The organism is Mycobacterium stomatepiae, from assembly GCF_010731715.1.
Taxonomy (GTDB): Bacteria; Actinomycetota; Actinomycetes; order Mycobacteriales; family Mycobacteriaceae; genus Mycobacterium; species Mycobacterium stomatepiae.
Genome location: NZ_AP022587.1, coordinates 4477759 through 4535429 on the forward strand (window position 1 = coordinate 4477759; position 57671 = coordinate 4535429).

The 57671-nt window shown below is 67.0% G+C and carries 55 protein-coding genes and 2 pseudogenes (2 of these 57 only partly in view); 32 read left to right on the plus strand and 25 right to left on the minus strand.

The annotated features are described in order from the left end of the window. The 12 genes from G6N54_RS21190 to G6N54_RS21245 form a co-directional block, all read left to right on the plus strand. Window positions 1-1177, plus strand: the 3' portion of a protein-coding gene (locus G6N54_RS21190) for a DUF6779 domain-containing protein (RefSeq protein WP_163791771.1). It extends 188 nt beyond the left edge of the window; only the last 1177 of its 1365 coding nucleotides appear in the window; the start codon falls outside the window, past its left edge; its stop codon occupies window positions 1175-1177. A gap of 116 nt (window positions 1178-1293) precedes the next feature. Continuing rightward, window positions 1294-2205 (plus strand): Rossmann-like and DUF2520 domain-containing protein, encoded by a 912-nt coding sequence (locus tag G6N54_RS21195; protein ID WP_163791772.1) that lies wholly within the window; start codon window positions 1294-1296, stop codon window positions 2203-2205. Continuing rightward, entirely contained in the window at window positions 2202-3128 is a 927-nt protein-coding gene (gene panC / locus G6N54_RS21200; protein WP_163791773.1) for a pantoate--beta-alanine ligase, read from the plus strand. Before G6N54_RS21195 ends, panC begins: the two co-directional genes overlap by 4 nt. Continuing rightward, a complete protein-coding gene (gene panD / locus G6N54_RS21205) occupies window positions 3128-3559 on the plus strand; it encodes an aspartate 1-decarboxylase (RefSeq protein ID WP_163791774.1) in 432 nt (143 codons plus the stop codon). The genes panC and panD overlap by 1 nt, the downstream gene beginning before the upstream one ends. A gap of 2 nt (window positions 3560-3561) precedes the next feature. After that, the gene (locus G6N54_RS21210; protein WP_163791775.1) at window positions 3562-4377 is read left to right on the plus strand and encodes a type III pantothenate kinase; all 816 of its coding nucleotides are present in this window, start codon (window positions 3562-3564) and stop codon (window positions 4375-4377) included. Between the two features lie 51 nt (window positions 4378-4428). After that, complete coding sequence (gene lysS / locus G6N54_RS21215) at window positions 4429-5931, plus strand: lysine--tRNA ligase (protein ID WP_163791776.1); 1503 nt, start codon at window positions 4429-4431, stop codon at window positions 5929-5931. 118 nt (window positions 5932-6049) lie between these two features. Beyond that, the gene (lsr2, locus tag G6N54_RS21220) at window positions 6050-6388 is read left to right on the plus strand and encodes a histone-like nucleoid-structuring protein Lsr2 (RefSeq protein ID WP_085223269.1); all 339 of its coding nucleotides are present in this window, start codon (window positions 6050-6052) and stop codon (window positions 6386-6388) included. Between the two features lie 297 nt (window positions 6389-6685). Continuing rightward, window positions 6686-9220: an ATP-dependent protease ATP-binding subunit ClpC gene (clpC1, locus tag G6N54_RS21225; RefSeq protein WP_163791777.1), complete on the plus strand. Its 2535-nt coding sequence runs from the start codon at window positions 6686-6688 to the stop codon at window positions 9218-9220. A 78-nt stretch (window positions 9221-9298) separates the two neighbouring features. Continuing rightward, the gene (locus tag G6N54_RS21230; RefSeq protein ID WP_163791778.1) at window positions 9299-9679 is read left to right on the plus strand and encodes a YbjQ family protein; all 381 of its coding nucleotides are present in this window, start codon (window positions 9299-9301) and stop codon (window positions 9677-9679) included. A gap of 165 nt (window positions 9680-9844) precedes the next feature. Continuing rightward, window positions 9845-10054: a CbtB domain-containing protein gene (locus G6N54_RS21235; RefSeq protein ID WP_163791779.1), complete on the plus strand. Its 210-nt coding sequence runs from the start codon at window positions 9845-9847 to the stop codon at window positions 10052-10054. Window positions 10055-10060: 6 nt separating this feature from the next. Further along, complete coding sequence (locus G6N54_RS21240; protein ID WP_163791780.1) at window positions 10061-10864, plus strand: CbtA family protein; 804 nt, start codon at window positions 10061-10063, stop codon at window positions 10862-10864. Then, on the plus strand, window positions 10861-11412 hold the full coding sequence (locus tag G6N54_RS21245; protein ID WP_163791781.1) for a histidine phosphatase family protein: 552 nt from the start codon (window positions 10861-10863) through the stop codon (window positions 11410-11412). Before G6N54_RS21240 ends, G6N54_RS21245 begins: the two co-directional genes overlap by 4 nt. 36 nt (window positions 11413-11448) lie before the next feature. Here G6N54_RS21245 and G6N54_RS21250 read toward each other — a convergent pair whose 3' ends face one another. Together G6N54_RS21250 and mhuD are read right to left on the minus strand one after the other, a co-directional pair. Continuing rightward, window positions 11449-12813, minus strand: coding sequence for a class A beta-lactamase-related serine hydrolase (locus tag G6N54_RS21250; protein ID WP_232072914.1), 1365 nt, complete (start codon window positions 12811-12813; stop codon window positions 11449-11451). Then, window positions 12788-13108: a mycobilin-forming heme oxygenase MhuD gene (gene mhuD, locus G6N54_RS21255; protein WP_163791783.1), complete on the minus strand. Its 321-nt coding sequence runs from the start codon at window positions 13106-13108 to the stop codon at window positions 12788-12790. Before mhuD ends, G6N54_RS21250 begins: the two co-directional genes overlap by 26 nt. A 64-nt stretch (window positions 13109-13172) precedes the next feature. On the opposite strand from mhuD, the gene G6N54_RS21260 reads away from it, so the two are divergent. Beyond that, window positions 13173-13928, plus strand: a complete 756-nt coding sequence (locus tag G6N54_RS21260) for an alpha/beta fold hydrolase (protein ID WP_163791784.1) — start codon at window positions 13173-13175, stop codon at window positions 13926-13928. Here G6N54_RS21260 and G6N54_RS21265 read toward each other — a convergent pair. Continuing rightward, entirely contained in the window at window positions 13911-14795 is an 885-nt protein-coding gene (locus G6N54_RS21265; RefSeq protein ID WP_163791785.1) for an HhH-GPD family protein, read from the minus strand. The genes G6N54_RS21260 and G6N54_RS21265 overlap by 18 nt on opposite strands. 30 nt (window positions 14796-14825) lie before the next feature. Between G6N54_RS21265 and G6N54_RS21270 the strand changes: the two genes are divergently transcribed. Both G6N54_RS21270 and G6N54_RS21275 read left to right on the plus strand, forming a co-directional pair. Next, window positions 14826-15443 (plus strand): carbonic anhydrase, encoded by a 618-nt coding sequence (locus G6N54_RS21270; protein ID WP_163791786.1) that lies wholly within the window; start codon window positions 14826-14828, stop codon window positions 15441-15443. Between the two features lie 105 nt (window positions 15444-15548). Further along, window positions 15549-16352, plus strand: coding sequence for a hypothetical protein (locus G6N54_RS21275; RefSeq protein ID WP_163794876.1), 804 nt, complete (start codon window positions 15549-15551; stop codon window positions 16350-16352). A gap of 8 nt (window positions 16353-16360) precedes the next feature. Here G6N54_RS21275 and disA read toward each other — a convergent pair whose 3' ends face one another. The 3 genes from disA to G6N54_RS21290 are packed head-to-tail and all read right to left on the minus strand — an operon-like array spanning window position 16361 to window position 19477. Further along, window positions 16361-17434 (minus strand): DNA integrity scanning diadenylate cyclase DisA, encoded by a 1074-nt coding sequence (gene disA, locus G6N54_RS21280; protein WP_163791787.1) that lies wholly within the window; start codon window positions 17432-17434, stop codon window positions 16361-16363. Between the two features lie 6 nt (window positions 17435-17440). Next, window positions 17441-18871 (minus strand): DNA repair protein RadA, encoded by a 1431-nt coding sequence (radA, locus tag G6N54_RS21285; RefSeq protein WP_163791788.1) that lies wholly within the window; start codon window positions 18869-18871, stop codon window positions 17441-17443. Between the two features lie 51 nt (window positions 18872-18922). Further along, a complete protein-coding gene (locus tag G6N54_RS21290) occupies window positions 18923-19477 on the minus strand; it encodes a hypothetical protein (protein WP_372513229.1) in 555 nt (184 codons plus the stop codon). Window positions 19478-19779: 302 nt separating this feature from the next. Here G6N54_RS21290 and carD point away from each other — a divergent pair, with 302 nt between their 5' ends. From carD to G6N54_RS21320, 6 genes are read left to right on the plus strand one after another with little or no spacing between them, the layout of a single operon-like run. Further along, window positions 19780-20268, plus strand: a complete 489-nt coding sequence (carD, locus tag G6N54_RS21295; RefSeq protein ID WP_003419482.1) for an RNA polymerase-binding transcription factor CarD — start codon at window positions 19780-19782, stop codon at window positions 20266-20268. Window positions 20269-20282: 14 nt separating this feature from the next. Next, entirely contained in the window at window positions 20283-20954 is a 672-nt protein-coding gene (gene ispD / locus G6N54_RS21300) for a 2-C-methyl-D-erythritol 4-phosphate cytidylyltransferase (protein WP_163791789.1), read from the plus strand. Further along, on the plus strand, window positions 20951-21439 hold the full coding sequence (gene ispF, locus G6N54_RS21305) for a 2-C-methyl-D-erythritol 2,4-cyclodiphosphate synthase (RefSeq protein ID WP_163791790.1): 489 nt from the start codon (window positions 20951-20953) through the stop codon (window positions 21437-21439). The genes ispD and ispF overlap by 4 nt, the downstream gene beginning before the upstream one ends. A gap of 51 nt (window positions 21440-21490) precedes the next feature. Next, window positions 21491-22900, plus strand: a complete 1410-nt coding sequence (gene cysS, locus G6N54_RS21310) for a cysteine--tRNA ligase (protein WP_163791791.1) — start codon at window positions 21491-21493, stop codon at window positions 22898-22900. Between the two features lie 11 nt (window positions 22901-22911). Next, the gene (gene rlmB / locus G6N54_RS21315) at window positions 22912-23844 is read left to right on the plus strand and encodes a 23S rRNA (guanosine(2251)-2'-O)-methyltransferase RlmB (protein WP_163791792.1); all 933 of its coding nucleotides are present in this window, start codon (window positions 22912-22914) and stop codon (window positions 23842-23844) included. A 5-nt stretch (window positions 23845-23849) separates the two neighbouring features. After that, the gene (locus tag G6N54_RS21320; protein WP_163791793.1) at window positions 23850-24827 is read left to right on the plus strand and encodes a glycerophosphodiester phosphodiesterase; all 978 of its coding nucleotides are present in this window, start codon (window positions 23850-23852) and stop codon (window positions 24825-24827) included. A 39-nt stretch (window positions 24828-24866) separates the two neighbouring features. Here G6N54_RS21320 and G6N54_RS21325 read toward each other — a convergent pair whose 3' ends face one another. Genes G6N54_RS21325 through G6N54_RS21360 form a run of 8 tightly spaced genes read right to left on the minus strand, consistent with a single transcriptional unit; the run spans window position 24867 to window position 31888 of the window. Next, a complete protein-coding gene (locus G6N54_RS21325; protein WP_163791794.1) occupies window positions 24867-26108 on the minus strand; it encodes an SLC13 family permease in 1242 nt (413 codons plus the stop codon). 3 nt (window positions 26109-26111) lie between these two features. Beyond that, on the minus strand, window positions 26112-27032 hold the full coding sequence (locus G6N54_RS21330; protein ID WP_163791795.1) for an MBL fold metallo-hydrolase: 921 nt from the start codon (window positions 27030-27032) through the stop codon (window positions 26112-26114). After that, window positions 27032-27790, minus strand: coding sequence for a LamB/YcsF family protein (locus G6N54_RS21335; RefSeq protein WP_163791796.1), 759 nt, complete (start codon window positions 27788-27790; stop codon window positions 27032-27034). The genes G6N54_RS21330 and G6N54_RS21335 overlap by 1 nt, the downstream gene beginning before the upstream one ends. A 9-nt stretch (window positions 27791-27799) precedes the next feature. Beyond that, window positions 27800-28528 carry a sensor domain-containing protein gene (locus tag G6N54_RS21340; RefSeq protein WP_163791797.1) on the minus strand — a complete coding sequence of 243 codons (729 nt, stop codon included), beginning with the start codon at window positions 28526-28528 and terminating at the stop codon, window positions 27800-27802. Between the two features lie 3 nt (window positions 28529-28531). Next, on the minus strand, window positions 28532-29242 hold the full coding sequence (locus G6N54_RS21345; protein WP_163791798.1) for a sensor domain-containing protein: 711 nt from the start codon (window positions 29240-29242) through the stop codon (window positions 28532-28534). Between the two features lie 39 nt (window positions 29243-29281). Further along, window positions 29282-30142 (minus strand): metal ABC transporter permease, encoded by an 861-nt coding sequence (locus tag G6N54_RS21350; RefSeq protein ID WP_163791799.1) that lies wholly within the window; start codon window positions 30140-30142, stop codon window positions 29282-29284. Further along, window positions 30139-30960, minus strand: coding sequence for a metal ABC transporter ATP-binding protein (locus G6N54_RS21355; protein ID WP_163791800.1), 822 nt, complete (start codon window positions 30958-30960; stop codon window positions 30139-30141). Before G6N54_RS21355 ends, G6N54_RS21350 begins: the two co-directional genes overlap by 4 nt. Next, entirely contained in the window at window positions 30947-31888 is a 942-nt protein-coding gene (locus G6N54_RS21360; protein WP_163791801.1) for a metal ABC transporter solute-binding protein, Zn/Mn family, read from the minus strand. The genes G6N54_RS21355 and G6N54_RS21360 overlap by 14 nt, the downstream gene beginning before the upstream one ends. Window positions 31889-32039: 151 nt before the next feature. On the opposite strand from G6N54_RS21360, the gene G6N54_RS21365 reads away from it, so the two are divergent. Then, entirely contained in the window at window positions 32040-33119 is a 1080-nt protein-coding gene (locus G6N54_RS21365) for a LacI family DNA-binding transcriptional regulator (RefSeq protein ID WP_163791802.1), read from the plus strand. Here G6N54_RS21365 and kstR read toward each other — a convergent pair. Beyond that, entirely contained in the window at window positions 33116-33718 is a 603-nt protein-coding gene (gene kstR / locus G6N54_RS21370; RefSeq protein ID WP_163794878.1) for a cholesterol catabolism transcriptional regulator KstR, read from the minus strand. The genes G6N54_RS21365 and kstR overlap by 4 nt on opposite strands. A 272-nt stretch (window positions 33719-33990) precedes the next feature. Here kstR and G6N54_RS21375 point away from each other — a divergent pair, with 272 nt between their 5' ends. Further along, complete coding sequence (locus G6N54_RS21375; RefSeq protein WP_163791803.1) at window positions 33991-36123, plus strand: acyl-CoA dehydrogenase; 2133 nt, start codon at window positions 33991-33993, stop codon at window positions 36121-36123. Between the two features lie 104 nt (window positions 36124-36227). After that, window positions 36228-37102, plus strand: a pseudogene (locus G6N54_RS21380) (hypothetical protein). A gap of 76 nt (window positions 37103-37178) precedes the next feature. Here the strand turns inward: G6N54_RS21380 and G6N54_RS21385 are convergent. Next, window positions 37179-37715: a hypothetical protein gene (locus G6N54_RS21385; protein WP_163791804.1), complete on the minus strand. Its 537-nt coding sequence runs from the start codon at window positions 37713-37715 to the stop codon at window positions 37179-37181. 50 nt (window positions 37716-37765) lie between these two features. Continuing rightward, window positions 37766-38848, minus strand: a complete 1083-nt coding sequence (locus tag G6N54_RS21390) for a ferredoxin--NADP reductase (protein ID WP_163791805.1) — start codon at window positions 38846-38848, stop codon at window positions 37766-37768. 155 nt (window positions 38849-39003) lie between these two features. Between G6N54_RS21390 and hsaA the strand changes: the two genes are divergently transcribed. The 4 genes from hsaA to hsaB are packed head-to-tail and all read left to right on the plus strand — an operon-like array spanning window position 39004 to window position 42552. After that, a complete protein-coding gene (hsaA, locus tag G6N54_RS21395) occupies window positions 39004-40188 on the plus strand; it encodes a 3-hydroxy-9,10-secoandrosta-1,3,5(10)-triene-9,17-dione monooxygenase oxygenase subunit (RefSeq protein ID WP_163791806.1) in 1185 nt (394 codons plus the stop codon). A 2-nt stretch (window positions 40189-40190) separates the two neighbouring features. Next, window positions 40191-41075, plus strand: a complete 885-nt coding sequence (hsaD, locus tag G6N54_RS21400) for a 4,5:9,10-diseco-3-hydroxy-5,9,17-trioxoandrosta-1(10),2-diene-4-oate hydrolase (protein WP_163791807.1) — start codon at window positions 40191-40193, stop codon at window positions 41073-41075. Then, window positions 41072-41974 carry an iron-dependent extradiol dioxygenase HsaC gene (gene hsaC / locus G6N54_RS21405; RefSeq protein ID WP_163791808.1) on the plus strand — a complete coding sequence of 301 codons (903 nt, stop codon included), beginning with the start codon at window positions 41072-41074 and terminating at the stop codon, window positions 41972-41974. The genes hsaD and hsaC overlap by 4 nt, the downstream gene beginning before the upstream one ends. A gap of 11 nt (window positions 41975-41985) precedes the next feature. After that, window positions 41986-42552 (plus strand): 3-hydroxy-9,10-secoandrosta-1,3,5(10)-triene-9,17-dione monooxygenase reductase subunit, encoded by a 567-nt coding sequence (gene hsaB / locus G6N54_RS21410; RefSeq protein ID WP_163791809.1) that lies wholly within the window; start codon window positions 41986-41988, stop codon window positions 42550-42552. 5 nt (window positions 42553-42557) lie between these two features. Here the strand turns inward: hsaB and G6N54_RS21415 are convergent, their stop codons facing one another. From G6N54_RS21415 to G6N54_RS21420, 3 genes and pseudogenes are all read right to left on the minus strand, one after another. Beyond that, window positions 42558-43028, minus strand: coding sequence for a hypothetical protein (locus G6N54_RS21415; protein ID WP_163791810.1), 471 nt, complete (start codon window positions 43026-43028; stop codon window positions 42558-42560). Between the two features lie 395 nt (window positions 43029-43423). Next, a complete protein-coding gene (locus G6N54_RS31165; RefSeq protein WP_264078242.1) occupies window positions 43424-43555 on the minus strand; it encodes a hypothetical protein in 132 nt (43 codons plus the stop codon). Between the two features lie 63 nt (window positions 43556-43618). Then, window positions 43619-46765: pseudogene (locus G6N54_RS21420) on the minus strand (Kelch repeat-containing protein). A 509-nt stretch (window positions 46766-47274) separates the two neighbouring features. Between G6N54_RS21420 and G6N54_RS21425 the strand changes: the two are divergent. Beyond that, window positions 47275-48111, plus strand: coding sequence for an arylamine N-acetyltransferase family protein (locus G6N54_RS21425; protein ID WP_163791811.1), 837 nt, complete (start codon window positions 47275-47277; stop codon window positions 48109-48111). A gap of 198 nt (window positions 48112-48309) precedes the next feature. Continuing rightward, entirely contained in the window at window positions 48310-50187 is a 1878-nt protein-coding gene (locus tag G6N54_RS21430) for a fatty acyl-AMP ligase (protein ID WP_163791812.1), read from the plus strand. Here the strand turns inward: G6N54_RS21430 and G6N54_RS21435 are convergent. The 5 genes from G6N54_RS21435 to fadD3 are packed head-to-tail and all read right to left on the minus strand — an operon-like array spanning window position 50177 to window position 55986. Next, on the minus strand, window positions 50177-51328 hold the full coding sequence (locus G6N54_RS21435; RefSeq protein ID WP_276056534.1) for a pyridoxal phosphate-dependent aminotransferase: 1152 nt from the start codon (window positions 51326-51328) through the stop codon (window positions 50177-50179). The genes G6N54_RS21430 and G6N54_RS21435 overlap by 11 nt on opposite strands. Before the next feature lie 14 nt (window positions 51329-51342). Continuing rightward, window positions 51343-52293 carry an acyl-CoA dehydrogenase IpdE2 gene (gene ipdE2, locus G6N54_RS21440; protein ID WP_163791814.1) on the minus strand — a complete coding sequence of 317 codons (951 nt, stop codon included), beginning with the start codon at window positions 52291-52293 and terminating at the stop codon, window positions 51343-51345. Window positions 52294-52341: 48 nt separating this feature from the next. Continuing rightward, the gene (locus G6N54_RS21445; RefSeq protein WP_163791815.1) at window positions 52342-53292 is read right to left on the minus strand and encodes an acyl-CoA dehydrogenase family protein; all 951 of its coding nucleotides are present in this window, start codon (window positions 53290-53292) and stop codon (window positions 52342-52344) included. Beyond that, window positions 53289-54434, minus strand: coding sequence for an acyl-CoA dehydrogenase family protein (locus G6N54_RS21450; protein ID WP_163791816.1), 1146 nt, complete (start codon window positions 54432-54434; stop codon window positions 53289-53291). The genes G6N54_RS21445 and G6N54_RS21450 overlap by 4 nt, the downstream gene beginning before the upstream one ends. 13 nt (window positions 54435-54447) lie before the next feature. After that, entirely contained in the window at window positions 54448-55986 is a 1539-nt protein-coding gene (fadD3, locus tag G6N54_RS21455) for a 3-((3aS,4S,7aS)-7a-methyl-1,5-dioxo-octahydro-1H-inden-4-yl)propanoate--CoA ligase FadD3 (RefSeq protein ID WP_163791817.1), read from the minus strand. A gap of 49 nt (window positions 55987-56035) precedes the next feature. On the opposite strand from fadD3, the gene ipdE1 reads away from it, so the two are divergent. Together ipdE1 and ipdF are read left to right on the plus strand one after the other, a co-directional pair. After that, on the plus strand, window positions 56036-57184 hold the full coding sequence (gene ipdE1 / locus G6N54_RS21460) for an acyl-CoA dehydrogenase IpdE1 (protein ID WP_163791818.1): 1149 nt from the start codon (window positions 56036-56038) through the stop codon (window positions 57182-57184). 28 nt (window positions 57185-57212) lie between these two features. Next, window positions 57213-57671: the 5' portion of a (5R,7aS)-5-hydroxy-7a-methyl-1-oxo-2,3,5,6,7,7a-hexahydro-1H-indene-carboxyl-CoA reductase gene (ipdF, locus tag G6N54_RS21465; RefSeq protein ID WP_163791819.1), read on the plus strand. 330 nt of this gene lie beyond the right edge of the window; only the first 459 of its 789 coding nucleotides appear in the window; it begins with the start codon at window positions 57213-57215; the stop codon falls past the right edge of the window.

Below are 57671 nucleotides of genomic sequence, written 5' to 3' on the forward strand. Positions count from 1 at the left end.
GGTGCTGTATCGCCGGCAAAGCGACGCCGACCAGTCGCGGGTGCGCGACCTGAAACTGGTCTACGATTTGCAGCTTGATCGCGAGATCTCAGCGCGTCGCGAGTACGAGCTGACCGTCGAGTCCCAGTTACGCCGCGAGCTGGCTTCAGAGATCCGCGCCCAAGCCGCCGACGATCTGGCCGCGCTGCGTGCCGAGGTGGCTGCGCTGCGGAACAGCCTGGAAATCCTGTTCGACACCGATCTCGAGCAGCGGCCCGCCCTGGAGACCCTGGAGACCGATACGCCGCCCGCCCGCACCTACCGAGATTGGGACCGCAATAGCGAGGGCGCGGGCGTCGATTGGGTGACCAGCGACCGCGTCACCTCGGTCCGGGAGGGCGCATCGGTGAGCTCGGCCGAATCCCGCACCGACGAGTCCGCGATCATCGACGTGCCCGAAGAACCGCTGCTTCCGCCCCGCTCGCGACGGTCCCAGTACGAGGGTCAGCAAGAGGCTGCTTACCCGCAGCAGCAGGTCCACTACCCCGAGGCCCCGCCGTATGTGCCCCCGCCGATGCCGGCTCCGGCGGAGGCAGACCCGCGATTCGAGCCCCCACAGTGGCGGCCGGTACCGCCGCCGGAGCCGCCGCCGCCGCCGACTCGGCCGGATTGGCAGCCGGTCAACGCCGACGGGCTCTGGCTGCCCCCGGGCGCGCCGGGCAGCAATTGGGCGGGTGCCGACGCGCCCGAGGCACCCGTCGCCCCGCCGTCGGGCCGGCGCCGACGCCGGCATGCAGACGCCGAGGAGCAGTTCGATGGCCCGCCCGCGGGCAACGAACCGTCGCCGGCCGGCGAATCCGGCCGGCGGTCGCGGTCGCGGCACTCCGCGGAGTACCGCGACTACAGTGTCCGCAACTTCATCGCTCCGAACGAGCCCGGCTCGCCGCCTCCCGCCGCCGCGACCGCGCCACCCCCGCCGCCGCACCTCAGGCAGGCGCCGCCGGACGCGCCGCCGCCGCCGCCGCCTCGACTGGCCCCGGCACCACACCTGGAGCCGGCGCCCCGCCACCTCGGCGCCGATGAGGGGCTGGACGGCGGTGAAGCACCGCAAACGGGCGGTCAGTCGGTTGCCGACCTGCTGGCACGGCTGCAGGTGCAGCCATCCGACGGAGGCCGGCGCCGCCGCCGAGAGGGCTGAGCTGGGAGCTTCCTCACATTGGGACTGGGTCGACGATCGACTACAGTCGTAATGACCGTCCGGTACCTCCGAGTTGGGACTGGAACGAACGAATCAACGATGCGAGGTCGTCTGCGGTGGAGCAGTTCGACGGTTTGCGCCCGGCCAGGCTCAAGGTAGGGATCATTTCGGCTGGCCGGGTGGGTACCGCCCTGGGTGTCGCGCTGGAGCGCGCTGAGCACGTCGTGGTGGCGTGCAGCGCCATCTCCCATACGTCGCGCCAGCGGGCGGCCCATCGGTTGCCCGATACCACGGTGGCTTCGCCGCCCGACGTCGCCGCGGCCTCCGAGCTGCTGCTGTTGGCGGTTCCCGACAGCGAACTCGCCGGCCTGATCTCCGGGCTGGCCGCGACCTCGGCGGTCCGGCCCGGCACGATCGTCGTGCACACGTCGGGCGCGAACGGCGTCGGCATTCTGGAGCCGCTGGCCCAGCTCGGCTGCATCTCGCTGGCGATTCACCCGGCGATGACGTTCACCGGCTCCGACGAGGACATCAGCCGGCTGCCCGACACCTGCTTCGGCATCACCGCGGCCGACGACGTCGGCCACGCGATCGGGCAGTCACTGGTGCTGGAGATGGGTGGCGAGCCGTTTTGCGTGCGCGAGGACGACCGCGTGCTCTACCACGCCGCGCTGGCCCATGCGGGCAACCACATCGTGGCGGTGCTCGCCGACGCGCTCGACGCGTTGCGGGCCGCCCTGCGGGGCAGCGAACTGCTCGGGCAACAGACCGTCGACGAGCAGCCCGGTGGCCTTGCCGAACGCATCATCGGCCCGCTGGCCCGCGCGGCGCTGGAGAACACGCTGCAGCGCGGGCAGGCCGCGCTCACCGGTCCGGTGGCCCGCGGCGACGCCGCCGCGGTCGCCGACCACCTGCGCGCGCTGACGCACGTCGATCCCGAGCTGGCCCAGGCCTATCGGGTCAATGCCCTACGGACCGCGCAGCGTGCCCACGCCCCGCAGGCCGTCGTCGAGGTGCTGGCGCAATGAACGCGAAGACGGCCCGCAAGTTCAATCCGGGCGAGCTGAACGTCTACGCGGCGCCACGCGACGCGTCGGATGTCAGTCGCGCACTGCGCCACACCGGCCGCCGGGTAATGCTGGTGCCGACGATGGGCGCGCTGCATCAGGGGCACCTGTCCTTGGTGCGCGCGGCCAAGCGGGTACCCGGCTCGGTAGTCGCGGTTTCGATCTTTGTGAATCCATTGCAATTCGGCGCCGGCGAAGACCTCGACGCCTACCCGCGCACCCTCGACGACGACCTGGCGCTGCTGCGCGGCGAAGGCGTCGAGATCGTGTTCGCCCCGACTGCCGCGGCGATGTATCCCGACGGCATGCGCACCACAGTGCAGCCCGGTCCGCTGGCCGCTGAGCTCGAAGGAGCGGCGCGCCCAACGCATTTCGGCGGGATGTTGACCGTTGTGTGCAAGCTGTTGCAGATCGTGCGGCCCGACCGGGTCTTCTTCGGCGAAAAGGACTACCAGCAGTTGGTGCTGGTCCGTCAGATGGTCGCCGACTTGAATCTCGAGGTGCAGGTCGTCGGAGTGCCCACCGTGCGGGAAGGCGACGGGCTGGCGATGTCGTCGCGCAACCGCTACCTGGACCCGGTCCAGCGCGAATTGGCGGCCACGCTGTCGGCGGCGCTGCTGGCCGGCGCGCATGCGGCGGGCGCGGGCGAACGCGCCGCGCTGGATGCGGCCCGCGAGGTGCTCGCGGCGGCACCGGCCATCGACGTCGACTACCTGGAGCTGCGCGACGCGAACCTCGGCCCGGCGCAGGTCGGCCGGCCCGGCCGGCTACTGATCGCCGCCCGGCTGGGCAGCACCAGACTGTTGGACAACATCGCGATCGACGTCGAAGCCACGCCGGCACCCTTCGGGCCGGACAACCATGAATCACCTTGGAGGAACTGATGTTTCGGACGATGCTCAAATCAAAGATCCACCGCGCCACCGTCACGCAGGCTGATTTGCACTACGTCGGCTCGGTGACGATCGACGCCGATCTGATGGACGCGGCCGACCTGCTGGAGGGTGAGCAGGTGACCATCGTGGACATCGACAACGGCGCCCGCCTGGTCACCTACGCCATCACGGGCGAGCGTGGCACCGGCATCATCGGAATCAACGGTGCCGCGGCACATCTCGTGCACCCTGGCGACCTGGTGATCCTGATCGCGTACGGGACGATGGAGGACGCCGAGGCCCGTGCCTACCAGCCGCGCATCGTCTTCGTCGACGCCGACAACAAGCAGATCGACCTGGGCAACGACCCGGCATTCGTGCCCGACTTCGAAATAGTCGGAGCGGCTGAGTTGCTCAATCCCCGGATGGGTGCGCGATAGCCGTGCTGCTGGCGATTGACGTCCGCAACACGCACACCGTCGTCGGGCTGCTATCCGGCGCCAAAGATCAAGCAAAAGTGGTGCAGCAGTGGCGGATCCGCACCGAGTCCGAGGTCACCGCGGACGAGCTGGCGCTGACCATTGACGGCCTGATCGGTGACGACTCCGAGCAACTCACCGGAGCCGCGGCGCTGTCCACCGTCCCGTCGGTGCTGCACGAGGTGCGGGTCATGCTCGACCAGTACTGGCCGTCGGTACCGCACGTGCTGATCGAGCCCGGCGTGCGGACCGGAATCCCGCTGCTGGTCGACAATCCGAAGGAAGTCGGCGCCGACCGCATCGTCAACTGCCTGGCGGCTTTCAACAAATTCGGCAAGGCCTGCATCGTCGTCGACTTCGGATCGTCGATCTGCGTGGACGTGGTGTCGGCCAAGGGTGAGTTCCTCGGTGGCGCCATCGCACCCGGGGTTCAGGTCTCCTCGGATGCTGCCGCGGCCCGCTCGGCCGCGCTGCGCCGAGTCGAGCTGTCCCGGCCCCGGTCGGTGGTCGGCAAGAACACCGTCGAGTGCATGCAGGCCGGCGCGGTGTTCGGCTTCGCCGGATTGGTCGACGGCCTGGTGGGGCGCGTCCGCGAGGACGTGGACGGCTTCTCCGGCGACGACGTGGTGGTCGTCGCGACCGGCCACACCGCGCCGCTACTGCTGTCCGAGCTGCACACTGCTGCGCACTACGACCAGCACCTGACGCTGCAGGGGCTGCGGCTGGTCTTCGAGCGCAACCGTGACGCGCAGCGCGGCCGGCTTAAGACCGCGCGCTGAGCGTGGACGCCTGCGGCGGAGCCCACGCGAAGTCCTTTAAGCTGGCACGTCGTGAGTGCCCCCGATCAAGACCTTCCCGAGCAGTTCCGGATCCGCCGGGATAAGCGTGCTCGGTTGTTGGCCGAGGGGCTGGACCCCTACCCGGTGGCCATCGAACGCACCCACACGCTGGCGCAGGTCCGTGACGCCCACCCCGACCTAGCCGTCGACACCGCGACCGACGACATCGTCGGTGTGGCGGGCAGGGTCATATTCGCGCGCAATTCCGGCAAATTGTGTTTTGCGACGCTGCAAGACGGTGACGGGACCACGCTGCAGGTAATGATCAGCCTGGACAAGGTCGGCCAGCATTCGCTGGACGCGTGGAAAGCCGATGTCGACCTCGGCGACATCGTCTATGTGTATGGGAACGTGATCAGCTCACGCCGCGGCGAATTGTCCGTCCTAGCCGACTCCTGGCGCATCGCATCCAAGTCACTGCGGCCGCTGCCCGTCGCAAATAAGGACATGAGCGAAGAATCACGGGTGCGGCAGCGTTATGTCGACCTGATCGTCCGGCCCCAAGCGCGCGAGGTGGCCCGGCAGCGAATCGCCGTTGTTCGCGCCATACGCAACGCGTTGGAACGGCGTGGGTTTCTCGAAGTCGAAACGCCAATCTTGCAGACGTTGGCCGGCGGCGCGGCGGCCCGACCGTTCATCACACATTCCAATGCGCTTGACATCGATCTCTACCTGAGGATCGCACCGGAACTGTTCCTGAAGCGATGCATCGTCGGTGGATTCGACAAGGTCTTCGAGCTAAATCGAGTGTTCAGAAACGAAGGTTCTGATTCGACACATTCTCCGGAATTTTCGATGTTGGAGACCTACCAGACCTACGGAACGTATGACGATTCGGCAGTCGTCACACGAGAGCTTATTCAAGAGGTGGCCGACGAGGCGATCGGAACCAGACAACTGTCGTTGCCAGATGGCAGTGTCTACGACATAGACGGAGAATGGGCGTCTATACAAATGTATCCGTCCTTGTCCGAGGCAGTCGGTGAAGAGATCACACCGCAGACCACGGTCGATCGGCTACGCGCCATCGCCGACACCCGCGGCGTCGAGATACCCGACAACCGCGGCTATGGGCATGGCAAGCTCGTCGAGGAACTGTGGGAGCACATGGTGGGCAATTCACTGACCGCGCCCACGTTTGTCAAGGATTTCCCTGTCGAGACAACACCTTTGACTCGCCAGCATCGCAGCATCCCGGGTGTGACAGAGAAGTGGGATCTCTATGTGCGCGGAGTCGAGTTGGCCACCGGGTACTCCGAATTAAACGATCCGGTCGTCCAGCGCGAACGATTTGCCGAACAAGCGCGTGCCGCGGCGGCCGGCGACGACGACGAGGCTATGTTGCTCGACGAAGATTTTCTCGCCGCACTCGAGTATGGGATGCCGCCAACCACCGGAACGGGAATGGGTATCGACCGGTTGTTGATGACTTTGACCGGCCTGTCAATTAGAGAGACAGTTTTGTTCCCGATTGTTCGACCGCACTCCAGCTGAAAACCGAACACTCCGCGTTCCTCAGATTGAGCATGCTGCGCACATATGGCAGATTAGTGACCGGGGAGTGGGTCCAAACTGCTCAGCAACTGCTCAGGAAGAACGCGAGGGTAAGCTAATGGCGAAAAAAGTCACCGTCACCTTGGTTGATGATTTCGACGGTGCGGGCGCCGCCGACGAAACCGTCGAATTCGGGCTTGACGGGGTGACCTATGAGATTGATCTTTCAACGAAGAATGCCGCGAAACTCCGCGGTGATCTGAAGCAGTGGGTGGCGGCCGGCCGCCGTGTCGGGGGTCGTCGTCGCGGGCGTTCCGGAACGGGGCGCGGCCGAGGGGCAATCGACCGCGAGCAGAGCGCCGCGATCCGCGAATGGGCCCGCCGAAACGGTCACAATGTGTCAACGCGCGGTCGCATCCCGGCAGACGTGATCGACGCATTCCACGCAGCCACTTAACAAAGCGTTAACCGGCGCCCGGTCGCAAGGCCTGGGCGCCGGTTTGCGTTTTCGCTGGCGGCGAAACGATCATCGGCGCTCGGCGGAAACGATTTGATGGTTTATCTCGTTTCTTCAGCTATGGCTCTGTCGTCACAGGGGATTTTCCAGACGGAGCCGACCAGGCCCGAACGGCAAGGCACCGCAAGGTTAGAACCCGGAGGGGCCGACCATTACAGTGGACACCAGGTACGCAGTGTCGGCCCGTGTGCCGACAACGATGAAGTACCGATGGTGAGGGAGAGCAGGTAACCACCCATGTTCGAAAGATTTACCGACCGTGCCCGCAGGGTGGTCGTCCTGGCCCAAGAAGAGGCCCGGATGCTCAACCACAACTACATCGGCACCGAGCACATCCTGCTGGGTCTGATTCACGAAGGTGAAGGCGTCGCGGCGAAGTCGCTGGAGTCGCTCGGGATCTCGCTCGAGGGCGTCCGCAGCCAGGTCGAGGAGATCATCGGCCAGGGCCAGCAGGCTCCGTCCGGGCACATCCCGTTCACCCCGCGTGCCAAGAAGGTTCTCGAGCTGAGCCTGCGCGAGGCGCTGCAGCTCGGCCACAACTACATCGGCACCGAGCACATTCTGCTGGGTCTGATTCGTGAGGGCGAGGGCGTGGCCGCGCAGGTGCTGGTCAAGCTCGGCGCCGAGCTGACCCGTGTGCGCCAGCAGGTGATTCAGCTGCTGAGCGGCTACCAGGGCAAGGAAGCCGCGGAGGCCGGGACCGGCGGCCGCGGCGGCGAGTCCGGCAGCCCGTCGACGTCGTTGGTGCTCGACCAGTTCGGGCGCAACCTGACGGCCGCCGCGATGGAAGGCAAGCTGGACCCCGTCATCGGCCGCGAGAAGGAAATCGAGCGGGTGATGCAGGTGCTGAGCCGGCGCACCAAGAACAACCCGGTGCTGATCGGCGAGCCCGGCGTCGGCAAGACCGCCGTGGTCGAGGGCCTGGCGCAGGCGATCGTGCACGGCGAGGTGCCCGAGACGCTAAAGGACAAGCAGCTCTACACGCTCGACCTCGGATCGCTGGTCGCGGGCAGCCGCTATCGCGGTGACTTCGAAGAGCGCCTGAAGAAGGTGCTCAAGGAGATCAACACCCGCGGCGACATCATCCTGTTCATCGATGAGCTGCACACCCTGGTCGGGGCGGGTGCCGCCGAGGGCGCGATCGACGCCGCCAGCATCCTGAAGCCGAAGCTGGCCCGCGGTGAGCTGCAGACCATCGGCGCCACGACGCTCGACGAGTACCGCAAGTACATCGAGAAGGACGCCGCGCTGGAGCGCCGCTTCCAGCCGGTGCAGGTGGGAGAGCCGACGGTGGAGCACACCATCGAGATCCTCAAGGGCCTGCGCGACCGGTACGAGGCGCACCACCGGGTTTCGATCACCGATTCTGCGATGGTCGCCGCCGCTACCCTGGCCGACCGCTACATCAACGACCGGTTCCTGCCGGACAAGGCGATCGACCTGATCGACGAGGCGGGCGCCCGTATGCGCATCCGCCGGATGACCGCGCCGCCAGACCTGCGGGAGTTCGACGAGAAGATCGCCGACGCGCGCCGGGAGAAGGAATCGGCGATCGACGCGCAGGACTTCGAGAAGGCCGCAAGCCTGCGGGACCGGGAAAAGCAGCTGGTAGCCCAGCGGACCGAGCGTGAAAAGCAGTGGCGCTCAGGCGATCTCGACGTGGTCGCCGAGGTCGACGACGAGCAGATCGCCGAGGTGCTGGGTAACTGGACCGGCATCCCGGTGTTCAAGCTCACCGAAGCGGAGACCACTCGGTTGCTGCGCATGGAGGACGAGCTGCACAAGCGGATCATCGGCCAGGTGGACGCGGTCAAGGCCGTCTCCAAGGCGATCCGTCGCACCCGCGCGGGGTTGAAGGACCCCAAGCGCCCGTCCGGCTCGTTCATCTTCGCCGGCCCGTCCGGTGTCGGTAAGACCGAGCTGTCCAAGGCGCTGGCCAACTTCCTGTTCGGCGACGACGACGCGCTTATCCAGATCGACATGGGCGAGTTCCACGACCGGTTCACCGCGTCTCGGTTGTTCGGCGCCCCACCGGGATACGTGGGCTACGAAGAGGGCGGTCAGCTCACCGAGAAGGTGCGCCGCAAGCCGTTCTCCGTGGTGCTGTTCGACGAGATCGAGAAGGCACACCAGGAGATCTACAACAGCCTGTTGCAGGTTCTCGAGGATGGTCGGCTCACCGACGGGCAGGGTCGCACGGTCGACTTCAAGAACACCGTGCTGATCTTCACCTCGAACCTCGGAACGTCGGACATCAGCAAGCCGATCGGCCTGGGCTTCACCCAGGGCGGCGGTGAGAACGACTACGAGCGGATGAAGCAGAAGGTCAACGACGAGCTGAAGAAGCACTTCCGCCCGGAGTTCCTGAACCGCATCGACGACATCATCGTCTTCCACCAGCTGACTCGCGACGAGATCATCCAGATGGTCGACCTGATGATCGGCCGGGTCGCCACCCAGCTCAAGAGCAAGGACATGGCTCTGGAGCTGACCGACAAGGCCAAGTCGCTGCTCGCCAAGCGCGGCTTCGACCCGGTGCTGGGTGCTCGCCCGCTGCGGCGCACCATCCAGCGCGAGATCGAGGACCAGCTCTCGGAGAAGATCCTCTTCGACGAGGTCGGGCCTGGACAGGTTGTCACCGTCGACGTGGACAACTGGGACGGCGAAGGCACCGGCGAGGACGCGGTCTTCACGTTCACCGGAACGCGCAAGCCGCCGGCCGAGCCGGAGCTGCAGAAAGCCGGAGCGCACGCCGCACCCGACAACCAGTAGCACTACAGCAAACGGGTGGTTAGTCTCTGACCGGACTAACCACCCGTTTTGCTGTGCTGAGGGCTAAGGGGCTTGCCTGTGCTGATCGTCACCACCAATGACCTTCCGGGCTGGGAAATTCGGCGCGTCTGCGGCGAAGTGTTCGGACTGACCGTTCGATCGCGAAATGCGTTCGCCCAGATGGGCGCCGGCTTCAAGGCGATGTTCGGCGGGGAGCTGGCCGGCATGACCAAGAATCTGGCCGAGAGCCGCAACGAGGCGATGGGCCGGCTGATCTCCGAGGCGCGCAACCGCGGCGGCAACGCGATCGTCGCGATGCGATTCGACACCACCGAAATCGGCGACGTCTGGACGGAGATCTGCGCCTACGGCACGGCGGTGGAGGCGGTGCCGGTCACGGATGGGGCGAAGTACACGGCCAGCCAGCTCGGCTACGGTGGCGGCCCCGCGCAGCAGTAATTGTTTGTGCCGTCGCCGCGTCCGTTTAGACTGACGATCGTTAACAGTTTTTTCGATGGGCAATGGAATCTGGTGAAATTCCAGAACGGTCGCGCCACTGTAGAAAGTCAGACCCGGAACCCGTCACCCGAGGTGGGACGCGTCATTCCCAGAAGGAGACAAACAATGTCCAGTACCGAGACGACCGGCGCTCGCGCGATTGATTTGTCGGCCGCAAGCGCCGCGCTCTGGTTGGCAGCAACCGCTTTCCTGTCTTTGTTGGCGATCTACTTCGTCGGCATCGATCAGGGCGCCGTGTCGGTGTTCGGCACCGACACGCATGTACACGAATTCGTGCACGACGCGCGTCACCTCCTCGGCTTCCCCTGCCACTGATCCGGCGTGGAGAAGCGTCTAATCGGACGCGGGTTGCTGGCGGGCGCAATCGGCGCCGTGCTGGCATTCGTCTTCGCCCGCCTGTGTGCCGAACCCGTCATTGCCCGCGCGATCGAATTTGAGGACGGTCGAACCGACGCCGAGAATGCGCACGGTGTGCACGAGCACGGCGTTGAGCTGTTCACCCGCGGAGTGCAGGCCAACCCCGGACTGGGTTTTGGTGTGCTGATCTTCGGCCTCGCGATGGGCGCCCTGTTCGCGGTGCTGTTCTGCGTCGTGTATGCGCGCGCGGCCGGGCGTGCAGAAAACCCTGCGCCACGACAGCTTTCGCTGTTACTGGCGTCCGGAGCCTTCGTGGCAGTGTACCTGGTTCCGTTCGTGAAATACCCGCCGAACCCACCGGCCGTCGGCCAGTCCGACACGATCGGTATGCGCACCGGTTGGTATTTGGCGATGGTGCTGGCGTCGGTGGCGCTGGCGATCGCGGCGGTATGGCTGGGCCGACGGCTCACCGACCGGTTCGGCGCATGGAATTCGCGGCTGCTCGCCGCCGGGGCCTATCTGGTGGCCGTCGCGGTGGTGATGATGATGCTGCCGACGGTGGACGAGACGCCCGAACCGCTGCGCGACGCCTCGGGCGCGATCATCTATCCCGGCTTTCCCGCCGATGTCCTCTACGAATTCCGGGTGCTGTCGCTGGGCACGCAGCTGTTGCTCTGGGTGACCATCGGCCTGGTCTTCGCGACCCTGGCCGGCCGGTTGCTGGGCGAGCGCGCCGAGAGCGGACGGGTATCGAGCATCGCGGCGTGACGCAGGTCGTCCGGCTCACCCTGGTGTCGCACGCGATGACCGATGCGATGGTAGCCGTACGCTTTCCGGCCGACGAGCCGCTCAACGACGCGGGCCGTCGACAGGCTGAAGGCGCTGCGGGCCTTGATATTCGCGACGCGGGGCACCTTGTCGGACCCGAGCAGCGCGCCCGTCAAACCGCGCGGCTGCTGGGTCTGGATGCCACCACCGAGCCGCGGCTGGCCGACCTGGACTGCGGGCGTTGGCGCGGGCAGGCACTGGCGGACGTGCCCGCGGCCGAAGTCGAGGTGTGGCTGACCGATCCGGCCGCGGCGCCGCACGGCGGCGAGTCCATCCTCGACCTGGTCGAGCGGGTGTCCGCGTGGCTGGAGACATTGATCGACGGGTCGTCGCGAACCGTGGCGGTGACGAACCCGGCCGTCATCCGGGCGGCGATTCTGCTGGCCCTCGACATCCCACCGAAGTCATTCTGGCGCATCGACATTGCGCCGGTCGCCCTGACGACGCTGCACCACCGCAACGACTGCTGGACGCTGCGGCTGCCGTGACTATTGCGGCTGCCGTGACTGCTGCGGCTGCCGTGACTACTGCGGCGCGACGAGCCCAAAAGTCTTCTTGGCCACTCCCAGCATCCACCCCGTCACCTTGGGCCCGTGGTCGCGGGGCCAGTTCAGCTGAAAGCTGACCACCCATGGTTGCTGCGTCTTGTCGACGGCGTACCAGCTGAAGGTCAGATCGCCTGGCAGCCCACCGGCTTTCGCGCCGACGTACGGCCAAACGTTACGGTCCAGCTGGATGCCCGACACGGCCGACAGTATCTGCTTGACGGGTGCGGCCTCGCCGACCGCGTCGGCCTGCAGAGCCGCGTGCACCCGGCAGATGTCCTCGGCGCTGCCATACCACTCCGCCCCGAAAGCCGAGGCCGGGCTGTGGGCGCGTTGCGGATCTGGTTGGTAGGGAGCGGAATTCGCCTGCGCCAGCAGCTGGGCGCGCACCTGCGGGGTTGCGTGCTGCCACTGGCTGCGCAGGTCCGGATCACCCCAGCCGATCGAGAACAGCTCGTACATCGTGGGGAACGGAGTCATGCTGGCCGGATCGTGATGGCCGGCGGTGGCGAGTGCGGATTCGATGGCGTGCGTGCCCATTCTTTCGATCAACAGGTCGGTGGCCATGTTGTCGCTATTGGCGATCATCTTGGCGGCGGCATTCCGCACCGAAACATGGTCGCCGACAGCGAGTCCCAGGCCCGAAGACCCTACTGCCTTGCTCTTGTCGGTGACCGTCAGCTGGTCGTCCCAGGACACCGTATGGTTCTTGACCGCTCCCGCCAGGGCGTGCAACACGTACAACTTGAAAATCGATGCCAGCGGCAAGGATTCGCTGGTGTTGGTGCCCATCACCGGGTCGCAGTGGCCCTCATCGACCTTGGCGACCTGATAAGAGTACCGCGCACCGGTCTTGCTCAGCGTCGCGTCGATGTCATGCCACGAGGTGATCGTCGGCGCCATCGTGTCGAGTTCGAATCGGTCGACCCGGCCGAGGTCGTCGGTGTGTATCCGGATGTCTTGTCGCGCGCCGTAGGACGAGGTGAGGTGCAGCGTGGCGACACTGGCGCTGATGTCCACGCCGTCCAGGGTGAACGGGCGATCCCACCAGAGTTCTTCCATGGTCTTCTCGACCGAGTCCACCTCGTTCGGCGCGGCAAGCGTGGCCACTCCGATCGGGCCGATCGGCCAGTCGGAGTTGAGCATGTCCACGGTCTGCTGCGCCCGCAGCCCGGGAGGCGTACGCGTGTCGATCGCCCGCCCCGGGTTGGCCGCATTCGCCTGCGGTGCCGGCGACGACGAACAAGCCGGGGCCAGGCTCGCGACCAGTGCGGCGGCCGCGGTTACGGCCAGCACGCGCTGTCGCGTGGGGTATCGCCTATTCAGTCGGCTTGCTCCCCGCAACGTCCAGGACAACCTCGAATTCCAGCAGCGACGCGCCGGTCGCCACCGGGTTGGCTCGCTGACCGGCATGAGCTTCGACGGCGGGCCCACTTGCCCACGCCTGGAACGCTTCATCGGACTCCCAGTGTGTCACGACGAAGTAGCGGTTCTCACCCTTCACCGGGCGCAGCAGCTGAAAGCCCAGGAAGCCGGGCTGGTTGTCCACCGCATGCGCGCGGTGGGCGAACCGCTTTTCCAGCTCAGGGCCAGCGTCGGCGGGTACTTCAATTGCGTTGATCTTCACCACTGGCGGCATGTTCGCTAGGCTACTCCGCCCCCTGCCTTGTTCTGCTGCTGGGCGGGACACGCAAGATGGTGCTATGCCCACCGATCTGTTGACTTGCCAGGGCGGGCTAGGAGAGCCGTTGGTGTTGGTGCACGGCCTGATGGGCCGCGGCACCACCTGGACGCGCCAGCTGCCGTGGCTGCGGAGGTTGGGCACCGTCTACACCTACGACGCGCCGTGGCACCGGGGCCGCGACGTCGAGGACCCACACCCGATCAGCACCGAACGCTTCGTGGCCGATCTCGCCGACGCGGTAACCACATTGGGGACGCCGGCCCGGCTGGTGGGGCATTCGATGGGGGCCCTGCACTCCTGGTGTCTGGCCGCCCAGCATCCCGAACTGGTTTCGTCGCTGGTGCTCGAGGACATGGCGCCGGACTTCCGCGGCCGCACCACCGGTCCATGGGAGCCGTGGCTGCACGCGCTTCCGGTCGAATTCGACACTGCACAGCAGGTTTTCGACGAATTCGGGCCCATCGCCGGTCAGTACTTCCTGGAGGCCTTCGACCGCACCGAGACCGGTTGGCGGTTACACGGCCAGACCTCGCGATGGATCGAGATCGCCGCGCAGTGGGGCACCCGAGACTACTGGGAGCAATGGCTGGCGGTCCAGGCGCCGGCGCTGTTGCTCGAAGCCGGCAACTCCGTCACTCCGCCGGGCCAGATGCGCGACATGGCTGGAAAGTATTCGGGTGCAACATATCTGGCGGTCCCCGAAGCCGGTCACCTGATACACGACGAGGCGCCGCAGGTCTACCGTCAGGCCGTCGAGCTATTCCTCGCCGGCTAGCCCGAATAGCCCGTCCCGCGTCTGTGTTACCAGGCCGTCGGTCAGCAGCGAATACAGCGCCCGGTCCCGCTGCGCGGTATCGGTCAGCCACGCCACATCCAGCTCTGCCCGGGTGACCGGAGAATCCTTGGCGCGCAAGACATCCAATAACAGCCCCCGCACCTGGCGATCCGTCCCGGCGTACGTCTGTACGCGTCGGGCCGGTCCCTCGGCAGGCGGAAAGCCGGCCTGCCGCCACGCGCAGTGTTCGAGCGGGCACAACCCGCAGCGGGGCGTTCGTGCGATGCACACTGTGGCGCCCAGTTCCATCAGAGCCACCGAAAATTGGGGCGCCGTATCGTCTTTCGGCAGCAGCGCCGACACGTCGGCAAGGTCACGCGTCGCCGACGGTGGACCCGCGTCGGCCAGGCCGTGTACGGCGCGAGCCACCACCCGTCGCACATTGGTGTCCACCACCGGCACCCGCTTGCGGTAGGCGAAACACGCCACGGCTCGTGCGGTGTAGGTGCCGATACCCGGCAATTCCAACAGGGTTTCGACGTCATCGGGTACGACGTCGCCATGATCGCGCGCAATGACGATGGCGCACTCGTGCAATCGCTTGGCCCGTCTCGGGTAACCCAGCTTGCCCCATGCCCGCAGCACGTCGGCCGCGCTGGCCGCGGCGGTGGCCGACGGGGTGGGCCAGCGTCGCACCCATTCCGTCCAGATCGGCAGCACCCGAGCCACCGGCGTCTGCTGCAGCATGAATTCGCTGACCAGAATCTGCCACGCGTCCACACCCGGTTCCCGCCAGGGCAGGTTGCGGCGCGAGCACTCGTACCATGCCAGAAGTTCACCCGCCGGGATTTGCTCTGGACTAGTCATCGGCGCCCGCGGCACGCCAGAATGTGTGCCATGCCCAACACCAATCCGCAATCCGCATGGAAAGCACTCAAAGAGGGTAACGAGCGATTCGTCGCCGGCCAGCCTGCGCACCCGAGCCAGAGCGTCGAACACCGCGCCAGCCTGGCCGCGGGTCAAAAACCCACGGCGGTTGTGTTCGGTTGTTCCGATAGCCGGGTCGCCGCGGAACTCATCTTCGACCAGGGTTTGGGCGACATGTTCGTGGTCCGCACCGCCGGGCAGGTGATCGACTCGGCCGTGCTCGGATCCATCGAATTCGGGGTGGCGGTCCTCGACGTTCCGCTGATCGTCGTCCTAGGTCATGACAGCTGCGGGGCCGTCAAGGCCGCCATCGGCGCGGTCGACGACGGTGCGATACCGGCGGGCTTCGTGCGCGACGTGGTCGAGCGCGTCGCGCCGTCGATCCTGATCGGCCGCCGCGACGGGCTCAGCCGGGTCGACGAGTTCGAGGCGCGGCACGTAAGCGAGACGTTGGCGCAGCTCACGTCGCGTTCCGCGGCGATTGCCGAGCGGGTAGCGGCGGGGACGCTGGCACTTGCCGGGGTCACCTATCACCTCGCCGACGGGCGCGCGGCGTTGGTCGACCACATCGGCGACATCGGCGAGTAAGGCCGTTTTCCTCTCGCGCGACTAACACGTTCGAAGGCCAGCTAACATCGCGACACGCCGAGCCGGGTCGAACAAATCGGTGTGACCTGGGATTATGGTGTGACCGTGCTGGATCTGGAACCGCGTGGCCCGCTACCCACGGAGATCTATTGGCGGCGCAGGGGGCTGGCCCTGGGGATCGCGGTCGTCGTGATCGGCATCGCTGTCGCCGTTGTCATCGCCCTTACGGGCAACAGTGCGGGCGCCAAACCCGCCAGCGTCAACAAGCCCGGACCGGGCCAAAGCACGCCGGCGGCACTCCCGCCGCAAGCGCCGGCCGCACCGGGGCCGGAAGGCGTCACTCCGGTGCCGGCTCCGCAAGGTCAGAACCCTGAGGCCCCGACGCCGACCGCAGCGGTTCAGCCGCCGCCGGTGCTCAAGGAGGGCGACGACTGCCCCGATTCGACGCTGGCCGTCAAGGGGCTGACCAACGCTCCCCAGTACTTCATCGGTGACCAGCCGAAGTTCACCATGGTCGTCACCAACATCGGGCTGGTGGCCTGCAAGCGCGACGTCGGCGCCGCCGTGCTGGCCGCCTACGTCTACTCGCTGGACAACAAGCGGCTGTGGTCCAACCTCGACTGCGCGCCGTCCAACGAGACGCTGGTGAAGACCTTCACGCCCGGCGAACAGGTGACGACGGCGGTGACGTGGACCGGGATGGGTTCCTCGCCGCACTGCCCGCTGCCGCGGCCGGCCATCGGACCGGGCACCTACAACCTCGTCGTACAGCTGGGCAACCTGCGCTCGCTTGCGGTTCCGTTCATCCTGAGCCAGCCGCCGCCCCCGCCGGGTCCAGTGCCGGGTCAGCCGGCGGTACCGCAGCCGGAAGCACCGCCGGGCGCTCCCGGTCCCTCGCCCGCGGGGTAGCTCGTCGGTTAGTTGAGCGGGTCGGCGATCGTCGACTCCGCTAGTTGCGAGAGCCCTTCCCGCACATGGCGGGCCCACATCACGCCGATGCCGTCGACCGATTGCAGGTCGTTGGCGCTGGCGGCCAGGAGACCCTGCAGCGTTCCGAAGCTGCGCACCAGCAGATCCACGTGGGCGAACTGCAGCCGCGGGATATCGGCCATCGCGCGGTAGCCACGCGGGCTCAGCGCCGAATCCTGAGCCTCCGTCGTCGTCGGATACCCGAAAACCTTTGCCAGAACCGTGATTTCGAGCAGCTCAGTATCCGAAAGAGCGTCGAGCTCGTCGAGGGTCGCGGTCATCTGCACATCGGAGAGCGGCTCGGGGCTGGCGTGGTAGTCGCGCACGATCAGTTCCCGGGCGATGTCGTTGCCGCCCAGCAGCTCCTCGAGCTGTAGTCGCAGCTGACGACCGTCGGTGCCCAGCTCGACGACGTCGTAGTCGATCACCAGCCCGATTCGCCGTACCAGCTCGAGCCGCTGCACCACGGTCATCACGTCGCGCAGCGTGACGAAGTCCTCGATCTCAGCCCGGGAGAGCAGCCTGCTGACCTCGTCGAGGCGGGTCTTGTAGCGCTCCAGCGTCGCGATGGCCTGGTTCGCTCGCGACAGGATGGTCGCGGAATCGGCCAGCACGTGGCGCTCCCCGCCGACGTAGACGGTGACGATGTTCATCGAATGGCTGACCGAGATCACCGGATGGCCGGTCTGGATCGCGGCGCGTTCGGCCGAGCGGTGCCGGGTGCCCGACTCGTCGGTGGGAATCGACGGATCGGGAACCAACTGGACGTTGGCCCGCACGATGCGGCTGGCGTCGGTGGAGAGCACGACGGCGCCGTCCATCTTGGCCAGTTCGCGCAGCCGGGTCGGGGCGTACCGCACGTCGAGGGCGAAGCCGCCGTCACAGATGGCCTCGACGTTCTCGTCGTTGCCGAGCACGATCAGCGCACCGGTACGGCCGCGCAGAATGCGCTCCAGGCCGTCCCGGAGCCCGGTGCCAGGTGCCAGGCGGGCGATGGTTTCACGCAGCGTCGGACGCGTCACAGCGTGTCATTCTGCTACGCCAACGCCGTTCCGCGTAGCAATGTGCAGCCGTTCGAGGCGAACGGGCCGACCACGGCGGTGGTCGGCGATGTCGATCATGTGCTCGAGAGCCGCGCCGATGTTGGGTGCAACCAGCGCCCGCATGCCGGGTGGAACGGCCTTGCACCCGGTCGGGATCAGGGCGACGCTGAACCCCTGCCGCGCGGCTTCGGCCAGCCGCCGGTCCATGCCGCTCACTCGGCGCAGATCGCCGGCCAGACCGACCTCGCCGATCATCACCGCGGTAGTGGGCAGCGGCAGATCGGCCAGCGCCGAAGCCAGCGCGATGCCGACGGCCAGGTCCGAGGACGGATCCGTCAACCGCATGCCGCCCACGGTGGACAGGTAGATGTCGTTTGAGGCCAGCGGCAGCTTGGCGTGCTTCTCCAGCACGGCCGTGATCATCGCCGCGCGAGAGTGGTCGATCCCGCTGACGGCGCGGCGCGGTGAGCCGGCGTTCGGCGTGGCCAGCAGCGCCTGCACTTCGCCGATCAGCGGCCGTTTGCCGTCCAGTGCGACCGTGATCGCGGTGCCGGGCACCGGGGCCGGCCGCTGATCCAAGAACAGGTTGGACGGGTCGGAAACCCCTTCGATTCCGTTGTCGTGCAACATGAAGCACCCGACTTCGTCGGCCCCGCCGAAGCGGTTCTTGATGCCGCGAACCATCCGCAGCGACCCGTTGCGGTCGCCCTCGAAATGCAGCACGACGTCGACGAGGTGTTCCAGCGAGCGCGGTCCGGCAATCGCGCCGTCCTTGGTGACGTGGCCGACCAGGATCAGCGCCACGCCGTTGGCCTTGGCCGCGGCCGTCAGCGCGGCCGTCACCGCGCGTACCTGCGTCACCCCGCCGGCGACACCGTCGGACTCGGTGGTGGACATCGTTTGCACCGAGTCGACGATCACCAACGCGGGATTGACCGTCGCGATGTGTTCGAGCACGGTGTGCACGTCGGATTCGGCGGCCAGGTAGAGCTCGTCCGAGCCGCAGTCGATGCGGTCCGCGCGCAGCCGGATCTGGCCCGCGGACTCTTCGCCGGAGATGTAGAGCGCGCGCCGCCCGGACTGCGCCCACAGGTGGGCGACCTTGAGCAGCAACGTCGACTTCCCGACGCCGGGATCACCGGCCAGCAGCGTCACCGAGCCCGGCACCACGCCGCCGCCGAGTACGCGGTCGAGCTCGTCGATGCCCGTCGCCCGGTGCTGGCTGGCGTTCGGTTCGATGGAGCTGATCGGGACGGCACGAGACGCCCCGCCTACCGAACGACGGCCGCCGACCGTTCTGAGCACGGCCACCTCGTCGACGGTGCCCCAGGTGCCGCATTCTCCGCAGCGGCCCACCCATTTGGCGGTGACGTGATGGCACTCCGAGCAACGGTATTGCGAGCGCGCATTTGCCACGTCATGACGGTATCCGGCAGGGGCGACAAGCCCCCGCCATGACACGGGCGGTTAGCCCTCCGACGGAGCCATCCCGGCCGAAATCGGCACCTCCACGCTGCCCTGGCCGGCCTTCTCGAAGGTGAAGGTGAAGTTGTAGGCGAGGCCGTTGGAGATCGGCTTGGCCAGGCTGACGGTTGCCTTGGCCGCGCTGTTGGGGTTGAGTGGGCCCGGCGCCACCTTCTGGCCTTCCGGCGTACCGATGAACAGCATGCCGCTGGCGGGCAGGCGCGAGTCGCCGGTCACCGTCACGGTGCCGATGTCACTGGTGATGCCGAGCAGCCGGTCCTCGACGTCCGGGGACTGATTCACGGCCACCAGCACCAGGTCGACGTTCTTGCCCGGGTGCAGGTAGTCGCCGGTCTGCACCGCCTGGATGCGGACATCGCGCAGCGCCACGTTGTTGAACGTCACCTTGTTGCCATTGACGGCAGGCTCCTGGGTGGCCATCTGCGAGATCTGCCCGGCTCCGCAGCCGGTGAGCACGGCAGCGAGCAGGGCGGCCAGGCCGACGAGGACGATTCGGGCGCGAAGGTCGACCGCGAGGCTGGTCTTGAAGCGGTTCACTCGATGCCTCCTGGGCTCGGTCTGGCTATTCAGAGCAAGTCGCGGCACGGATGACGCGTGCAACTATGCACAGTAGTAGGAACGAGGTTTAAGTGGTAGCGCAGGTAGCAAGACCAGCACCGCAGCGACGCTGGCGGGGCACCGTCGTGGGCGCGAGCAGGCGTTGATAACGTGTTCCATTGCACGTCTTCGTCCGTCTGTCAACCCCTATTCAGCGCGCGTTGTGCCCCTGACCTGCGCTGTTGCTTCGCGTGTGTTGGGCAGCCGTGTTAGACTGAAGTAACGAAAGGGGCTCGAATCTGATGATCTTCAAGGTCGGCGACACCGTTGTTTATCCACACCACGGTGCTGCGTTAGTCGAGGCGATCGAAACCCGCACCATCAAAGGGGAGCAAAAAGAGTATCTCGTCTTGAAAGTTGCGCAGGGTGACCTGACCGTTCGAGTTCCCGCCGAGAACGCCGAGTATGTCGGCGTCCGCGACGTCGTCGGACAAGAGGGCCTTGACAAGGTTTTCCAGGTGCTGCGCGCTCCCCACACGGAAGAGCCCACCAACTGGTCGCGCCGCTACAAGGCCAACCTCGAAAAGCTTGCTTCCGGTGACGTCAACAAGGTTGCCGAAGTTGTCCGCGACCTTTGGCGTCGCGATCAGGAACGCGGCCTGTCCGCGGGCGAAAAGCGCATGCTGGCCAAGGCCCGCCAGATTCTGGTCGGTGAATTGGCGCTCGCCGAGAGCACCGACGACGCCAAAGCGGAAACCATCCTCGACGAGGTTCTGGCCGCAGCTTCCTGAAGGCCCTGAGCTCAGTGGTCGGGGGCACAGTTGTCGCAGTGGTCCCGGCCGCCGGGTTGGGGGAGCGGCTGCGTGCCGGTGTCCCCAAAGCATTTTGTGAACTCGATGGGCGCACGCTGCTGGAATGGGCCGTCGCGGGTCTGTTGAATTCGGGAGTCGTTGATCATGTCGTGGCGGCGGTACCCGCCGATCGTATCGACCAAGCCAAGCAAGTCCTAGACCACCGGGCAACCGTCGTGGCCGGGGGTGCCGGGCGCACCGAATCGGTGCGTCTGGCCTTGTACGCCCTGCCCGGAGAACCGCATTTCGTGCTGGTGCACGACGCCGCCCGCGCGTTGACGCCGCCGGAGCTGATCGTGCGGGTGGTCGGCGCGTTGCGCGACGGGCACGGCGCCGTGGTGCCCGCGTTGCCGCTGCATGACACCATCAAGGCCGTGGATGCCAACGGCGTGGTGCTGGGCACGCCGGAACGGGCCGGGTTGCGGGCGGTACAGACCCCGCAGGGGTTCGCCGCCGACCTGTTATTGCGTGCGTATCAGCGCGCGGCCGGCGCCGTTGTTACCGACGACGCCTCCCTGGTCGAGCACGTCGGCGGCCAGGTTCAGGTGGTCGACGGCGATCCATCGGCCTTCAAGATCACCACCCAGTTGGATCTGCTGCTGGCCCAGGCGATTGTGCGCCGGTGACCGAGTCGCTGCGGGTGCCAAGGGTCGGGCTGGGTACCGACGTACATCCGATCGAACCCGGGCGGCCGTGCTGGTTGCTGGGTCTGTTGTTTCCCGACGCCGACGGCTGCGCCGGCCACTCCGACGGCGACGTAGCCGCGCACGCGTTGTGTGACGCGCTGTTGTCGGCGGCCGGGCTCGGCGACATCGGCGCCGTGTTCGGCGTCGACGATCCGCGGTGGGTGGGCGTCAGTGGGGCCGACATGCTGCGCCACGTCCTGGAGTTGCTCTCGGAGCACGGCTTTCGGGTCGGAAACGCCGCCGTGCAAGTGATCGGTAACCGGCCGAAGGTCGGCCCGCGCCGCGCCGAGGCGCAGCAGGTGCTGTCGGACCTGGTCGGAGCCCCGGTATCGGTCTCGGCGACCACCACCGACGGGCTGGGCCTGACTGGGCGAGGTGAGGGTTTGGCCGCGATCGCGACAGCCCTCGTTATCGTGCACGGATAGCCCCGCGAGCTGCGGTCGGCCGATCCGAAGTAGCAGGTAAGCTGGCACGTCGTGACCGATCGCCCCCTCATGCGGCTGCATGACACCGCAGCCGGCGCTGTGCGAGATTTCGTTCCGCTACGCGAGGGGCACGTCTCCATCTACCTGTGCGGCGCCACCGTTCAGGGCCTGCCGCACATCGGGCACGTCCGCAGCGGCGTGGCTTTCGACATCCTGCGCCGCTGGCTGATGGCGCGTGGTTACGACGTCGCATTCATCCGCAACGTGACCGATATCGAGGACAAGATCCTGGCCAAGGCCGCCGCGGCCTGTCGGCCATGGTGGGAGTGGGCGGCCACCTACGAGCGCGCGTTCACCGCCGCCTACGACGCCCTGGACGTCTTGCCGCCGTCGGCGGAGCCACGCGCGACCGGGCACATCACCCAGATGGTCGAGTTAATGGACCGCCTGATCGAAAGTGGTCACGCGTATGCCGCCGGCGGGGACGTCTACTTCGACGTGCTCAGTTATCCCGAGTACGGGCAGCTGTCCGGGCACAAGATCGACGACGTCCACCAGGGCGAAGGCGCGGGGACCGGCAAGCGCGACCAGCGCGACTTCACGCTCTGGAAGGGCGAAAAGCCCGGCGAGCCTTCGTGGCCCTCGCCGTGGGGCCGCGGACGCCCGGGCTGGCACCTGGAATGCTCGGCAATGGCCCGAACCTATCTGGGTACGGAATTCGATATCCATTGCGGTGGAATGGATTTAGTGTTCCCGCATCATGAGAACGAGATCGCCCAGAGTCGTGCGGCCGGAGATCGCTTCGCCCGCTACTGGCTGCACAACGGCTGGGTGACCATGGGCGGCGAGAAGATGAGCAAGTCGCTGGGCAACGTCTTGTCGATCCCGGCGATGCTGCAGCGGGTGCGCCCGCCGGAACTGCGTTACTACCTGGGCAGCGCCCACTATCGCTCGATGCTCGAATTCTCCGGCACCGCGCTGGAAGATGCGGTGAAAGCCTATGTGGGAGTTGAGGAATTCCTGCATCGCGTGCGGGTCCGGGTCGGCGGCGTCGTCCCCGGTGAATGGACGCAGCGATTCGCCGCCGCGCTCGACGACGACCTCGCGGTCCCGATCGCGTTGTCCGAGATCCACCACGCCCGCGCCGAAGGCAACCGGGCGCTCGACGCCGGCGACCACGAAGGCGCCCTGCAGAACGCCGGCGCGATCCGCGCGATGATGGGGATCCTGGGCTGCGACCCGCTCGACGAACGCTGGGAATCGCGCGACGAGACGTCCGCGGCGCTGGCGGCCGTCGACGTGCTGGTCCAGTCCGAGCTGGAAAGTCGCAAGCGGGCCCGCGAGGAGCGCAATTGGGCTCTCGCAGACCAGATCCGGGACAGGTTGAAACAGGCCGGTATTGAGGTCACCGACACCGCCGACGGGCCGCAGTGGGAACTGCAGGGCGGTCCAGAGAAGTGACGGCCAAGTAGATGGCCGGCAACTCGCGGCGCCAGGGGGCGATACGGAAGGCCGGCAGCAAGAAAGCCCCGACGGTAGGCTCGGGTGGCCAGCGGCGACGGGGGCTGGAGGGCCGCGGCCCCACGCCGCCCGCGCACATGCGCCCCAACCATCCCGCTGCCAAGCGCGCCGTCCAGACGCAACCACGCCGGCCGGCCAAGCGCACCGACGAAACCGAAACGGTGCTCGGTCGCAATCCGGTGGTGGAATGCCTGCGCGCCGGGGTTCCCGCGACCGCGCTGTACGTCGCGCTGGGCACCGAAGCCGATGAGCGCGTGACCGAATCCGTGGCTCGGGCAGCCGATTTAGGGATCGCGATCCTCGAAGTGCCTCGGACCGACCTGGACAAGATGACCGCCAACCATCTACACCAGGGCATCGCGCTGCAGGTGCCCCCGTACAACTACGCCCACCCCGACGACCTCCTGGCCACCACATTGCACTCGCCGCCCGCGCTGCTGGTCGCGCTGGACAATATCTCCGATCCCCGCAACCTCGGTGCGATCGTTCGCTCGGTCGCGGCCTTCGGCGGTCATGGCGTCCTGATACCGCAACGCCGTTCGGCCTCGGTGACGGCGGTCGCCTGGCGCACCAGCGCGGGCGCGGCGGCCCGCATCCCCGTGGCAAGGGCGACCAATCTCACCAGGACACTGAAGAATTGGGCCGACCGCGGGGTGCGGGTGGTCGGGCTGGACGCCGATGGCGACACCGCCGTCGACGACCTGGACGGCACCGACCCCATCGTGGTCGTCGTCGGATCCGAAGGCAAGGGCCTATCGCGGTTGGTGCGGCAGAACTGTGAGCAGGTGGTGTCGATCCCGATGGCCGGTCATGCCGAATCGCTGAACGCCTCGGTGGCGGCCGGGGTGGTACTCGCTGAAATCGCGCGTCAGCGCAGGAGTTAACCGAATTGCCCGGCCGGCTCGTCCGCCTGGGCGCCGTGCTGGCCGCCGTCGCGTTGCTGATAACGCCGGTGTCCGGCGCGCAAGCACCCGGCTTCGATCTTCAGGCCCATCGCGGCGGGCGGGGTGAAACCACCGAGGAATCGCTGCGCGCCTTCGCCAAATCACTCGAACTCGGGGTCAGCACACTCGAACTCGACATCGTGATCACCAAGGACGCACAGCCGCTAGTGTGGCACGACCCTATGATCGACGCGCAGAAATGCGTCGACACCGGACCCGCGTTCGCCGGCGACCCGCAATACCCTTACGTTGGAAAGCTGGTGCACGAGCTCACCCTGGCGCAGATCCATACCCTGGATTGCGGACGCCTACTGGACGAGTTTCCCCGGGCGGAAGTGGTGCGGGGCAACAAGTTAGCGACCCTGCCGGAGGTCTTCGCGCTCGCTGACTCGCATCACGCCGCGGTGCGCTACAACATCGAAACCAAGGTGGACGCCGACCAGCCGGGCAGATCGGCCGAACCCCAGCAGTTCGTCGACGTGATCCTGGCCGCCGTCAGGTCGGCGGGCAAGGTCGCTTCCGTCGAGATTCAGAGCTTCGACTGGCGTACCCTGCCGATGGTGCACCAGGCCGAGCCGTCGATTCCGTTGGTGGCCTTGTACAACGAGGAGACCTGGGTGCCGGATTCGCCGTGGCTGGCCGGCGTCAACGCCGCGGTCGTCGGCGACGCGACGATCGGCGCGCTGATGGTGGGGGCGAACATCGTCTCCCCCCGATACCAGCTCGTCACCGGCAGGCCGTTTGTCGATCACGCACATACGTTGGGGCTCAAGGTTATTCCGTGGACCGTCGACGACACCCGGGCGATGCGCGAGCAAATCGGCTACGGCGTAGACGGTATCATCACCGACTATCCCACCGTGCTGCGTGGCGTGATGGCCGACCTCGGCATGCCGTTGCCGCCGGCCTATCACCGCGGTTAGACGGCCACGCGCCGGGCCAAGCTGACAACTTCGGCGCGATTAGAAGCCCAGCAGCCGCGCCGACCCCCACAGCGCGACGACCGCGATCGTCAGGGCCGGCGGAACGGTGCACAGCCCCAGGCGGGTGTACTCACCCACGCCCGCTTCGACGCTGTGCTGGCGAAGCACCCGCCGCCACAACAGGTTTGACAGCGAACCGACATAGGTCAGGTTGGGGCCGATGTTGACCCCGATCAGGACAGCGAGTACCGCCACCGGTCCGGCGGGGGCGACCAGCGGTAACAGCACCAGCGTCGCGGGCAGATTGTTGACGATGTTGGCCAACAGCGCGGCGACCGCGGCGACGGCAAGCAGCGCCGGCAGCCCCGACCCGTGCGGAAGCACCGCGGACATCACCCGGTCCATGCCGTTCAGCGTCACTGCTTGCACCACCACGCCCAGCGCCAGCACGAACACCAGAAACGAAACCTGGGCCGAGCGCAGGATTTCCATCACCGTCGTGTGCCGGCGGCGCAGGCTGCGCACCGCCAGCACCGAGGAGCCGGCCAGCGCCACCCATGCGGGGGCAATCCCCAACGGTTCGGAGAACGCGAACCCGGCCAGCGTCAGAGCCACGACCACCAAGACGAACACCGGGGGCCGCGGCGCCGGCCCGAGTTGTTCGGGGTTGGGGGCGGCGCGCAGATCCCGGGCGAAAAAGCCGCGGAAAACCAGGTACAGCGTGGTGACCGTCGCCAGCCACGGCAACGCCATCATCAGGGTGAACTTGGTGAACGAGACGTTCGCGACGTGAAACGCCAGCAGGTTGGTCAGGTTGGACACGGGGAGCAGCAGCGAGGCGCCGTTGGCGAGATGGGCCGTGGCATAGGCATAGGGGCGCAGGGGAGTTCGCAGCCGGCGTACGGCGGCCAGCACCACCGGCGTCAGCAACACCACGGTCGCGTCGAGGCTCAGCACGGCGGTGATGGCGGCGGCGATGACGAACACGTGGCGCAGCAGGCCGTGCGAGCCGCGTGGTGTTCGTGCGATCGCCGCGCCCGCGGCCTCGAACAGGCCCTCGTCGTCGCACAGCTTGGCCAGCACCAGCACCGCGCCCAGGAACGCGACCACCCCCGACAGCCCGGAGACCTGCTGGGCCGCCTGATGGACCGAGATCGCGCCGATCGCAACCACTATGAGCGCGGCCGGCACCGCTGCCAGCGCCTCCGGCCAGCCCCGCGGGCGCACAACGGCGAACCCCAAGACCACGGCAAGCAGCAGCAGCGAAACGGTTAGAGCCAAGACCTAGACCGCCCAAGGGTTTTCGCGCCGCCACACCGTCGGCATATGCAGCGCGACACCGTCGCGCGCGGCCAGCTCGTCCAACACCCGGATGGACACGTCCAGGTCGTCACCCGCATACGGCAAGGCCCGCAACGGCTTTGATAGCGGGCGAAAGAAGTCGTCCCAGTGGATCAGGATCACCCGGCGCGCGCCCACCGCTCGCACGGTCTCGGCCCAGTAGTCGATCAGGTAGGACCTCGGCTGCAAACCCAGCTGGCCGACCGACAGATAGACGGCATCGGCGCGGTGGGCGGCCAGCGTGCCCTTGACGAAGCCGGCGCTGCCCTGAATCAGCAGTCGCCGATCCGAGGGCAGGTGGTGGATCAGCGCCGACCACGACTCGCCGCAGCGATAGGCCGAAGCCTTTACCGGCGGCACCAGTGGTGAGTCGATCACGCCTGGGAACCGGTCGGGCGGGCAATGATGCGACTCAACAAGCGTTACATCGAAGGTGCCCAACCGAATTGGTTCGCCCGGCACCGCGACTGTCAGGCGATCTTCCGGCAGGCCGTGTCCGCGCCCGACGTTGGCTGCCGACTCGCCCCCGACCAGCTGCGCGCCGGTGCGGTGGGCGACGAGTGCGGAATCCATGACGTGGTCGATGTGGGTGTGCACCGGGATGACGGCCGCCAGCCGCGACACCTTGGCGCGGGCCAGGCAACCGTCCACGCGCACCGCCGACGGCGCCAGCTTGCCCGCCGCGACCCGCGCCAGGCCGGGTCGCGAGAAATAGCCGTCGGTCATCAGCGCCGAGGAGCCGTCGTCGATCAGCAGCGTCGCCACACCCATCCACGTCGCCGACAGGCCGTCGGCTCCGGCGGCGGGTGCGTCGAAGCGATCCGAATAGCGCGCGATGTCGGGGTGACCGAGTTTGAACCGCATCAGCAGAACGGCCTGATGTCGATCCTCGCAGCCTCGAGCTCGTCGCGAACCGCCGTCGCGATCTGCACCGCGCCGGGCGAATCGCCGTGCACGCAGACCGATTCCACACTCACCGAGATCTCGGTGCCGTCGAGCGCGGTGACCTGTCCGGACGACACCATGGCCGCCACGCGCTGCGCGATCGCGGCCGGGTCGTCCAGCACCGCGCCCGGTTCCTTACGGGAGACCAGCTGGCCGTCGGGCCGGTAGGCACGATCGGCGAACGCCTCTGCGACGGTGTGCAATCCGACGCGCACGGCCTCGTCGAAGAACGCCGAACCCGCCATGCCCAGCACCGGCAGCGTGGTGTCCACCAGATAGACCGCCGATGCGACGGCCGCGGCCTGGTCGTGATTGGTCACGATTGTGTTGTACAGCGCGCCATGGGGTTTGACGTAGGAGACCATCGAGCCGGCCGCGTGCGCGATCGCCTGCAACGCGCCGATCTGGTACACGACGTCGGCGACGAGATCCTCGGCGGCGATGTCGATGAAGCGCCGGCCGAAGCCGGCCAGGTCGCGATAGCCGACCTGAGCTCCGATGCGTACGCCACGCTCGGCAGCCAGCCGGCACACCCGCAGCAGGCCGGCGGGATCTCCCGCGTGGAAACCGCATGCGACGTTTGCGCTCGTGACGATTCCGAGCATGGCGTCGTCATTGCCCAGGCGCCAGACGCCAAAGCCCTCACCCAAGTCGGCGTTCAGGTCGATACCGGCCACCCGCCCAGCTTATTGCGGAACCTTGGCGACGATTTGGTCGAGGAGATTATTGGCCGCCGAATCGGTGTCCTTGTTGAGCAGGCAGACCCGGGCCTCGACCACGACCGAATCCTGCACGGCCATCGCGTGCGAGCAGCCCCACCGGGGGTCTTCCTCCTGGCGCATCGACAGTTCCATGCGCGAGCCGCTGACCCGCAAGTCGTGTGTGAAGAAGTAGCTGTGATTGCCGTTCGAGGAGTGAAATCCATAGCGCCGTTGGGCACATCGCTGCCAATCCTGCTGCGCACGCTGCAGCAACGCCTGGGCATCGCCTCCGGTGATGAACGACGTCACGAGTTGGGTGACGTCGGCCTGCACGGCGTTGGGGGTGCTGAACTGGTTGCCGCGGATCGCGACATACCCGCTGTTGGCGTACACCGTCACGTCTCCCACCGACCCGAGGCCCAGGCAGGTGCGATCGTCGATGATCTTCGACGAGTCCGAGGTGCTGTTGGCGGTGCCGACCAATGCCACGTTCGTCCCGCCGACCAGGGCGACGACCTGGTCCTGGCTGAGCAGCAGGCCTTCCAGGACGGTAGTCGGCATCGCGCGCGGCGCCGGGCTCGGCGACGAGCTGGCGGGGGTGCGGAGCACGGGTTCGGCGGCCAGCGCGGTCCCGTCGACCGCCCGGGTGCAGCCCGCGACGGCCACCACGCAAGCGGCGAATAAGGCCGTCGGCCGTCGAAGTCCTCGGTGCATCGGTTACTGCTTAGCCACTTTCGCGGCGAGCTGGGAGGCGATGTCGGTCGCCGGCGAACCCACCTGGCTGTAGGCGCAGGTCACGATGTCGATGACGACGTTGTTGCGTGCGGTCAGGGCTCGTTGGCAGGTCCAGCCGTCGCCGCCTTCCTGGACCTCCGACGTGCTGAGCATGCCGTTGTCCGTGGTCACGCCGGCTACGGTCCAGACGGTGTCGGGCTGGCCCGGCGTGACGTCGGAGAAGCGGCGCTTCGAGCACGCCGACCAGCTTTGCACCGAGGCATCGTAGAACGCGTCGGCGTCGCGCGCGGACGGGAATGCGACGAGGGCCTGAATCGCGTAGTGGTCTCGCTTCTTGGAGCCGTCGACGCTGTCGTCGATCCGTTGGCCGCGCATCGCGGTCCACCCCGAGCCGGCGTAGACCTTCTCCTGCGCGGGCCCGTCGATGGCCAGGCAGTTCTTGTCGTTCACGCCGGAGCTCCAGTTCCACAAGCTCTTGGCGTTCACCCACACCTTCATCGATTTCGCGCCCAGCGCACTGTTGACCTTGTCCGGGCTCAGCAGCAACCCCTCCAGCTCCGATACCGCGACGGGATTTCGGCTCGGGGCGCCAGACTTGTCCGCCCGCACCGCCTTTCCCGCGACATTGCTGGTGCAACCGACGGCGACGGTCGCCAACAAGGTCAGCACGAAGACAGCCAAACGCTGGCGCACCGTTGCCTCCCCTGCCTGCGGCCACTGCGTGCGTCAAGCTTAAGTGCTGGCCTCCCGGCGTCGTCCCAACAGCCAGCAAAATAGATAGATCAGAAACGAGATCGTTGCCACGAAGACCGACACCGGGACGCCAGGTGCTAACGACAGCACGATGCCGCCCACCGCGGCGATCTCGGCGAAGAGCACCGAGGCCACGATCGCCACCGCCGGCGAGGCGACCACCCGGGCGGCCGCGGCTGCCGGTGTGATCAGCAACGACATCACCAGCAGCGCGCCGACGATCTGCACGGCCTGCGCGGCCACCACGCCGACCAGCGCGGCGAACACGATGCCCAAGCCCCGCACCGGCACCCCGCGGGCCGCCGCGACGTCGGGATCCACGGTGGCGAACAACAGCGGCCGATAGCACGTCGCCAGCACGCCGATGACCAGCAGGCACACCAGTGCCAGCGTCGCCAGTCCGGTGTAGCCCACCCCGACGATCTGACCCGTGAGCAACGCGAAGCTCGTCGTCGTTCGTCCCGGGTAGAGGTAGATGAACAGCACCGCCAGGCCCAGCCCGAATGCCAGCACCACCCCGGTCACCGAATCGCGCTCGCGGGCCCGCGTACCCAGCACACCGAACAGGGCGGCCGCCACCGCGCTGCCGATCAGCGCGCCCAAACCCACCTGGAATCCGATCAGCAACGCGAATGCCGCTCCGGTCAAAGACAATTCGCTGGATCCGTGCACGGCGAACGACATCTGGCGCATCACGATGAATGGGCCGATCAGCCCGGCCACCAATCCCAGTAGGGCAGCCGCGAGCAGCGCCTGCTGGACGAAGTCGTGGTTCAGCAGGCGGGCGGTGATGTCGAACGAGAGTAGATGATCCAGCACGTCGGAGAGCTGGTTGTTCATAACGCGCGCCCGCTGTCCTCACCGATCGCCACGTAGCGGTCGTTGACCTTCACCACCTGAATGTCGGCCCGGTACAACGTGGACAGCGTCTCGGTGTTCATCACCTGCTCGACGGTGCCGATCCGGAATCGGCCGTCGACCAGATACAGCACCCGATCGACGTAGGGAAGGATCGTGTTGATCTCGTGGGTCACCACCATGACCGTGGTGTTGGCTTCCCGGCGACGGCGGTCGATCAGCGAGGCGACCAGCTTGGCGTTGGCGGGGTCCAGGGCCAGTAGCGGCTCGTCGCACAACAGCAGCATCGGGTCGCTGGCCAGGGCCTGGGCGATGCGCATGCGCTGCAACTCCCCGCCCGACATCAGCCCGACGCGGACGTTGGCCAGCGGTTGGCCGTTGACCTGGGCCAGCGCCTCGCGCACCGCGAGCCGGCGGCGCTCGCCGGACCGCAGCGGCATGACGCCCCACTGGTTTCCGTCGATACCCAGGCGGACCAGGTCGCGCCCGACCAGCATCACGTCGCGGTCGATCGGACGGTGTTGGGGCACATAGCCGATGGCGCCGCTGCCCGAGGTGACCTCTTTGCCGTCGACCCGGGCGGCGCCGGCGCTCAGCAGCAGCTGTCCGAGCAACACCCTGAGCAGCGAGGTCTTGCCGGTGCCGTTGGGGCCGAGCACCGCGACGAATTCACCGGGCGACACCGACAGGTCGAGGCCGTCCCACAGGACGCGATCGCCGAACGCCAGCCGGGCACCGGTCAGCGCTACGGCCGGAGGCCGCTGGTCGGCGGTCTCGACCGCTTGGTCAATTACGGGCATTGGCCCGGCTCGATCGCAACGCGGCCTGCAGTTGGTCGACGGTATTGCGCTGCCAGGTCAGGTAGTCGGCGCCGTCGGGGAGCGTCTCGGTCACCAGTGTGACGGGGACGCCGGCCCGTCGTGCCGCATCCTGCAGGCCGTTGATCGCGGGCGTGGCGGTCTGCGGATTGAGGAGCACCGCCGCGACCTGGTGACGGTTGACCAGGTCGAGGACGAACGCCATGTCGGCCGGGGAGGGGTCGGTTCCATTCTCGTTGGCGGACTTGAAACTCTCGGGAGTGCGATCGACCAGCCCCGTAGCCTTCAGCAGGTAGAAGGCGACGGGTTCGGTCGTGACGACGGAGGTGCTGGTAAACGCGCTGCCGATGGCACGTTCCGAGGCGGCGATCACGTCGGCGTCGCGGTCGAACGCGGCGGCGTTGGCCCGGTAGTCGCCTCCGTTGTCCGCGTCGATGGCCGAGAGCCGGTCGGCGATGGCGTTAGCGACGGTCTTGGCGATGTCGAGGTCGTAGAAGACGTGCTCGTTGGGCGGAGTTCCGTTGTCCGCCTTGGGCGCGAACGAGTAGGCGTCCACCGACTTGACGTTCGAGTGCCCGTTTAGTACCTGGGTGGCCCACGGATCGTAGCCGCCGCCGTTGTAGACCACCAACCCGGCGTCCAGGATGGCGGCGGCGTCTGAGGCGCTGGCCTGATAGGTGTGCGGATCGATGGTCGCGCCGGACAGGATCGATTTGACGTTGACATGCCGCCCGGCGACGGTGTGGGCGACGCTGCCCCACACATCGGTGGAGGCCACCACGCCGGCCCCCTGCTGGTGTGCGGAGCCGGCGACGCCGCAGCCCGCGATCGCCGTCGCGCCCAGGAGGCACGCGGCCACCAGGGCCGGCAGGAAGCAGGATCGCCGACGTATCTCAGTGAGGTATGCCATTCATGTCCCATCAGTGCTGCCTACGGGTCTGAAAATTCCGGTGGCTGTGCGGCCCGCAGACAGGTAATACTAATGAAAACCGTTTCCATTAGAAAGTAGCAGATCGCGGCGGCGTACGCGCAGGCGACGATGCGCGGTAGCGTCTGCGAACGTGAGTCCCACACCGCGCCGGCGTGCGACTCTGGCGTCGTTGGCGGCCGAACTCAAGGTTTCCCGGACCACCATCTCGAACGCCTTCAACCGGCCGGATCAACTCTCGCCCGACCTTCGCGAGCGCGTGCTCGCCACCGCCAAGCGGCTGGGCTACGCGGGTCCCGACCCACTGGCGCGCTCGTTGCGAACCCGCAAAGCCGGCGCGGTCGGATTGTTGATGGCCGAGCCGCTGACGTATTTCTTCAGTGACCCGGCCGCGCGCGACTTCGTGACGGGAGTGGCGCAATCCTGCGAAGAGCAGGGGCAGGGCCTGCTGCTGGTCGCCGTCGGACCCAGCCGCAGCCCTGAAGACGGCGAGGCCGCGGTGCTGTCCGCCGGGGTGGACGGGTTCGTGGTCTATTCGGTCCGCGACGACGATCCCTATCTCCAGGTGGTGCTGCAGCGACGCGTGCCGGTGGTGGTGGTCGACCAGCCCAAGGACTTGTCCGGGGTGTCGCGGGTGGGGATCGACGACCGGGCGGCGATGCGCGAAATCGCCGAATACATGCTGGGTTTGGGGCATCGCGAGATCGGGCTGCTGACGATGCGGCTGGGGCGGGACCGCCGCCAGGACCTGGCCGACGCCGAGCGGCTGCGCTCGCAGACCTTCGACGTGCAGCGCGAACGCATCGCCGGCGTGTGGGACGCCATGCGGGCGGCCGGGGTGGACCCGGACTCGCTGACCGTGGTGGAGAGCTACGAGCATCTGCCGACCTCGGGAGGTGAGGCGGCCAAGGTGGCGCTGGAGGCCAATCCGCGGATCACCGCATTGATGTGCACCGCAGACATTTTGGCGCTGTCAGCGATGGATTACCTTCGGGCACATGGCATTTACGTGCCCGGTCAGATCAGCGTCACCGGATTCGACGGTGTGCCCGAGGCGATCAGCCGCGGATTGACGACGGTGTCGCAGCCCAGCCTGCGCAAGGGCCACCGAGCCGGGGAACTGCTGCTCAACCCGCCGCGGTCCGGCCTGCCGGTGGTCGAGCTGCTGGACACCGAGCTGATCCGGGGGCGCACCTCCGGTCCGCCGGTCTAGCCAGCCGACTCCGTGTCGCCGATCAGCAACCGCACGGCCAGATCCAGCCGCTTGCTGACGTCGGTCGCCGAGGCGCGACGGGTCAGCCAGGCCAGCAGGTTGGACAGCCACACATCGGAGATCACCCGGGCGATGTGGTACTGGTCCTCGGTCGGTTCGCCGTCGCTCATCGCGCGGGCGAACATGCTGTCGATCAGCTTTTCTACCTGGTCGACCTCACTGGCCGCCGAGGCGTCGGCGAACACGTACGCGCGGGCCATCGCCTCGGTGAGTAGCGGGTTGCGCTGCATCGCCCGGTTGAGCTTGCCGACCATGAAATTCAGCCGCTGGAACGGCGTGCCACCCGCCATCGCGGAACGGTCGGTCTTCGCGTCGATGCGGCTGAACTCCCGGCCCAGGGCCGACACCAGCAGGTGCACCTTCGAGGGGAAATACCGGTACAGCGTCCCCACCGCCACGTCCGCTCGATCCGCGACCGCGCGCATCTGAACTGCCTCGTAGCCACCCTTCGACGCGATGGCCATCGTGGCGTCCAGGATGCGCTTGCGACGCTCGCGTTGTGCCTCCGAGCCCAACTCGGATTCAGCCAGTACCGCCACGTTCAAGACCTCGCGCGGCTGCGAGTCGGATACGTGGCCCGAGTTAAGGTTCGCTGACGACATCTGACGGGTTGCTCCTCTTTCGGGTGGTTCGTTCGCAAACGATAACAAAGTTCTTTGTGAATTTCCCACCTCCGTCCCGCCGGGGCAGCGAGCTGTCCTGCTGTAATGGGGTTCGACTTGACGGTCGATCGCTGGCACTATTAGAACACGTTCTAGTGGGCTATTGCGCCCCTAATGGTCACGTTGAATCAAGCACACGGAGGACCCCGGTGGTAGCGACCGTCACTGACGAACAGTTCGCGGCGCGTGAGTTGGTGCGCGACTGGGCTCGCAATACGACCTCCGGACCGGGCGGTACCACGGCGATACGGGAGGTGGAGCAGGGCAATGCCGATGCCTGGCGGCCGGTGTTCGCCCGGCTGGCCGACCTCGGCCTGTTCGGAGTCGCCGTCTCCGAGGACGCCGGTGGGGCCGGCGGCAGCATCGAAGACCTGTGCGCGATGGTCGAGGAGGCGGCCAAGGCGCTGGTGCCCGGACCGATCGCGACGACCGCGCTGGCCACCCTGGTTGTCACCGATCCCGACGTGTTGGCCGCGCTTGCCTCGGGTGAGCGCTTCGCCGGGTTGGCGCTCGAGGGCGAGGTCCAGTTCGACGGCGAGCGGGCGTCGGGCACCGTCGAATTCGTGCTGGGCGGTGCCGAAGGCGGGCTGTTGCTGCTGCCCGCCGGCCAGCAGTGGGTCCTGGTGGACACCGGCAGCGACGGCGTGCAGGTGGAGCCGTTGCCGGCCGCCGACTTTTCCCGGCCCCTGGCGCGCGTGGTGCTGACGTCGGCGCCGGCGACCCCGATCGAGACGCCGGGCCGACGCGTTGAGGAACTGGCCGCCACCGTGCTGGCCGCCGAAGCGGCCGGCATCACGCGCTGGAGCTTGGACACCGCCGTGGACTACGCGAAGGTTCGCGAGCAGTTCGGCAAGCCGATCGGGAGCTTCCAGGCGATCAAGCACCTGTGCGCCGAGATGTTGTGCCGCGCCGAGCAGGCCGAGGTGGCCGCCTCGGACGCGGCCCGGGCCGCATCGGGCTCCGACGAGCGGCAGTTCGCGATCGCGGCCGCGCTGGCCGCCGGTGTCGGCATCGCCGCGGTCAAGGCCAACGTCAAGGACTGCATTCAGGTGCTCGGCGGCATCGGCTGCACCTGGGAACACGACGCGCACCTGTACCTGCGCCGGGCCCACGCCATTGGGCGGTTCCTGGGTGGCCCCGAGCGCTGGTTGCGCCGCATCACCGAACTCACCCAGGACGGGGTGCGCCGGCAGCTCAGCATCGACCTCACGGAGGTCGAGGGTCAGCGCGCCGAGCTCGCCGCGACCATCGCCGGGATCGCCGCGCTGGCCGCCGAGAAGCGGCAGGTGGCGCTGGCCGAGGCGGGGCTGCAAGCGCCGCATTGGCCGAAGCCGTACGGGCGCGCCGCGTCACCGGCCGAGCAGCTGCTGATCGACCAGGAGCTGGCCAAGGCCGGAGTCGAGCGACCAGACCTGGTGATCGGCTGGTGGGCGGCGCCGACGATCCTCGAGCACGGGACCCAGGAGCAGATAGATGGTTTCGTGCCGGCCACCCTGCGCGGCGAATTCCTTTGGTGTCAACTGTTTTCCGAGCCGGGAGCGGGCTCGGACCTGGCGTCGCTGCGCACCAAAGCCGTGCGCGGGGACGGCGGCTGGCTGCTGACCGGGCAGAAGGTGTGGACGTCGGCGGCGCACAAGGCGCGCTGGGGCGTGTGCCTGGCGCGCACCGATCCGGACGCTCCCAAGCACAAGGGCATCACCTACTTCCTGATCGACATGAAATCGCCCGGCATCGACATCCGGCCGCTGCGTGAGATCACCGGCGATTCGCTGTTCAACGAGGTGTTCCTGGACAACGTCTTCGTGCCCGACGACATGGTCGTCGGCGCGGTGAACGACGGCTGGCGGCTGGCGCGAACGACATTGGCCAACGAGCGGGTCGCGATGGCCAACGGGACGGCGCTCGGCAACCCGATGGAAGAGCTGCTCGAGCTGCTGGCGGCGATGGACCTCGACGTCGCCGAGCAGGACCGGCTGGGACGGCTGATCATCTTGGCCCAGACCGGCGCGCTGCTGGACCAGCGCATCGCCCAACTGGCGGTGGGCGGCCACGACCCTGGTGCCCAATCCAGCGTGCGCAAGCTGATCGGTGTGCGCTACCGGCAGGCGCTGGCCGAATTCACGATGGACGTCGCCGAGGGCGGCGGGCTCGTCGACCGCCGGGCGGACAACGACCGGGCGGTGTTCGACTTCCTCAACACCCGTTGCCTGACGATCGCCGGCGGTACCGAGCAGATCCTGCTGACCGTTGCGGCCGAGCGGCTACTCGGCCTGCCCCGTTGAGCGCCCTTTTCGCCGACCCTGTAATTGTGCAGGCCCTTACTCGCACTTCCGCTGCAGATTTACAGGCTCGACGACGTGTCGGTCGCTGATGCCACGATGCGGGCATGCGGGCGGTGTTTATCGGCAGTGAAGCGATCGCAAGCGGAGATGTCACGCGGCACGAACTGCAACGTTGGTATTGGCCGATCTTCCCAGGAGTGTATTTCGCAAAGGGTCAACAACTTTCGCTGAGGCACAGGACTGAAGGCGCATGGTTGTGGTCGCGGCGCAGGGCGATCGTGGCTGGCGTTGCGGCGTCGGCATTGCATGGAGCCCGCTGGGTTGACGCCGATATCCCCATCGAGTTGGTCTGGTCGAACACGCGGCCACCTCGCGGCATAGTCGCGCGCGAGCAATTGCTGGCCGACGACGAAATAGCTCGCGTCGCGGAATTGCCCGTCACCACGCCGATGCGGACGGCATACGACTTGGGTCGAAATCTGCCACGCGCGCAGGCGGTCGCGCGCCTGGACGCCCTGATGCGGGCCAAGCCGTTTGCGACGGAGGATGTGTTGCAGCTTGCGCAGCGATATCCCGGTGCCCGCGGGATACGTCGTCTTCGATCAGTGGTGCACCTTGTCGACGGGGGCGGCTCCTCACCGAAGGAGACGTGGCTGCGGCTCCTGCTCATCGATGCGGGCCTGCCTGCCCCGACTACCCAGATACCGGTGGTGGAGGGCTACCGCCTGCTTGCGATGCTCGATATGGGCTGGCGAGAGTTCGGCGTTGCTGTCGAGTATGACGGCGATCAACACCGCGGCGATCGGCGTCAGTACGTAAAGGACCAGTGGCGCCTGCGAAAGCTGGCAGAACTGCGCTGGATCGTCATCCGCTGATCGCCGAGGATATGCCCGAGGATGTAATCGGGCGGGTCAGGCGGGCGCTGCTCGCCAGAGGTTGGCGACCGGGGCGGGCCACCATTCTTCCGTTGGCCGGGTGACTGCTCGTTTCACCGAGCCTGCAATTGCGCAGGCCCGCACTCGTACATCGTCTGCAGATCTACAGGCTCGACGAGGTTAGGAGAACGTCGTCACCGCGCAGGTGCTCGGCGAGGTGATGTTGACCCCGCTGTAGACCACCTGGATGTGGGTGCAGGTGTAGACGGTTTCGTCGGTCTTGGGCTGGCCGGTGCCCCAGTCGGTGGAGTCGATGCGCCCGGTCGTCTGGTACTTGTCCGGCGGCCCTTCGCCGAAGTAGACCGTGGTGATCTCATCGGTCCCCATGGATTTCATGACGCGTTCGTATTGCCCGTTGGCGTGCGCGTCCAGGTAAGCCATCCGGTTGTTCGACCGGATCTCGGTGGTCTGGCGCGCCCACAGGCCGGGCGGGAAACCGATCACGCCGCCGTCGGGCGCCCGGGTGTTCGCCCCGGCGACAAAGTCGCAGTGGCCGTCGGACTTGAAGCAGTTGAGGAACATGTGCGTTTCCAGCTGGTTGCCGCCGTCCAGCGGAAACAGGGTGGTGGCGGTGTTGCTCGCCGCTCCGGCCATGGGCGCGGGCAGGAGCGTCAGCATCGACCCGACGACTGCCAATCCCGTTACCAGCCGCTTCATCGTGCGCCCCTTCCCCGGTTCGGTGACCACAGCAGAACTTAACTCCGCGACTATTCGTCGTAGGTGACTTCCACCGAATCAGATTCCGGGTGAGATTGACAGGCCAGAATTAGCCCCTCGTCGAGATCCTGCTGCTCGAGCACGTCGTTGATCTCCATGCTGACTTTGCCGCCCTTCAGCGTGCAGGCACACGCCCCGCAGTGGCCTTCCCGGCAGGAGAACGGCGCATCGAGGCCCTTGGCGAGCAGGACGTCGAGCAGTTTGGCGCTGCGCGGCCACGACACAGTGTGGGTTTCGCCGTCCAGCTCCACGACCGCGGTGGCCGGCGGCTGGTCGCCCTCGTCGGTGTCCTCGATCGTCACCGCGGCGAACGGGTCGGACTCCAGTGACTTGAACACCTCGATATGCACCTGTGGCGCAGGCACTTTCAGCGATTCCAGTGCCTGGCGTGCGGCGTCCATGAACGGGCCGGGCCCGCAGATGAAGGCGTGCCGGTCGGTGAACGGCGTGGCCAGCCTTGCCAGTGCGGCCGCGCTCGGCAGCCCCTGCAGCGATTCCAGCCAGTGCAGCACCGTGAGCCGGTCGGGATACTTGGCCGCCAGGTCGCGCAGCGCATCGGCGAAGATCACCGAGCTTTCGTCGCGGTTGGCGTAGACCAGCGTCACCTGCCCGCCGCCCTCGGAGAGCGCCGACTTGCAGATCGACATGATCGGGGTGATCCCGCTGCCCGCGGCCAGCAGCAGGAAGTCCTGGTCGAGCGTCTTCGGGACGAAGTTGCCCGACGGGGCCAGCACGTGGATGCGCATGCCTGCCTTGGCGTTGTCGCACAGCCAGTTGGACGCGTACCCGTTCGCGGTGCGCTTCACCGTGACCGTGAGCGCATCACCCGTAAACGGCGAGCTGCACAGCGAGTAGCAGCGCGCCACCGAACCGGTACGGTCGCTAGGCACCCGCAGGGTCAGGAACTGGCCCGGCGCGTAGCGCAGCCGCTCCGGCGGGATCTCGGGATCGCCCGACGCGTCGGGCACCGCGAACACCAGCGAGCGCGCGTCGTCGGTCTCCGCGACGACCTCGGCGATCTGCAGCTCGAGGACGTGGTCGCCGAGCGGCTCGTCCAGATCTGCTTCCGTCAAGACCCGCCCTACCTTTCTGACAACTAGAACATGTTACAGAAAACCCGATTTATATCGCTACCAGGCGCAGGAATACCGTGCTCGACACAAATCAGAACATGTTCTAGTCTGCTGTGTAAGTCCACTGAGTAGTCCAGCCCAGGAGGCAAACCTAAGTGACGTCCATTCAACAGCGTGATGCGCAGTCGGTTTTAGCGGGGATCGACGATCTGCTTCCGAAGATCAGGGAGCGCGCTCAGGCGACAGAGGACCTGCGCCGGCTGCCCGATGAGACCGTTGCCGAACTCGACGAGGTCGGCTTCTTCACGCTGCTGCAGCCCGAGCAGTGGGGTGGTCTGCAATGCGATCCCGCACTGTTCTACGAAGCGGTGCGGCGGATCGCCAGCGCATGTGGTTCCACCGGCTGGGTGAGCTCGATCATCGGCGTGCACAACTGGCACCTGGCCCTGTTCGACCAGGAGGCCCAGGAGGAGGTCTGGGGCGAAGACCCCAAGACCCGGGTCTCGTCCTCGTATGCCCCGATGGGTGCCGGCGTGGTGGTCGACGGCGGCTATCTGGTCAGTGGGTCCTGGAACTGGTCGTCGGGCTGCGATCACGCCACTTGGGCGTTCCTCGGCGGACCGGTGATCAAGGATGGCCGGCCCGTCGACTTCGGCAGCTTCCTGATCCCGCGCACCGAATACCGCATCGACGACGTCTGGCATGTCGTCGGCCTGCGTGGCACCGGCAGCAACACCGTCGTCGTCAAGGACGTCTTCGTGCCGCGGCACCGCTTCCTGTCCTACAAGGCGATGAACGACGGCACCGCGGGCGGGTATGAGACCAACACCGCAGCCGTTTACAAGATGCCTTGGGGCACAATGCATCCCACCACTATCTCGGCTCCGATCGTCGGGATGGCCTATGGCGCGTACGATGCACACGTCGAGCACCAGGGCAAGCGGGTGCGAGCCGCATTCGCCGGTGAGAAGGCCAAGGACGACCCGTTTGCCAAGGTCCGCATCGCCGAGGCGGCCAGCGACATCGACGCCGCCTGGCGGCAGCTGAGCGGCAACGTCGCCGACGAGTTCGCGCTGTTGTCGGCCGGCAAGGAGATCCCGCTCGACCTGCGCACCCGCGCCCGGCGCGACCAGGTGCGTGCCACCGGGCGTGCGATCGCTTCGATCGACCGGCTGTTCGAGGCGTCCGGTGCCACGGCTCTTGGCAATGACCAACCGGTGCAACGGTTCTGGCGCGACGCGCACGCCGGCCGGGCACACGCGGCCAACGATCCCGAGCGGGCCTACCAGATCTTCGGGAACAACGAGTTCGGGTTGCCGCCCGGCGACACCATGGTCTAGCCGTGACGGCTATCGAGGAACTGACATTCGAGTCCACCTCGCGCTTCGCCGAGGTGGACGTGGATGGGCCGCTGAAGCTGCACTACCACGAGGCGGGCTCGTCCTTTAAAGGCAACGGCCAGACGATCGTGCTGCTGCACGGCGGCGGGCCTGGAGCGGCGAGTTGGACGAACTTCTCGCGCAACATCCCGGTGCTGGCCGAGCAATTTCATGTGCTGGCTGTCGATCAGCCCGGCTACGGGCTTTCCGACAAGCGCGCCGAGCACGGGCAGTTCAACCACTACGCGGCGCGGGCGCTCAAGGGTCTCTTCGACCAGCTGGGCCTGGGACGTGTTCCGCTGATTGGCAATTCGCTGGGCGGTGGCACCGCGGTTCGGTTCGCGCTCGACTATCCGGACCGGGCCGGGCGCCTGGTGCTGATGGGCCCCGGCGGAGTGAGCGTCAACCTGTTCGCGCCTGACCCGACCGAGGGCGTCAAGCGGCTCGGGAAGTTCTCCGCCGAGCCCACCCGCGAGAACCTCGAGGCGTTTCTGCGGGTGATGGTCTACGACCAGAAACTGATCACCCCCGAACTGGTCGAGCAGCGCTTCGCGTTGGCCAGCACGCCAGAATCGCTGACGGCGACGCGTGCGATGGGAATATCCTTCGCCGGCGCGGATTTCGAGCTCGGCATGATGTGGCGCGAGGTGCACCGGCTGCGCCAGCCGGTGCTGCTGATCTGGGGCCGCGAGGACCGGGTCAACCCGCTCGACGGCGCACTGGTCGCGCTGAAGACCATTCCCCGGGCACAGCTACACGTTTTCGGGCAGTGTGGGCACTGGGCACAGGTGGAGAAGTTCGACGAGTTCAACAGGCTCACCATCGATTTCCTGGGAGGCGCGCGATGAGGATTCGCTCTCTGGGCTATCTGCGTATCGAGGCCACCGACATGGCGGCCTGGCGCGAGTACGGGCTGAAAGTCCTCGGCATGGTCGAGGGCAAGGGCGCCACCGAGGGTGCGCTGTATCTGCGGATGGACGATTTCCCGGCCCGGCTGGTGATCGTCCCCGGCGAACAGGACCGGCTCATCGAATCCGGTTGGGAATGCGCGAATGCCGCGGGCCTGCAAGAGATCCGGAACCGGCTCGACGTCGAGGGCACGCCGTACAAGGAGGCCACCGCCGCCGAACTCGCGGATCGTCGGGTGGACGAGATGATCCGGTTCGCCGACCCGTCGGGCAACTGCCTGGAGGTCTTCCACGGCGCCGCCCTCGAGCACCGCCGCGTGGTCAGCCCGTACGGGCACAAGTTCGTCACCGAGGAACAGGGCCTCGGACACGTGGTGCTGACCACCCGCGACGACGAGGAGACGCTGCACTTCTACCGCGACGTGCTGGACTTCAAGCTGCGCGACTCGATGCGGCTGCCACCGCAGGTGGTCGGCCGTCCCGCGGACGGCCCGCCGGCCTGGCTCCGATTCCTGGGCTGCAACCCGCGTCATCACAGTCTGGCCTTCATGCCCGGACAGACCCCTAGCGGCATCGTGCACCTGATGGTCGAGGTCGGCGAGGCCGACGACGTCGGACTCTGCCTGGACCGTGCGCTGCGCAAGAAGGTGCCGATGTCGGCGACGCTGGGCCGCCACGTCAACGACCTGATGCTGTCCTTCTACATGAAGACGCCGAGCGGATTCGACATCGAATTCGGTTGTGAGGGAAGGCAAGTCCAAGACGACGATTGGATCGCCCGGGAGAGCACCGCGATCAGCCTGTGGGGCCACGACTTCAGCGTCGGCTTCAAGGGTTAGTTTTCGAAGCCATGGGGGCCCCGCCGATCGACCCGCGCACGTTCCGCCATGTGCTGGGCCAGTTCTGCACCGGCATCACGATCATCACCACCGTGCACGACGACGTTCCGATCGGCTTCGCCTGCCAGTCCTTCGCGGCGCTGTCGCTGGACCCGCCGCTGGTCCTGTTCTGCCCCACCAAGGTGTCGCGATCGTGGCAGGCCATCGAGGCCAGCGGCCGGTTCTGCGTCAACATGCTGACCGAGAGCCAAAAACACGTCTCGGCCCGCTTCGGGTCCAAGGAACCCGACAAGTTTGCCGGGATCGACTGGCATGCCTCGGAACTCGGCTCGCCGATCATCGACGGCTCGCTTGCCCACATCGACTGCACGGTGGCATCCGTGCACGACGGCGGCGATCACTTCGTGGTCTTCGGTGCGGTGCAATCGCTTTCGGAGGCGCCCAAGATCAAGCCGCGTCCGCTGCTGTTCTACCGCGGCGAATACACCGGGATCGAACCGGACAAGACCACGCCGGCGCAGTGGCGCGACGATCTGGAAGCGTTCCTGACTACCACGACGCAGGACACTTGGCTGTAACTGTTTCAGCCGCGCGTCCCGCGATACGTCTCCTGCCGGACAGCTTCGACGTCCGTCGCCGCATCTAACGACTCCGCCGACCGCGCCTTGTCGCTGTCCTCCGCGGGTGCCTCGTCGTCGCGGCCCTTCTTACCGGTCCTCGGGTCGATGCGATCGGCGTGATCCCATCGCTCTCGAAGTTGCTCGCGCGATGCCGCGGCCTCGCTTTGATGCTCGGCCGCATGCTCGGCCAGCCTGGCGGCTTCGGCCGCCTTGACCTCGGCCTCGGCTTGTGCGGCACGGGCCTTGGCGGCTGTTTCCTGGGCGAGCGCTTCGCGGCGTTCGACCTTGGCCGACTCCAGCCTGGCGTGCTCCCGAATCTGTTCGGCCTGCCGATGCCGGCGCCTCCGGGTCGCGCTGACGGCCACGATCACCGCGGCGATCAACACAAGTGTTGCTACTAGCGCGATCACAATCCATAGGGTGTTGTGCGTCATCAGGGGCTCCGTATCTGTGTGGTGGCTTTGGCTGCAGCCCGTCCCCTCTCGGTTCCCCATATTTGACACATATAAAACAACGGAGGCGTTGCCCCGAAATCGAGTGCTGATGTTGTTCGGCGGCGGGACAAATGTTTGGGAGCGCGGAATTTTGGCAATGTATTTCGCCATGCCCGCACCGGCTGCCCGGGTACTGGTGGATTTCTCGAGGCCCGCAGATCGGTGATGGGTTCCCGGTGGCCCGTTGAGGGGGCGGGCCACCGGGCCGATCCGTTTTTACGGATCCCCATATTCGACATATATCAAACAAGGCGCGGACGTGCCAGGGCAGCACGGAATTTCCCGCAGCCGCGCCAACGTCTAGCGTGCTCGCTGGGCGGTTCTGCAGTTCGGGGTTAGTGCCAATTAGTGGTTTCGGTGTTGGCGTCCGCACGCTTGACGGTCCCGAATGCGTTGACCCAGTCGGCGTCGTCTGAGTACACGTCGAGCAGGGGCTCGGCGTCGCGCTCGTCGAACGCCTTCAGCAACGTGAGCGGCGTCTTGCCGATCGCTTCATGTTCCGCGGACGGTCAACTCGGAGAAATCGGTCGCTACATGAAGTCCAGCGCCTCGACGGTCGCGATCGGGCCTTCATGCGTCGGCCGATTCGCGCCACCGATGACGTAGACGGTGTTGCCCACCGTGGCCACCACCTCGGCGTGGCGCGGCGTCGGCATCGGCGGCAACGTACTCCACTTCGCTTCGGAGATGTCATACATCTCAACAACATTGAGCACCCGGGTCGGTTCCTCGCCGCCGACCGCCAGAATCCGGCCGTCGATGTAGGTCGCGCCGTAGCTTCCCCGCGGCGTCGGCATACCCACCAACTTGGTCCATTGACCGGACTGTGGGTCGAACCGCTCCAGCGCCGCGGAGTTCTTGTCCGAGGACAGGAACCGTCCGCCAATCGTGTACACGTAAGTGCCATCGGAGACGGCAGCGAGGTGCTCCCGGGGAGTGGGCATGTCGGCGGCTTCCTTCCACGAGCTGCCGTCGAACACCTCGGTTTGCGGAACGAGCTGCTTGGCGTTCTGACCGCCGACCGCGACGAGTTTGTCGCCCACCACCGCGGCGGCCGGCGCCGCACGCGCATGCGTCAGCGACGGTAGCTCGACCCAGTTGCCGCCGCGCAGGGCGAAGACCTTGTTGGACCCGTCGGCGATGTTGTCGCTCGCGCCGCCGAGGATGACCACCTCACCGCGGTAGGTTGCGGCCGCGGCATGGTGCAGCGGGACGGGCAGCGGCGGTCCGGCTTCCCAGGCACCGGTCTTCGGGTTGAAGCTCTCGACCGTCTGCAGCGCGACCCCGTTCTGCAGACCGCCCATGATCCAGATTTTGCCGTTGAGCACCGCCCACGCCATCATCAGCCGGGCGGTCGGCGCGTCCGGCAGCGAACGCCATTGTGCGGCCGGCTGGATCTTGCGGGCCGGCAGTTTCAGCACTTCCGCCGTCGACGTGGGATCTTTATCGCCGACGGTGCTCGACCCGCCGATCGCGTAGACGGATTTCTCGACCGCCGCGACCGCCATGCCGTGCCTTGGAGTCGACATGTCGGGCAGCCCGGACCATGTCTTGCTCATCAGATCGAACACCGAAACGCTCTTGAGGACCTGACCCCCGGAAATCCCTCCGACGGCGACCAGCCGGCCATCGGTGATGGCGACGCCAAGATCGCAGCGCGCCTGGGGAAGTGGGGGCAACGTCGTCCAGGCTTTGGCGATCGGGTCATACGCCTCGACGTTCACCTGGTCGGAGTCCCCGGTGGTACCGCCCACGATGTAGACGAGCTTTCCGTCCGACGCCGCCGCCAGCTGTTGGCGCGGAGTCGGTATCGGAGCGCCGAGGCTCCAGGAAGTGCCGTCGAAGACTTCGGTCGTGCTCAGCAGCGCGCCGTTGGCGTCGACGCCGCCCGTGACGACCAGGCGGTCACCCGCCACCGCGGCGGCCGCTCCCGCGCGGGGCTGCAGCAGCCGAGGCATCTCCACCCAGTGACTATTGATGACCCGCCAAACCTGATCGGTGGCAACGCTTTTGCCGCCGACGGTCTTGAAGCCGCCGAGCACCACCGGGTTGCCCTGCCAGGCGACCGCCACCCTTCCAGCTGTCGATGACGGGGTCGTAGCCTTCTTGCAGTGCCGTAACGGCCCCGTCGCTGCGAACCCCGCCGAAGACCCAGATGGTTCCGTCGACCTGCGTCGTCGCCGCCTCAACGCGCGACACCCGATCGTTGGTGATCGGCTTCCACACCACGGGTGCCTGCGTGGTCGGTTGGCCCGCGACGGGCTGAGATTTTTGCTTGTCGGGCCCCGTCGCGAAGTAGAGGCCGCCGGCGACCAACAGCACGACGACAACGGCGACGCCGGCAGTCAGCGCGACACGATTGCGCTTCTTGCCGGGCTCGGCGAACCACTCCCGCACCTTGACCAGAAACGGCTTGCGCCACGACGGCGGCACCGAACCGGACGACGCCGGCTGCCCGGGACCGCGCGGTGGGCTGATTCCGGAGCCGCCGCTCGCCGCCGCGGCGCCCGGCTGCACCTGGGTTTCCGCACTGTAAGCACCCCGCAAGATGCTTGCCGCTTCGGCGAACTCCGTTGGATCGGGAGCTCCTGGCTGCAGCTTGGGCGAGGCGCCGCCGATGACATCGCTAATCGGCCGGGTGGGGCCGGGGTCGGCGGCCGGGCGAACGGAGCCGGGGACAGTCGACGTCGTGCCGTCCGGTGCCGACGCGACTGCGCCGGAAGCGATCGATGTTTCCCCGCCGACGCCCGCCTGGGTGTTCAGCGTGCGTCCCGATTCGGGTGCGGCGGTGATCGCCATCGAATCGGGCCGCAATCCACAGAGCTTCTGTGCGGACTGCAGTTCGCGGCCGAACTCCGCGGCGGACGCGGGCCGTTCCGCCGGATCGATTGCCATCGCATGCTCGATCGCCGCGCAGACCGCTTCCGGGATTCCTTCCGGACGCATATCGGGAATCCGTGTGGTGCTGATGCGCAGGTACTGCGGACGAGATCCTCGTCGTTCTTGCGTTCATGTGCGGCCCCGCCCGCGATCAGCGCATAGATCGTCGCCCCCAGCGAGTAGAGGTCGGACGCGACCGTCGCCGGCTTACCGGTCATGACCTCGGGCGCGGTGTAATCGATTGTGCCGGAGAAGAACCCGGTCGCGGTTTCATAACCGCCTTCGATGTGAGCGATGCCGAAGTCACTCAGCAGCGGCTCGCCGTAATCGCTGACCAACACGTTGGCGGGCTTGATGTCGCGGTGCAAGGTGCCGCTGCGGTGCGCGGTTTCCAGTGCTCCGCAAAGCTTTACGGCGATACGCAAGGCCTCGGGCCAGGCGGTCGGTCCTTCGCGACGCAACCGGACTGCCAGGGAATCCGAGGACATGTAGGGCATCACGATGTATGGCCTGCCGCTGTCGGTCACGCCGACGCGGAGAATGTTGACGATGTTCGGATGCCCCGAAAGCCCGCCCATCGCATAGCCTTCACGCAGAAAGCGCTCCCGGCTCTCGTCGTCTATGTGCGACGGCAGCACCTTGATCGCGACATTGCGCCCCAGCGCCGTCTCGTAGGCGCAGTAGATCACTCCGGCGCCGCCCCGGGCGACTTGGCGTGCGTCCTCGAATCCAGCGTCGGACAATTCCGCGATGATGCCGCTTGGTGGCGACGCGTCTGTGGGGGACCCCTCACCCATATTCTTGGCGCTCAACTTCCCCGCGATTGTCGAATTCGCGAGCTCAAGAGTATCGCTAAGTACCTGCTCGGGGACATGATTCGGGCATGATCAATCGGCGCGAATCCGCCCGGGGCCGCTCGGTGCCGGAGCCGAAGCCGCGAAACGCTCAGCAAAGGCGTCCTGAACAGCCGGAGCTAGGTGAAATCCAGCGCCTCGACCGTCGCGACGGGACCCTCGTGCGTGGGGCGATTGGCGCCGCGCTTGCCGACCCGCGCGAGCGTTGTCGGATCCGGCCTCGGCCAATTCCTCCGGGTGACCCCGCGCCACTGACGCCGGGCTTGGGATCTGGGTGTATCTGCCACGGCGGCCAACCTCCTGCGTGAGCGCGACTCGCGGGCCCAAGCGCAACTAAGCCCCGACCCTTCGAGCGCGTCAGCGGAACGGTCTGGGCGAGGCACAAACTTAATCCAAACACCTTCTGTCGCCTTGGGTTTCCTGTCGGTTAACCCTCAGACAGAATGGGAGCCATGACACTGGATCTGGCTGCGTACTTCGACCGCATCAACTATGGCGGTGCCGTCGAACCGACCCTCGAAGTACTGCAGGGTCTGATGACTGCTCACACCCGGACCATCCCGTTCGAGAACCTGGATCCGGTGATGGGCGTACCGGTCGGCGACCTGGGGCCAGCCGCCCTGACCGACAAGCTGGTGCACCGGCGCCGGGGTGGCTATTGCTACGAGCACAGCGGGTTGCTCGGCTACGCGCTGGCCGAAGTCGGCTATCGGGTGCGCCGATTGACCGGGCGGGTGATCTGGATGCTGCCGCCCGACGCGCCGGTGCCGGCGCAGACCCACACGGTGCTGGCGGTGACGTTCCCCGGTTCGCAGGGGTCCTATCTCGTCGACGTCGGCTTCGGCGGCCAGACCCTCACGTCGCCCATCCGCTTCGAGATCGGCAACGTCCAGGAGACCATGCACGAGCCATACCGGCTTCAGGACCGCGGTGACGGCCTGGTGCTGCAGGCTCAGGTCCGCGACGAGTGGCAATCGCTGTACGAATTCACTACCCAGACCCGGCCGCAGATCGACCTGACGATGGGTAGCTGGTACGTCTCGACAAACCCCGCCTCGCACTTCGTGACCGATCTGATGGTCGCCTTGGTTAGCGACGACGCGCGGATCAATCTATCCGGCCGCAACCTGGCCATCCACCGTGCGAGCGGGACCGAAAAGATCGTTCTCGACGATGCGGGGGCGGTCGTCGACGTGCTCGGCGAGCGGTTCGGCATCGATATCGACGACGTCGGCGGGCGCGGTCGGCTCGAAGCCCGCATCGCCACCATTTTCGCCAATGAGCGGTGAATCGCCGACGTGCGCCGGTTTGCAAGGAAACGTTTCGTCCACGGTCCCGTTGACCGAAAAACAACTGTTCAAAATGGTCGTTTGGCAAATGCGGCCGTGTCGTCCCGATGTTTCGACCAGCGCACGAGCAGTGATTAATGCGCCGAAAGTGCCCCGATCGTGATCTCCGCCATAGCGAACCGGTGCGGCGAATAGCACATGCGCCTATTAATCTGTTCTACCGTGAGTCGGGATCTTTGTTTGGATGACGTTGTGCCTAGCAAGGGGGATGTGGACGCTTTCGTGTCTCACGAGCGGGCAATCGTCGTACCCGATGGTCTGACGTTGACGTCGTATTTCGACAAGAACCGTGCCGAGCACGGGGACAGTCCGGCGTACCGCTTCCTTGACTACTCGCACGAGCCGGATGGGCGTCCGGTGGTGCTCAGTTGGAACGAGCTGTGGGCCCGGGTGTGCTCCATCGGCGCCCGCCTGCAGCAGGTCACCCAGCCGGGGGATCGAGTGGCGATCCTGGCGCCTCAGGGCCTTGACTATGTAGCTGCCTTCTTCGGCAGCGTGTACGCGGGCAATATCGCGGTGCCGCTGTTCGCGCCGACCATGTCCGGGCATGCCGAGCGGTTGGCCGCGGTGCTGGAAGATGCGCAGCCGGCCGCGATATTGACCACGACCGCCGTCGCCGAGTCTGTTCGCACCTTCATCCGGACGCTGGCGCCCGCCGAACGCCCGCGAATGATTGCGGTGGACGCGCTGCCGCAGACTCTCGGTTCGATGTTCACCGGCCCGAAACTGCGCACCGACGACATCGCCTACCTGCAATACACCTCGGGCTCGACCCGATCGCCGGCCGGCGTGGAGATCACCCACCGGTCCGTTTACACCAACGCGATGCAGATGGTCATGAGTGGTGGGCTGGACGTGGACGTCCGGACGGTGAGCTGGCTCCCCTTGTTCCACGACATGGGGCTGATGATGATCATGTTCACGGCGTTCTTCGGCGCGCACGTCACGATCATGGATCCGATGGCGTTTCTCCGGCGGCCCTACCGCTGGATCAAGCAACTGGGCATCGAGTCCACCTACGGCCGCACCTTCGCGGCGGCGCCGAACTTCGCCTTCGAGCTGACGTCCGAGCGAGGCCTGCCCCCGGCGGGCGAGACTCTCGACCTCAGCAACGTCGTCTGCATCCTCAACGGGTCCGAGCCCGTCACCATGTCGGCCATCGAAAAGTTCACCAACGCGTTTGCTCCGTACGGTCTGCCCGCGAACGCGGTCAAGCCGTCCTACGGAATGGCCGAGGCGACGCTTTCGGTGGCCAGCATCTCCCAGGAGGCCGCAGCCAGCGTAGTCTACCTCGACCGTGAGCAGCTCGGCGCCGGCCACGCGGTGATCGTGTCGCCCGAGGACCCCAACGCGGTCGCACAGGTTTCGTGTGGGCAGCCGATCCCCGATCAGTGGGCGGTGATCGCCAACCCCGACGGCGCCGAGGTACCCGACGGCACCGTGGGCGAGATCTGGCTACAAGGCGTCAACGTCGGCCGCGGCTATTTCGGCCGCAAGGAAGAAACACGACGCGTCTTCGGCAACAAGTTGCAGTCCCGGCTCGCCCGCGGCAGCCACGCGGAGGGCGCCGCGGACAACGGCTGCTGGCTAGCGACCGGTGATCTCGGCGTCTACCTCGACGGCGAGTTGTACCTGACCGGCCGGATCAAAGACCTGATCATCATCGACGCCAAGAACCATTACCCGTTCGACATCGAGACCACGGTCAGCGACTGTTCGCCCGCCATCCGCACCGGCTATGTCGCCGCCTTCTCCGTCCCCGCCGACGTCCTCGGGTCTCCCGATGGCGGCTCCGGGGAGCAGCTGGTGATCTTGGCCGAGCGGGCGGCGGGCGCGGGCCGTACCGATCTCGGATCGATCGCCGACATTGTGCGGGCAGCCATTTCGCGCAACCATCAGGTCCGCGTTGCCGATGTGCGGCTGGTGGCTGCCGGCACCATCCCCCGCACCACCAGCGGCAAGCTCGCCCGCAATGCTGCCCGGGCCGAGTTCATCGCGGGCAAGTTCAACCGCTGACCGACAGCCACGGCCCCATACGGCGCAAGGCTTCTTCGATGTCGCTCGTCGGTCCGGCGAACGACAGCCGGACGAATCGGTTGCCCCGCCTGGTATCGAAGTCGATGCCAGGAGCGATCGCAACACCGGTGTCGGCTAGTAACTTTGAGCAGAACGCCAACGAGTCGTCGGTGAAATCCGAGACGTCGGCGTAGACGTAGAACGCGCCGTCCGTCGGTGCCAGCCGGTCGACCCCGATACGGGGCAGCCCGTCCAGCAGCAGCGAGCGGTTGACCGAGTAGTGGTTCAGGTTGCCTTCGGCTTCGGCGGTCGCCTCCGGAGTGAACGCGGCCACCGCGGCGATCTGTGGCAACACCGGCGGGCAGATGGTGAAGTTACCGGTCAGGCAGTCCACCGCGCGGCGCAGCTCGGGCGGCACCAGCAACCAGCCCAGCCGCCAGCCGGTCATCGCGTAATACTTGGAAAAGCTGTTGACCACCACAGCATTTCGCGAAGTATGCCAGGCGCTGCTGGTTTGCGGAGCTCCCTCGTAGACCAGCCCGTGGTAGACCTCGTCGCTGATCAGCTGGACCCCGGACGCATCACACCACGACGCGATCGCCGCCAGCTCTTCGGGCGGTATGACCGTGCCGGTGGGATTGGCCGGGCTGGCGACGATGACGCCGCGCACCGGCGGGTCGAGTTCGGCGAGCATCTGTGCGGTGGGCTGGAATCGGGTTTCCGGACCACACTCGATCTCCACCACCTCACATCCCAACGCCGACAGGATGTTTCGATAGCACGGATAGCTTGGGCTGGCCAGCGCCACCCGATCCCCGACGTCGAAGCACGCCAGAAAAGCCAGCAGGAATCCGCCCGAGGAACCCGTGGTAACGACCACCGCGTCGGATTCGACGGAGATACCGTGCAGTCGTTGGTAATTCGCCGCGATAGCGGCGCGCAGCTCGGGAATGCCCAGGGCCACGGTGTAGCCCAGCTGGTTGGCTTGCACGGCTGCCGCAGCAGCCGCCCGGATCGGCTCTGGAGCACCCACGCTGGGCTGCCCCGCCGAGAGGTTGACCAGATCGCCGTGGCTGCGCTGGCGCTCCGCGGCCGCCAGCCAGACATCCATCACGTGAAATGGCGGGATGGCGGCGCGCATCGCGACGGAGGCGTTCACGACGTTTCGAGCACCTCGGATTCGAGTTGGCGCAGCAGCTCTCGCGGGGAGTCGAGCAGCTGGGCGCTGCCGTGCGCACGCTTGAAATACAGGTGCATGTCGTGTTCCCAGGTGATCGCGATACCCCCGTGCAGCTGGATGGCTTCGCCCGTCACAGTACACAGCGCGTCGGTCGCGGCCAGCCGAGCCGTTGCCGCGTTGGTCGGCGTGGGGTCGTTGCAGGCGTCGGTCACCACGGCTTTGGCCGCGGCGACCGCGACATACAGATCGGCCATCCGATGCTTGAGCGCCTGGAAGCTGCCGATCGGCCGGCCGAATTGCACACGGCTCTTGGTGTATTCGACCGTCAGTTCCAGACAACGTTCGGCGGCCCCGATCTGCTCGGCCGCCAACAGGATGGCCGCCGTGTGGGCAAGGCCGGGGTCGGGCCCCAACGCGACCGTGTCCTCGGGTTGGACTCGGGCCAGCCGCCGGGTGGGGTCCATCGGGGTCATCGGCTGCGCGCTGAACCGGGTCCATCTGCTCAGCTCGCCGTCGGCCGCGGCGACGACGACGTCGGCGATGTCGCCGTTGACGACGTAGTCCGCGTCGAGCACCAGTGCCCCCATCGAGCTGCCCGCGGCCAGCGCTTCCAGCGTTTCGTCGTCCGGCTGGGGGGCGGCCAGGAGCGCGAGCTCCGCCAGTGTGGTGCCCAACAGCGGGGAGGGCACCAACGCGCGGCCAAGCTCCTGCAGAACCGTTGCGGCGTCAGCTAATTCACCGCCAGCCCCGCCCAGCTCCTCGGGTATCACCAGTGCGGCGGCGCCGACTTGTTCGCACAGTAGTTGCCACAGCGACTCGTCGTAGCCGCGCTCGGATTCGATCGCGGTACGGACGGCCGCGGGTTTGGCGTGCTTGGTGACCAGCGCCGCGACGGTATCGCGCAGCAGCTCCCGTTCTTCAGTCATGGCGCCGCTCCTCTCCATTACTGCGTGCTGCATCGTCGCCGGCGCAAGTCACAGTGCCTCCAACACGCGGCGCCGGTGTGCCTCCGGCGTGCCCCAGGCCGCCCGCAGCGCCTGCACCCGCAGCAGCCATAGTGACAGGTCGTGTTCCTGGGTGAAGCCGATTGCGCCGTGCGTCTGCAACGCCGAGCGGGCGGCCAGCAGGCCGGCGTCGGACGCCGCGGCTTTGGCCGCGCTCACGTCGCGCGCAGCATTTGCATCGTCGGCCAGCGAAAGCGCGGCGCCGTACACCAGCGGGCGAGCCAGCTCGATCGCGATGTGCACATCGGCCAGCTTGTGCTTGATCGCCTGATAGGAGCCGATCACCCGGCCGAACTGGGAGCGCTGTTTGGCGTATTCCACGGTGTCGTGCAGCAGTGCCTCGGCGGCACCGACCAGCTGCGCCGCGGTGGCCAGTGCGCCGAACTCGTAGGCGCGCTTCACATCTGCCTGCCAGGTCGCGCCGCCTGCCGTGACGTCGTACAGGCGCCGGCTGGGGTCGACGGACCGGTGGCACTCGCCCGCGGCGGCCTCGCTGACGCTCCCGTCGCTTGCCAGCAGCACCAGTCCGGCGGCTTCGGCGTCCACTGCGCGCGGGGTGTGCGGCGACAGCGCGACCGTGGCGATCAGTTCACCGGAGGACAACCCGGCGCTGCGTTCGTCGTCGCCGAGCAATATCGGTGCCACGGCAATGGATTCGGCGACCGGGCCCGGCACGCACCAACGCCCCAGGCGTTCGAGCGCTACCACCAGGTCTACCGGGTGGGCGTCGAGGCCGTCGTATTTCTCCGGCACCGCCAGCGCGGTGACGCCCAGGTTGGCGAGCTGCTCCCACACCTTCCGGCCGGGCGCGACGTCGCCGTCGGACCACGCACGCAGCGCGCCGGGCAGATCCGCCGCGCCCAGGGCCGCGTCGATGCTGGCCGCGAAGTCGCGCTGCTGCTCGTCGAGCGCAAATTTCACTTCTTGCCTCCGGACTTTTCGCGCGGCAGGCCCAGCAGCCGCTCGGAGATGATATTGCGCTGAATTTCGTTGGTACCGGCATAGATTGGGCCGCCCAGCGCAAACAGCAAGCCATCGGTCCACGGCCCGGCAAGTTCCCCGTCGGCGCCGCGCATGTCCAGTGCGGTCTGATGGATCGCCACGTCCAGGTCGGACCAGAACACCTTGGTCACCGACGATTCGGCACCCAGCTCGCCGCCGGCTGCCAGTCGGGTCACCGTGCCGAAGGTCTGCAGCCGGTAGGCCTGCGCGTTGATCCAGGCGTCGGCGACACGGTCCGCAAAGGCATCGGGCGAGCCGTTGTCCTTCCACAGCTGCACCAGGCGTTCGGCGGTCGCGAGGAAGCGGGCCGGGCTGCGCAGGGACATCCCGCGCTCGTTGCTCGACGTACTCATGGCCGCCCGCCAGCCGTCGTTGGGCTTGCCGATGACGTCCTCGTCAGGCACGAAGACGTCGTCGAGGAAGATCTCGCCGAAGCCGGTGTCCCCGCCCAACTGGACGATCGGCCGCACCGTGACGCCCTTGGCCTTCAGGTCGAACATGAAGTACGTCAGCCCGTTGTGCCGCTCCGCCGAGGGGTCGGAGCGGAACAGCCCAAAGCCCATCTCGGCGAACGGCGCCCGCGAGCTCCAGATCTTCTGACCGTTCAGCAGCCAGCCACCGTCGGTCTTGGTCGCGGTGGACCGCAACGAGGCTAGGTCGCTGCCGGACTCGGGCTCCGACCAGGCCTGCGCCCAGATCTGTTCACCACTGGCCATTTTCGGCAGGATCCGGTCCAGCTGCTCGTCGGTGCCGTGCGCGAACAGCGTCGGCGCCAGCATCGAGATGCCGTTGGCGCTGGCCCGGCCCGGGGCTCCGGCGCGGAAGTACTCCTCCTCGTAGACTACCCAGTGCAGTAGCGACGCGTCGCGGCCGCCGTACTTCTTTGGCCAGTTGATCACCGACAGGCCGGCGTCGAATAGCACTCTGTCCCAATGGCGGTGCTGGGCAAAGCCTTCCGCGTTGTCATACGACTCCGTCGGGATCGACTCGGCGTTGGCCGAGAGGAAGTCCCGCACTTCGGCCTGAAAGGCCAGGGTTTCGTCGTCTAGTGCTAAGTCCATTTCGAGTCCAATTTCAGGTCCATTCTCGCAGTTGTGGTTTGACCACCTTGCCGCCGGCATTGCGCGGCAACGCGTCGACGAACCGCACCGAACGCGGTGCCTTGAAGTTCGCCAAATGTTCTCGGGTATAAGCGATTACCGATTCTTCGTCGAGGTTCGCACCGGGCCGGATCACCAGAAACGCGCGGCCGACCTCGCCGAGGCGCTCGTCGGGAACCCCGATCACCGCGGCGTCGACCACCCCATCCATGCGGGCCAGCACCTGCTCGATCTCGGCGGGGTAGACGTTGAAGCCGCCGCAGATGTACATGTCCTTGAGCCGATCGGTGATGCGCAGGTTGCCGTTCTGGTCGAGGACGCCGATGTCGCCGGTGTGCAGCCAGCCGTCGGCGTCGATGGCCGCGGCGGTGGCCTCCGGGTCGTCGAGGTAGCCCAGCATCACGTTCGGCCCGCGAAGGAGCACCTCGCCGGATTCGCCGGGCGCGTCCGCGCCGTCAATGCGCAATTCGAAATCCGCGAACGGGCGCCCGCAGGTGGTCGCGACGGTTACCGCGTCGTCGTCGGCGCGGCAACTGGTGCCCATGCCGTTGGCCTCGGTCAGGCCGTAAGCGGTCAGCACGATGTCGATGTCGAGCTCGGATTGCATGCGCTCCACCAACACGACCGGGACCGTGGCGGCGCCGGTGACCGCGAACCGCAGCGAGCTCAGGTCGTAGTCGCCGCGCGCCGGATGATCCAGCAGGGTCTGGTAAATCGTTGGCGGCCCGGGCAATACGGTGATGCGATGCTGCTCGATCGCCTGCAGGGCGCGCAGCGGATCGAACGTCAGGTGGGGGATCAGCGTCGCGCCGGTTTGCAGGCAGGCCAGGATGCCGGCCTTGTAGCCGAAGTTGTGGAACATCGGGTTGATGCACAGGTAGCGGTCGTCGCTGCTCATTTTGCCGTTGGCGGCCCACGACGCTGAGGCCGACAGCGATTGCCGATGCGCGCACAGCACGCCCTTGCTGCGGCCGGTCGTGCCGGACGTGAACAGGATGTCGCTGACGTCGTCGGGGACGACGGCCGACGCACGTTCGGCCACCGCGTCGGTGTCCTTGCCGCGCGCGATGAACTCGTCCCAGGTGCCATCTGCCGTATCGATGGGGATCCGCACGACGTGGCGCAACGCGGGCAATGCGGCGCGGTCCAGATCGGCAAGGCGATCGTTGCCGAGGAATCGGCCCATTGCGAACAGCACCGGCGCCTCGGTGCGCGCCAGGATGTCGCCGGCCTCCGATGCGGTGTAGCGGGTGTTCAGCGGCACCATCGCGGCGCCGGCGTGGTGGATCGCCAGGCAGGCGATCACCCAATGCCAGGAGTTCGGCGACCAGACGGCCACCCGATCCCCGGCCTTGACATCCAGGGCGATCAGGGCGGCCGCCGCGCGATGTACCTCGTCACGCAGCTGGGTCGCAGTGAACGACCGATCGTCGGTGATCAGGGCGTCGTGATCGGGGAACTGCTCCACGAAACGATCCAGCGCCGCGGGAATGGTGCGGGCATCGCCGGTCATCGAGACTGCTCCTAACAAAGCAAGTGCTTGGTAGGTTAGCCTACAGGGCATGCAGGACGTCGAGGAGTTCCGGGCGGAGGTCCGCCAGTGGCTCGCCGACAATCTGGTCGGCGAATTCGCAGCGCTCAAGGGTCTTGGCGGTCCCGGACGCGAACATGAGGCATTCGAAGAACGCCGGGCATGGAATCAGCATCTCGCCGCCGCGGGTCTGACCTGTCTGGGGTGGCCGGCCGAGCACGGCGGGCGGGGGCTTTCGACCGCGCACCGGGTGGCGTTCTACGAGGAGTACGCCAAGGCCGATGCTCCGGACAAGGTCAACCACTTCGGCGAGGAGCTGCTCGGCCCGACGCTGATCGCGTTCGGCACACCCGAGCAACAGCAGCGATTCCTGCCCCGCATCCTCGACGTCACCGAGCTGTGGAGCCAGGGCTATTCGGAGCCCGGCGCCGGCAGCGACCTGGCTAATGTCGCGACGACCGCCGAACTCGACGGCGACGAGTGGGTGATCAACGGCCAGAAGGTGTGGACGTCGCTGGCGCACTGGGCGCAGTGGTGCTTTGTGGTGGCCCGCACCGAGAAGGGATCCAAGCGGCACGCCGGGTTGTCGTACCTGCTGGTGCCGCTGGACCAGCCGGGTGTCCAAGTGCGACCGATCGTCCAGCTAACCGGCGACTCGGAATTCAACGAGGTGTTCTTCGACGACGCCCGGACCGAGGCTCACCTGGTGGTAGGCGAGCCGGGCGACGGCTGGCGGGTCGCGATGGGCACGCTGACCTTCGAGCGCGGCGTCTCGACGCTGGGGCAGCAAATTCGTTACGCCCGTGAGCTTTCCAATCTCGCCGGGGTAGCCCAGCGCAACGGCGCCGCCGAGGACCCGTTCATCAGGGAACGGCTGACGCGGGCCTGGACCGGCCTGCGGGCAATGCGTTCGTACGCCTTGGCCACGATGGACGTCGAGCAGCCCGGCCAGGACAATGTGTCGAAGTTGTTGTGGGCCAACTGGCACCGCGATCTGGGTGAGCTGGCGATGGACATCGTCGGCAAGCCCGGCCTGACCCTGACCGACGGCGAATTCGACGAGTGGCAGCGGCTGTTCTTGTTCACCCGCGCCGACACCATCTACGGCGGATCCAACGAGATCCAGCGCAACATCATCGCCGAGCGGGTGCTCGGCCTACCTCGGGAAGTTCGTGGATGAGCGCTTGCGCGAAGACACAGGAGGAAGCATGAGTTTGGCCGAAGCGCCGAAAGAGATTGCCGGACATGGACTTTTGACCGGAAAGGTCGTCGTCGTGACCGCGGCCGCGGGTACCGGCATCGGCTCGGCGACCGCGCGCCGAGCCTTGGCCGAGGGTGCCGACGTGGTGATCTCCGATCACCACGAGCGACGACTAGGGGAGACCGCCGAGGAGCTGTCGGCGCTGGGTCAGGGGCGCGTCGAGCACGTGGTGTGCGACGTGACGTCGACGGCTCAGGTCGACGCGCTGATCGCCTCGACCACCGCGCGGCTGGGCCGCCTCGACGTGCTGGTCAACAACGCCGGGCTGGGCGGGCAGACGCCGGTGGTCGACATGACCGACGACGAGTGGGACCGCGTCCTGAATGTGACGCTGACGTCGGTGCTGCGCGCCACCCGTGCGGCACTGCGGTATTTCCGCGAGGCGCAGCACGGCGGGATCATCGTC

What these genes read in the sequence shown, in the direction of transcription:
- G6N54_RS21330 (WP_163791795.1), bottom strand. Translation starts at nt 27,032, where the DNA reads ATGCGGTTCAAACTCGGTCACCCCGACATCGCGCGCTATTCGGATCGC.
- G6N54_RS21350 (WP_163791799.1), bottom strand. Translation starts at nt 30,142, where the DNA reads ATGAACAACCAGCTCTCCGACGTGCTGGATCATCTACTCTCGTTCGAC.
- panC (WP_163791773.1), top strand. Translation starts at nt 2,202, where the DNA reads ATGAACGCGAAGACGGCCCGCAAGTTCAATCCGGGCGAGCTGAACGTC.
- ipdE1 (WP_163791818.1), top strand. Translation starts at nt 56,036, where the DNA reads ATGCAGGACGTCGAGGAGTTCCGGGCGGAGGTCCGCCAGTGGCTCGCC.
- carD (WP_003419482.1), top strand. Translation starts at nt 19,780, where the DNA reads ATGATCTTCAAGGTCGGCGACACCGTTGTTTATCCACACCACGGTGCT.
- G6N54_RS21430 (WP_163791812.1), top strand. Translation starts at nt 48,310, where the DNA reads ATGCGCCTATTAATCTGTTCTACCGTGAGTCGGGATCTTTGTTTGGAT.
- G6N54_RS21340 (WP_163791797.1), bottom strand. Translation starts at nt 28,528, where the DNA reads ATGCACCGAGGACTTCGACGGCCGACGGCCTTATTCGCCGCTTGCGTG.
- G6N54_RS21450 (WP_163791816.1), bottom strand. Translation starts at nt 54,434, where the DNA reads ATGGACTTAGCACTAGACGACGAAACCCTGGCCTTTCAGGCCGAAGTG.
- ipdE2 (WP_163791814.1), bottom strand. Translation starts at nt 52,293, where the DNA reads ATGACTGAAGAACGGGAGCTGCTGCGCGATACCGTCGCGGCGCTGGTC.
- G6N54_RS21235 (WP_163791779.1), top strand. Translation starts at nt 9,845, where the DNA reads ATGTCCAGTACCGAGACGACCGGCGCTCGCGCGATTGATTTGTCGGCC.
- G6N54_RS21260 (WP_163791784.1), top strand. Translation starts at nt 13,173, where the DNA reads ATGCCCACCGATCTGTTGACTTGCCAGGGCGGGCTAGGAGAGCCGTTG.
- fadD3 (WP_163791817.1), bottom strand. Translation starts at nt 55,986, where the DNA reads ATGACCGGCGATGCCCGCACCATTCCCGCGGCGCTGGATCGTTTCGTG.
- rlmB (WP_163791792.1), top strand. Translation starts at nt 22,912, where the DNA reads ATGGCCGGCAACTCGCGGCGCCAGGGGGCGATACGGAAGGCCGGCAGC.
- G6N54_RS21270 (WP_163791786.1), top strand. Translation starts at nt 14,826, where the DNA reads ATGCCCAACACCAATCCGCAATCCGCATGGAAAGCACTCAAAGAGGGT.
- mhuD (WP_163791783.1), bottom strand. Translation starts at nt 13,108, where the DNA reads ATGCCGCCAGTGGTGAAGATCAACGCAATTGAAGTACCCGCCGACGCT.
- G6N54_RS21360 (WP_163791801.1), bottom strand. Translation starts at nt 31,888, where the DNA reads ATGGCATACCTCACTGAGATACGTCGGCGATCCTGCTTCCTGCCGGCC.
- G6N54_RS21435 (WP_276056534.1), bottom strand. Translation starts at nt 51,328, where the DNA reads ATGCGCGCCGCCATCCCGCCATTTCACGTGATGGATGTCTGGCTGGCG.
- G6N54_RS21355 (WP_163791800.1), bottom strand. Translation starts at nt 30,960, where the DNA reads ATGCCCGTAATTGACCAAGCGGTCGAGACCGCCGACCAGCGGCCTCCG.
- clpC1 (WP_163791777.1), top strand. Translation starts at nt 6,686, where the DNA reads ATGTTCGAAAGATTTACCGACCGTGCCCGCAGGGTGGTCGTCCTGGCC.
- hsaB (WP_163791809.1), top strand. Translation starts at nt 41,986, where the DNA reads ATGGGGGCCCCGCCGATCGACCCGCGCACGTTCCGCCATGTGCTGGGC.
- hsaC (WP_163791808.1), top strand. Translation starts at nt 41,072, where the DNA reads ATGAGGATTCGCTCTCTGGGCTATCTGCGTATCGAGGCCACCGACATG.
- panD (WP_163791774.1), top strand. Translation starts at nt 3,128, where the DNA reads ATGTTTCGGACGATGCTCAAATCAAAGATCCACCGCGCCACCGTCACG.
- G6N54_RS21265 (WP_163791785.1), bottom strand. Translation starts at nt 14,795, where the DNA reads ATGACTAGTCCAGAGCAAATCCCGGCGGGTGAACTTCTGGCATGGTAC.
- G6N54_RS21425 (WP_163791811.1), top strand. Translation starts at nt 47,275, where the DNA reads ATGACACTGGATCTGGCTGCGTACTTCGACCGCATCAACTATGGCGGT.
- G6N54_RS21385 (WP_163791804.1), bottom strand. Translation starts at nt 37,715, where the DNA reads ATGAAGCGGCTGGTAACGGGATTGGCAGTCGTCGGGTCGATGCTGACG.
- G6N54_RS21415 (WP_163791810.1), bottom strand. Translation starts at nt 43,028, where the DNA reads ATGACGCACAACACCCTATGGATTGTGATCGCGCTAGTAGCAACACTT.
- lsr2 (WP_085223269.1), top strand. Translation starts at nt 6,050, where the DNA reads ATGGCGAAAAAAGTCACCGTCACCTTGGTTGATGATTTCGACGGTGCG.